50 protein-coding genes and 1 pseudogene (1 of these 51 running past the window's edge) are annotated in these 56655 nt (G+C 62.3%); 19 read left to right on the forward strand and 32 right to left on the reverse strand.

All coding sequences use genetic code 11. The features are described 5' to 3' along the window. A protein-coding gene (locus ACTJKL_RS13205) for an AGE family epimerase/isomerase (RefSeq protein ID WP_440853056.1) crosses the window boundary here: on the forward strand, positions 1–93 show its 3' end. The gene continues 1104 nt to the left of window position 1, outside the view; only the last 93 of its 1197 coding nucleotides appear in the window; the start codon falls outside the window, past its left edge; the stop codon is at positions 91–93. A gap of 90 nt (positions 94–183) precedes the next feature. Then, positions 184–1431, forward strand: a complete 1248-nt coding sequence (locus ACTJKL_RS13210; RefSeq protein ID WP_440853057.1) for an enolase C-terminal domain-like protein — start codon at positions 184–186, stop codon at positions 1429–1431. A gap of 253 nt (positions 1432–1684) precedes the next feature. On the opposite strand, the gene ACTJKL_RS13215 is transcribed toward ACTJKL_RS13210, so the two are convergent. From ACTJKL_RS13215 to ACTJKL_RS13260, 10 genes are all read right to left on the reverse strand, one after another. Beyond that, positions 1685–3238: a sugar ABC transporter ATP-binding protein gene (locus tag ACTJKL_RS13215; RefSeq protein ID WP_440853058.1), complete on the reverse strand. Its 1554-nt coding sequence runs from the start codon at positions 3236–3238 to the stop codon at positions 1685–1687. Further along, the gene (locus ACTJKL_RS13220; protein ID WP_275598641.1) at positions 3225–4199 is read right to left on the reverse strand and encodes a sugar ABC transporter substrate-binding protein; all 975 of its coding nucleotides are present in this window, start codon (positions 4197–4199) and stop codon (positions 3225–3227) included. Before ACTJKL_RS13220 ends, ACTJKL_RS13215 begins: the two co-directional genes overlap by 14 nt. Before the next feature lie 22 nt (positions 4200–4221). Continuing rightward, a complete protein-coding gene (locus tag ACTJKL_RS13225; RefSeq protein WP_440853059.1) occupies positions 4222–5184 on the reverse strand; it encodes an ABC transporter permease in 963 nt (320 codons plus the stop codon). Next, positions 5184–5954 (reverse strand): enoyl-CoA hydratase/isomerase family protein, encoded by a 771-nt coding sequence (locus tag ACTJKL_RS13230; RefSeq protein ID WP_275598639.1) that lies wholly within the window; start codon positions 5952–5954, stop codon positions 5184–5186. Before ACTJKL_RS13230 ends, ACTJKL_RS13225 begins: the two co-directional genes overlap by 1 nt. Before the next feature lie 4 nt (positions 5955–5958). Continuing rightward, positions 5959–7107, reverse strand: coding sequence for a carbohydrate ABC transporter substrate-binding protein (locus ACTJKL_RS13235; RefSeq protein WP_440853060.1), 1149 nt, complete (start codon positions 7105–7107; stop codon positions 5959–5961). 2 nt (positions 7108–7109) lie between these two features. Continuing rightward, positions 7110–8303 (reverse strand): CaiB/BaiF CoA transferase family protein, encoded by a 1194-nt coding sequence (locus ACTJKL_RS13240; protein ID WP_440853061.1) that lies wholly within the window; start codon positions 8301–8303, stop codon positions 7110–7112. A gap of 28 nt (positions 8304–8331) precedes the next feature. Beyond that, entirely contained in the window at positions 8332–9126 is a 795-nt protein-coding gene (locus tag ACTJKL_RS13245; RefSeq protein ID WP_102762011.1) for an SDR family NAD(P)-dependent oxidoreductase, read from the reverse strand. After that, positions 9123–10304: an aldose 1-epimerase family protein gene (locus tag ACTJKL_RS13250; protein ID WP_440853062.1), complete on the reverse strand. Its 1182-nt coding sequence runs from the start codon at positions 10302–10304 to the stop codon at positions 9123–9125. The genes ACTJKL_RS13245 and ACTJKL_RS13250 overlap by 4 nt, the downstream gene beginning before the upstream one ends. An 88-nt stretch (positions 10305–10392) precedes the next feature. After that, the gene (locus ACTJKL_RS13255) at positions 10393–11307 is read right to left on the reverse strand and encodes a sugar phosphate isomerase/epimerase family protein (protein ID WP_440853063.1); all 915 of its coding nucleotides are present in this window, start codon (positions 11305–11307) and stop codon (positions 10393–10395) included. 21 nt (positions 11308–11328) lie between these two features. Then, positions 11329–12420 carry a Gfo/Idh/MocA family protein gene (locus tag ACTJKL_RS13260; protein ID WP_338280049.1) on the reverse strand — a complete coding sequence of 364 codons (1092 nt, stop codon included), beginning with the start codon at positions 12418–12420 and terminating at the stop codon, positions 11329–11331. 343 nt (positions 12421–12763) lie between these two features. Between ACTJKL_RS13260 and ACTJKL_RS13265 the strand changes: the two genes are divergently transcribed. Together ACTJKL_RS13265 and ACTJKL_RS13270 are read left to right on the forward strand one after the other, a co-directional pair. Continuing rightward, positions 12764–13780, forward strand: a complete 1017-nt coding sequence (locus ACTJKL_RS13265; RefSeq protein WP_440853064.1) for a LacI family DNA-binding transcriptional regulator — start codon at positions 12764–12766, stop codon at positions 13778–13780. Between the two features lie 103 nt (positions 13781–13883). Further along, complete coding sequence (locus tag ACTJKL_RS13270; RefSeq protein WP_014528166.1) at positions 13884–14150, forward strand: DUF2277 domain-containing protein; 267 nt, start codon at positions 13884–13886, stop codon at positions 14148–14150. Positions 14151–14198: 48 nt separating this feature from the next. Here ACTJKL_RS13270 and ACTJKL_RS13275 read toward each other — a convergent pair whose 3' ends face one another. Further along, on the reverse strand, positions 14199–15188 hold the full coding sequence (locus ACTJKL_RS13275) for a zinc-dependent alcohol dehydrogenase family protein (RefSeq protein WP_440853065.1): 990 nt from the start codon (positions 15186–15188) through the stop codon (positions 14199–14201). A 101-nt stretch (positions 15189–15289) separates the two neighbouring features. On the opposite strand from ACTJKL_RS13275, the gene ACTJKL_RS13280 reads away from it, so the two are divergent. Further along, positions 15290–16195: a LysR family transcriptional regulator gene (locus ACTJKL_RS13280; RefSeq protein ID WP_440853066.1), complete on the forward strand. Its 906-nt coding sequence runs from the start codon at positions 15290–15292 to the stop codon at positions 16193–16195. A 264-nt stretch (positions 16196–16459) separates the two neighbouring features. On the opposite strand, the gene abc-f is transcribed toward ACTJKL_RS13280, so the two are convergent. Further along, the gene (abc-f, locus tag ACTJKL_RS13285) at positions 16460–18082 is read right to left on the reverse strand and encodes a ribosomal protection-like ABC-F family protein (protein WP_440853067.1); all 1623 of its coding nucleotides are present in this window, start codon (positions 18080–18082) and stop codon (positions 16460–16462) included. A 322-nt stretch (positions 18083–18404) separates the two neighbouring features. Between abc-f and ACTJKL_RS13290 the strand changes: the two genes are divergently transcribed. The 8 genes and pseudogenes from ACTJKL_RS13290 to ACTJKL_RS13325 all read left to right on the forward strand — a co-directional run bounded on the left by ACTJKL_RS13290 (position 18405) and on the right by ACTJKL_RS13325 (position 26914). After that, entirely contained in the window at positions 18405–20060 is a 1656-nt protein-coding gene (locus ACTJKL_RS13290) for a M10 family metallopeptidase C-terminal domain-containing protein (RefSeq protein WP_275598628.1), read from the forward strand. 16 nt (positions 20061–20076) lie between these two features. Then, on the forward strand, positions 20077–20304 hold the full coding sequence (locus tag ACTJKL_RS13295; protein ID WP_018096539.1) for a hypothetical protein: 228 nt from the start codon (positions 20077–20079) through the stop codon (positions 20302–20304). 204 nt (positions 20305–20508) lie between these two features. After that, positions 20509–20613: pseudogene (locus tag ACTJKL_RS13300) on the forward strand (selenide, water dikinase SelD); the annotation flags it as partial. A gap of 1878 nt (positions 20614–22491) precedes the next feature. Then, entirely contained in the window at positions 22492–23667 is a 1176-nt protein-coding gene (gene repA, locus ACTJKL_RS13305; RefSeq protein ID WP_100674083.1) for a plasmid partitioning protein RepA, read from the forward strand. Beyond that, the gene (gene repB, locus ACTJKL_RS13310) at positions 23664–24668 is read left to right on the forward strand and encodes a plasmid partitioning protein RepB (protein ID WP_275598627.1); all 1005 of its coding nucleotides are present in this window, start codon (positions 23664–23666) and stop codon (positions 24666–24668) included. The genes repA and repB overlap by 4 nt, the downstream gene beginning before the upstream one ends. Before the next feature lie 156 nt (positions 24669–24824). After that, positions 24825–26030, forward strand: a complete 1206-nt coding sequence (repC, locus tag ACTJKL_RS13315; protein WP_275598626.1) for a plasmid replication protein RepC — start codon at positions 24825–24827, stop codon at positions 26028–26030. A gap of 314 nt (positions 26031–26344) precedes the next feature. Further along, entirely contained in the window at positions 26345–26761 is a 417-nt protein-coding gene (locus ACTJKL_RS13320) for an organic hydroperoxide resistance protein (RefSeq protein WP_102762002.1), read from the forward strand. A 27-nt stretch (positions 26762–26788) separates the two neighbouring features. Further along, complete coding sequence (locus ACTJKL_RS13325; protein WP_272939047.1) at positions 26789–26914, forward strand: hypothetical protein; 126 nt, start codon at positions 26789–26791, stop codon at positions 26912–26914. Positions 26915–26976: 62 nt separating this feature from the next. On the opposite strand, the gene ACTJKL_RS13330 is transcribed toward ACTJKL_RS13325, so the two are convergent. Continuing rightward, on the reverse strand, positions 26977–27630 hold the full coding sequence (locus ACTJKL_RS13330; protein WP_275598625.1) for a TetR/AcrR family transcriptional regulator: 654 nt from the start codon (positions 27628–27630) through the stop codon (positions 26977–26979). A gap of 109 nt (positions 27631–27739) precedes the next feature. Here ACTJKL_RS13330 and ACTJKL_RS13335 point away from each other — a divergent pair, with 109 nt between their 5' ends. Continuing rightward, positions 27740–29329 (forward strand): ABC-F family ATP-binding cassette domain-containing protein, encoded by a 1590-nt coding sequence (locus ACTJKL_RS13335; RefSeq protein WP_275598624.1) that lies wholly within the window; start codon positions 27740–27742, stop codon positions 29327–29329. Positions 29330–29423: 94 nt separating this feature from the next. Here ACTJKL_RS13335 and ACTJKL_RS13340 read toward each other — a convergent pair whose 3' ends face one another. Genes ACTJKL_RS13340 through ACTJKL_RS13350 form a run of 3 tightly spaced genes read right to left on the reverse strand, consistent with a single transcriptional unit; the run spans position 29424 to position 32487 of the window. Continuing rightward, positions 29424–30392 (reverse strand): quinone oxidoreductase family protein, encoded by a 969-nt coding sequence (locus ACTJKL_RS13340; protein ID WP_275598623.1) that lies wholly within the window; start codon positions 30390–30392, stop codon positions 29424–29426. Positions 30393–30447: 55 nt separating this feature from the next. After that, on the reverse strand, positions 30448–31014 hold the full coding sequence (locus tag ACTJKL_RS13345) for a TetR/AcrR family transcriptional regulator (protein ID WP_275598622.1): 567 nt from the start codon (positions 31012–31014) through the stop codon (positions 30448–30450). Between the two features lie 57 nt (positions 31015–31071). Then, positions 31072–32487, reverse strand: a complete 1416-nt coding sequence (locus ACTJKL_RS13350) for an aldehyde dehydrogenase family protein (protein WP_275598621.1) — start codon at positions 32485–32487, stop codon at positions 31072–31074. 98 nt (positions 32488–32585) lie between these two features. Between ACTJKL_RS13350 and ACTJKL_RS13355 the strand changes: the two genes are divergently transcribed. Both ACTJKL_RS13355 and katG read left to right on the forward strand, forming a co-directional pair. Further along, positions 32586–33476: a LysR family transcriptional regulator gene (locus tag ACTJKL_RS13355; protein ID WP_275598620.1), complete on the forward strand. Its 891-nt coding sequence runs from the start codon at positions 32586–32588 to the stop codon at positions 33474–33476. Between the two features lie 120 nt (positions 33477–33596). Then, positions 33597–35780, forward strand: a complete 2184-nt coding sequence (gene katG, locus ACTJKL_RS13360; RefSeq protein WP_275598619.1) for a catalase/peroxidase HPI — start codon at positions 33597–33599, stop codon at positions 35778–35780. Between the two features lie 64 nt (positions 35781–35844). Here the strand turns inward: katG and ACTJKL_RS13365 are convergent, their stop codons facing one another. The 8 genes from ACTJKL_RS13365 to ACTJKL_RS13400 form a co-directional block, all read right to left on the reverse strand. Then, positions 35845–37047: a multidrug effflux MFS transporter gene (locus ACTJKL_RS13365; protein WP_275598618.1), complete on the reverse strand. Its 1203-nt coding sequence runs from the start codon at positions 37045–37047 to the stop codon at positions 35845–35847. Between the two features lie 96 nt (positions 37048–37143). Beyond that, complete coding sequence (locus ACTJKL_RS13370; protein ID WP_275598617.1) at positions 37144–37821, reverse strand: cupin domain-containing protein; 678 nt, start codon at positions 37819–37821, stop codon at positions 37144–37146. A 95-nt stretch (positions 37822–37916) separates the two neighbouring features. After that, positions 37917–39215 (reverse strand): amidohydrolase family protein, encoded by a 1299-nt coding sequence (locus ACTJKL_RS13375; protein ID WP_440853068.1) that lies wholly within the window; start codon positions 39213–39215, stop codon positions 37917–37919. A 17-nt stretch (positions 39216–39232) separates the two neighbouring features. Continuing rightward, on the reverse strand, positions 39233–40177 hold the full coding sequence (locus ACTJKL_RS13380; protein WP_275600243.1) for an ABC transporter permease: 945 nt from the start codon (positions 40175–40177) through the stop codon (positions 39233–39235). Next, positions 40174–41223 carry an ABC transporter permease gene (locus ACTJKL_RS13385; RefSeq protein ID WP_275598615.1) on the reverse strand — a complete coding sequence of 350 codons (1050 nt, stop codon included), beginning with the start codon at positions 41221–41223 and terminating at the stop codon, positions 40174–40176. Before ACTJKL_RS13385 ends, ACTJKL_RS13380 begins: the two co-directional genes overlap by 4 nt. Next, a complete protein-coding gene (locus ACTJKL_RS13390; protein WP_275598614.1) occupies positions 41213–42739 on the reverse strand; it encodes an ABC transporter ATP-binding protein in 1527 nt (508 codons plus the stop codon). The genes ACTJKL_RS13385 and ACTJKL_RS13390 overlap by 11 nt, the downstream gene beginning before the upstream one ends. Further along, complete coding sequence (locus ACTJKL_RS13395) at positions 42736–44151, reverse strand: amidase (RefSeq protein ID WP_275598613.1); 1416 nt, start codon at positions 44149–44151, stop codon at positions 42736–42738. Before ACTJKL_RS13395 ends, ACTJKL_RS13390 begins: the two co-directional genes overlap by 4 nt. 11 nt (positions 44152–44162) lie before the next feature. Further along, positions 44163–45149 (reverse strand): BMP family protein, encoded by a 987-nt coding sequence (locus tag ACTJKL_RS13400; protein ID WP_275598612.1) that lies wholly within the window; start codon positions 45147–45149, stop codon positions 44163–44165. Positions 45150–45445: 296 nt separating this feature from the next. On the opposite strand from ACTJKL_RS13400, the gene ACTJKL_RS13405 reads away from it, so the two are divergent. Continuing rightward, positions 45446–46222: a sulfite exporter TauE/SafE family protein gene (locus tag ACTJKL_RS13405; protein ID WP_440853069.1), complete on the forward strand. Its 777-nt coding sequence runs from the start codon at positions 45446–45448 to the stop codon at positions 46220–46222. Positions 46223–46235: 13 nt separating this feature from the next. Here the strand turns inward: ACTJKL_RS13405 and ACTJKL_RS13410 are convergent, their stop codons facing one another. From ACTJKL_RS13410 to paoA, 6 genes are all read right to left on the reverse strand, one after another. Then, positions 46236–46967 carry an adenylate/guanylate cyclase domain-containing protein gene (locus tag ACTJKL_RS13410; RefSeq protein WP_275600247.1) on the reverse strand — a complete coding sequence of 244 codons (732 nt, stop codon included), beginning with the start codon at positions 46965–46967 and terminating at the stop codon, positions 46236–46238. An 888-nt stretch (positions 46968–47855) separates the two neighbouring features. Further along, positions 47856–47978, reverse strand: coding sequence for a hypothetical protein (locus ACTJKL_RS13415; protein ID WP_018096561.1), 123 nt, complete (start codon positions 47976–47978; stop codon positions 47856–47858). Between the two features lie 495 nt (positions 47979–48473). Continuing rightward, entirely contained in the window at positions 48474–49607 is a 1134-nt protein-coding gene (gene dinB / locus ACTJKL_RS13420; RefSeq protein ID WP_375341888.1) for a DNA polymerase IV, read from the reverse strand. Positions 49608–49697: 90 nt separating this feature from the next. Continuing rightward, positions 49698–51896, reverse strand: coding sequence for an aldehyde oxidoreductase molybdenum-binding subunit PaoC (gene paoC / locus ACTJKL_RS13425; RefSeq protein ID WP_440853070.1), 2199 nt, complete (start codon positions 51894–51896; stop codon positions 49698–49700). A 4-nt stretch (positions 51897–51900) separates the two neighbouring features. Next, positions 51901–52851 carry an FAD binding domain-containing protein gene (locus ACTJKL_RS13430; protein ID WP_275598608.1) on the reverse strand — a complete coding sequence of 317 codons (951 nt, stop codon included), beginning with the start codon at positions 52849–52851 and terminating at the stop codon, positions 51901–51903. Beyond that, positions 52848–53483, reverse strand: a complete 636-nt coding sequence (gene paoA / locus ACTJKL_RS13435) for an aldehyde dehydrogenase iron-sulfur subunit PaoA (protein ID WP_375341887.1) — start codon at positions 53481–53483, stop codon at positions 52848–52850. The genes ACTJKL_RS13430 and paoA overlap by 4 nt, the downstream gene beginning before the upstream one ends. A 250-nt stretch (positions 53484–53733) precedes the next feature. Here paoA and ACTJKL_RS13440 point away from each other — a divergent pair, with 250 nt between their 5' ends. After that, positions 53734–54435 (forward strand): class I SAM-dependent methyltransferase, encoded by a 702-nt coding sequence (locus ACTJKL_RS13440; protein WP_375341886.1) that lies wholly within the window; start codon positions 53734–53736, stop codon positions 54433–54435. A 20-nt stretch (positions 54436–54455) separates the two neighbouring features. Here ACTJKL_RS13440 and ACTJKL_RS13445 read toward each other — a convergent pair whose 3' ends face one another. After that, a complete protein-coding gene (locus ACTJKL_RS13445; protein WP_033047496.1) occupies positions 54456–54761 on the reverse strand; it encodes an Atu4866 domain-containing protein in 306 nt (101 codons plus the stop codon). Positions 54762–54889: 128 nt separating this feature from the next. Then, positions 54890–55612, reverse strand: coding sequence for an SDR family oxidoreductase (locus tag ACTJKL_RS13450; protein ID WP_440853071.1), 723 nt, complete (start codon positions 55610–55612; stop codon positions 54890–54892). 99 nt (positions 55613–55711) lie between these two features. On the opposite strand from ACTJKL_RS13450, the gene ACTJKL_RS13455 reads away from it, so the two are divergent. Continuing rightward, positions 55712–56599 carry a LysR family transcriptional regulator gene (locus ACTJKL_RS13455; RefSeq protein ID WP_275598605.1) on the forward strand — a complete coding sequence of 296 codons (888 nt, stop codon included), beginning with the start codon at positions 55712–55714 and terminating at the stop codon, positions 56597–56599. Positions 56600–56655: the final 56 nt, after the last annotated feature.

The following is a 56655-nucleotide window of genomic DNA, read 5'->3' on the forward strand; positions in this document are numbered from 1 at the left end:
CAGAGCGACATCAAGAGCCCTCCAGGCAAGACCGACTACCATCCATTCGGTGCCTGCTACGAAATCCTGCGCGTGCTGGGGGAGGCGCAATAGCAGGGCGACCGTTTCCGGCCAGCGCCGACGGACACGGCCGGCGCCCCGCACCTTAACCTCCGCACCCGACAGCCTGCATTGGAGCCTCCCATGAAGCGACCCAGGATCACCGATATCCGCGCGACCACCGTCACCGTTCCGCTGGAGGCGCCGCTGCGTCATTCCAATGGCGCACATTGGGGGCGGTTCGTCCGTACGATCGTCGAGGTGGAAACCGATGTTGGCATCGTCGGTCTCGGCGAAATGGGCGGAGGCGGAGAGAGCGCCGAGGCGGCGTTCCGGGCGTTGAAGCCCTATCTGGTCGGCCACGATCCCTTCGAGCTGGAAAATCTCCGCTTCATGATCTGCAACCCGACCGCCAGCCTCTACAACAACCGCACCCAGATGCATGCCGCCATCGAGTTCGCCTGTCTCGACATCATGGGCAAATTTCTCGGCGTGCCGGTCTGCGATCTCCTCGGCGGGAAGATGCGCGATGCGGTTCCTTTTGCCAGCTACATGTTTTTCCGCCTTCCCAACAAGGACACTGGCGAGGGCGAGACGCGCACGGCCGATCAGCTCATCGAGCAGACGCTGGCGCTGAAAAAGAAGTGCGGATTCACCTCGCACAAGCTGAAGAGCGGCGTCTTCGCGCCGGATTACGAGCTGGAGGTCTTTCGCGCATGGGCGAAGGCCCTCGGTCCCGACAGCGTCCGCTACGACCCGAACGCGGCGTTCAGCGTCGAGGAGGCGATCCGCTTCGCTAAGGGCATCGAGGATCTCAACAACGATTACTACGAGGACCCCACCTGGGGGTTGAACGGCATGCGGCGCGTCCGCGAGAACACGACCATGCCGCTCGCCACCAATACCGTCGTGGTGAATTTCGAGCAGCTCGCCGCCAATATCCTCAATCCCGCCGTGGACGTGATCCTGCTCGACACCACCTTCTGGGGCGGCATCCGCCCCTGCGTGAAGGCGGCGGGCGTCTGCGAGGCCTTCCAGCTTGGCATCGCGGTGCATTCATCGGGCGAACTCGGCATTCAGCTCGCCACGATGCTGCATCTCGGCGCGGTTCTCCCGAACCTCGTCTTCCACGCAGATGCGCATTATCACCAGCTGACCGACGATATCATCGTCGGCGGCCCGATGCGCTACGAGAACGGTGCCATCAAGGTACCGACGGCGCCCGGTCTCGGGGTCGAGCTCGATCGCGACAAGCTCGGGCAGTACGCCGACCTTCATAAGACGCTCGGCGGCTATCCCTACGACCGCGATCCCTCCCGCCCCGGCTGGTTTTCCGTCGTCCCGAACACCCGATGGGCGGATCCCAACGACGATCGCGCCGTCGATTACTGAGGCTGCACCCGGGACCTATTCGCAACCTCACCGAAATGGAACCCATCCTGCCGAGACCTGATCGTCGTCATTCTAGTAACCGGGGCAAACGGAAGAGAATTGCGATGTGTCTCACCTGACGGCCGACCGCTTGGAGCTGGAAACTGTTCCAACTCTGAAAGGTGGCATATCTGCGAGAGCAGCCGGATATTGGCCGAAGGCTCAGGCTTTAAAAACTCGGACCTGGGGCAGCGCAAAAGCCGATACCCACTGTTCAGTGCTCCATGAATGCCATGGTCAAAATTCGGTCTTCCGTCATGTCGGCTCGGTCGACGACGCCGGCGAGCCGTCCCTTGGAGAGAACGGCGACGCGATCACACAGCGCCAGGATCTCCGGCACCTCCGACGAAGCGATGAGGACGGTCAGCCCCTTTTCCGCTTCCCGGGCGACGATGTCGTAGAGCTCGGACTTCGCGCCGACATCCACTCCGTGCGTGGGCTCGTCCAGGAGCAACAATCGCGGTTCGGCCATGAGGGCGCGGGCGAAGATCGCCTTCTGCTGATTGCCGCCCGAAAGCGTCGAGATCGGTTGCGTGTCGCGAACCATGCGAATGCCGAGCGTTTTGCGATAGAACGCCATACGCCCGGCCTCTCCTGCCCGATCGGAGAACAGGCCCTTCGAATAACGGCGCAGGCTGCTGATCGCGGCATTGTCGCGCACCGAATGCTGCGGCAGGATGCCTGCCGTCTTGCGGCCTTCCGGCACGAGCGCAATCCCCGCCTTCACCGCCTCGCTCGGGTCGGCGAAGGCCACCTTTTCTCCGAACAGCGAGATGTCGCCGGCCTTTGGCCGGTGCACCCCGTGTATAAGCTCCAGCAGCTCGGTGCGGCCGGCACCGACGAGACCGAACAGGCCGAAGATTTCGCCTTTGCGAATGTCGAGGCTGATGTCGTCCAGCAGACGATCGTCCGACAATCCCGCGACCGACAGCGCAGGCGTCCCGCTTGCAAGGGAACGCTGCCTGTACTGGTAGATGGCGGGCTTCCCCGTCATGTCCTTGATCAGCTGCTCGCGGCTCGTTTCGCCGGGGCGTCGCTCGCTGACGATCGCCCCGTTCCGCAGCACGACGACACGGTCGCAAAGGGCCATCGCCTCCTCGAGGCGATGCGTGATGAAGATGATGGCCGCTCCTGCCTCCCGCGCCTCGCGGACATAGGAGAAGAACCCGGCGACCTCGTGCGGCGTCAGGGATGACGTCGGCTCGTCGAGGATCAGCAGCCGTGGCTTTCTTGCCGCCGCCTTGGCGATCTCGACCAGCTGCTGTTCACCCGCCCGCAGGGTCCCTGCTTCCCGGTCCGGCTGGATGTGACCGGCACCGACCCTTTGAAGCAGGGCACGGGACGCGTGCTGCATCAAGTCGATATCGACGAGGCCCATACCGGTCCGCGGCATCCGACCGAGATGCAGGTTCTCGGCGACGCTCAGCGCGCCGACGACCGACAGTTCCTGATGAACGAAGCTGACGCCCGCTTCGATGCCTTCCGACACCGAACCGAAACGGACCGACAGGCCGTCCATTTCGATCGTGCCGCCGTCGGCCTGAAGGCCGCCGGAGAGAATATGCATCAGCGTCGATTTGCCGGCGCCGTTTTCACCGAGCAGGCCCACGATCTCACCCGCCCTCAGGTCGAGGCCGACCGAGTGAAGTACGGAATTGCCCGAGAAACTCTTGGCAATCCGGCGCGCGCGAAGGAGCGGCACGGAGACGGCGCGCGCGGCTTCTGCGCCGGGCGTAGCCGCCGCGCGCGGGCTGTTACTTGGCGTCATCGGGCGTCAGCAGCTTTCCGGTCACCGGGATGACCTTTGCGGGCGGCTCCTGGCCGGCGACGATATAGTTGTAGAGCATAACGCTCGAATCGAGCGCCTGCTGGTACGGCGCCTGGTCGAGCAGGCCGACCATCTCACCGGTTTTCAGGTACTGGATATTGTCGGGCGTATGGTCGAAGCCGACGACGCCGACCTTGCCGGTCAGGTTGAGATCCTTGACGGCCTTCGCCGCACCGAACGGCCCGCCGGCGGTCACGTAGACCATCGAGAGATCCGGATTGGCGGTCATCATGTCCTGAACGAGCGAATAGGCCGACTCCGCCTTGTCCTTGTTCTCGAAAGGACCGACGATCTGAATGTCCGGGGAGTTCGCCTTCAGATATTCCAGCGCGCCGTTCATGCGCTGCGTGTGCTGGGTGGCGCCGAAATAGCCGGTGATGACGCCGAGCTTGCCCTTTCCGTTCATCTTCTTGGCGATGAATTCGCCGATCTGCTTGCCGGCCGAGGTCGCATCCTGGCCGATGAAGGCAAGGCGCTGCGATTCCGTCGCACCTTCCGCAATGATGTTGAAGACCGGCACGCCCTCTTCCGTGGCTTCGTTGATAATGCGCGCCGTGCCGTCGAAGATCGGCACCACGACGATGCCGTCATATTTCTTGGCGAGTGCGCCCTCGATGCCGGCGACGACCGCCTCGGCGGAGAGCTCGTCCCCGAGATCGACGAAATCGACCTTGGCGTCGTATTTCGACAGATAGTCGTTCGCCGCCCTCGCCCCTTCCGTGACCGGGGTCCAGAACGGATTGTTCTGAAACGACAGGAACGCGATCCTCACCGGCCCCTTGGTGTTTTCCACCGCGGCGACGGTGCCGCCCTGCGGTGCTTCGCCCGCCAGCGAAGGCAATGTGACCGCCGCAACGGCCGCAGCGGCAAAGGCCATGGTTTTAAGTCTCTTGAGCAACATGCTTGTCTCCTCCGATAAATGATCAGTCGTCGTCGCCGCCGCGCTGCAGCCCGTCCAGCCCGACGGCGAAGATGATGACGAGCCCCTTGGTGACGACCTGCCAGTAGGCAGAGATGCCGAGGAGCACAAAAGCGTTGTTGAGCAGCGCCATGAGCAAGGCGCCGATGACCACGCCGAGGATCGAACCGCGGCCGCCGCTCAATGCGGTGCCGCCGAGGATCACGGCGGCGATGACGTCCAGCTCGTATCCCATGCCGAGATTCGGGTCGGCGCTCGCCAGGTTGCCCGCGAGGATGAGCCCGCCGAGCCCTGCCAGCAGGCCGCACAGCGCGAAGACGAACAGCCGGGTCGAGCGCAGGTTCACGCCGGCAAGACGGGACGCCTTGGGATTGTCGCCGATCGCATAGATTTCCCGGCCTGTGACGGTCCGGCTGGCGAATACATGGACGATCATGGCGAGCACGATCATCAGCAGGAAGGACACGGGTATGTCGAAGATGCGCCCCGCACCGACGAACTCGGCAAAGCCGCCAAACGATACAGGGATGCCGCCGGTCATGAGGAGCGCGATCCCGCGCGCGATCGAGAGCGTGCCGAGCGTGGCGATGAAAGGATTGATTTTCAGCCGCGTGTAAAGAAGTCCGTTGGCAAGACCGCAGGCGAGTCCGGTCAGAAGGCCGCCGAGGAGGCCGACGGTCTCGCTGCCGGTGTCGCGCATCAGCACGGCTGCGACGACAGCGGAAAGACCGATGACTGAACCCACGGAAAGATCGATCCCGCGGGCGATGATGACCAGGGCCTGCCCCAAGGCGACGATCGCCACGACCGAGGCCTGGCGGCCGACGTTCAGCAGGTTGCGCGGTTCCAGGAAATAATCGCTGGCGAATGTCAGATAGAGCGCCACGACGGCGAGCATGGCAAGCACCGATGCTTCGCGATGCCGGCCCAGTCCTCGTGCGAAGGTCAATGCTGACTGCATGGTCATCACCGCCTTTCGAAATTGGGGGCGCGCTTCTCCTTGAAGGCCGCCCGGCCCTCGGCCGCGTCCGCAGTCGCAAAGCAGATCGTCTGCAGATCGCGTTCGTATTCGATAGCCTTGTCGAGCGGCATCGAAACCGCCGCCTTGAGGTTGGCCTTCGCCGTTTCCGCCGCGATCGGTGCCCGCGAGGCGATGATTTCGGCGATCGCGCGGGCACGTTCCAACAGGTCGGTCTGAGGAACGACCTCGCTGACCAGCCCCCAGGCAAGCGCCTTGTCCGCCGATATCGGGTCGCCCGTCATCAGCATGAGCGCGGCATTCGAGGCGCCGATGGAATGCATCAGATGTGCCGCCATGCCGCCGCCGCCGATCCATCCGAGCTTGATCTCCGGCGCCGCGAACTGCGCGTTTTCCGAGGCGATCCGGATGTCGCAGGACATGGCCGTTTCCAGGCCGCCACCGAAGGCATAGCCGTTCACCGCGCAGATCGTCGGCTTGAGAAGCGCGCGGAACGCATCGCAATAGTCCGGCCGATTGCGGAACTGCCAGGGCGTCCGGTAGGTGTCGAGCTCGCGGATATCGGAGCCGGCGCAGAAGGCTCGATCACCGGCGCCGGTAAGGATGACGCAGCGAATGCGGTCGCTGTCGTTGCTTTCCTTCACGGCCTCGACGATCGCATCGGCCATTTCCGGCGTCACGGCATTGAGCTTTTGGGGCCGGTTGAGGGTTATCGTGGCGATTGCACCGTCCACGGCATAGAGAACGTCGTCGGTCATTTACCTACCTTTCGCCACCGGCTTTGCGATGGCTTGCATAGAGGGCCTGCAAGCTTTCGAGCACGCCGTCGGCCGGCGCCTTGTCCTCGAAGGCCTGCCGCAGAAGCGCCGAGGCCTTGCCCTGGAAGGCGATGTAGCCGTCGTGGCGCGGGCGCACATAGGCCTGCTCCAACGTGTCGGCCGTGTTTTCGTAGAATCCGCCCCAGCGGGCGTTGACGCGTGAATCATGCCAGGCCTCGCGCCGAGACGGCTGGCCGTCATGGGCAGGGATGAAATCGACCTGGGCCTCGCGGCTCATCAGCCACAGCAGGTGTCGCTTGAGAGCCGGCGTGATTTCGCAGCGCCGCGAGACGCCGATTCCCGTACCGCCGAGCGTCGAACCCGCCCGCCCGCCGGGGACGCGGCGCGGCGCGTCGTGGAAGACGACCTGATGCCCTGTCTGCGGCGCGGCGTAGTTCACGTAACCGTAGACCAGCGGGCAGAGCACGACGTCGTCGTTCGATGCCATGTGATCGAGGATCCCGATCGGGTTCCGGTCGCGCACAGACCGCGGACTGCGGTTTGCGAGATCGCGCATCAGTTCGTAAACCGGGCGCCCGACGTGCCGGGAGACGAGGACCTCCGGATCCGTCTCCGCCGGAGGGTCGCCGAAGGCCGCGGCTATCGACAGGAACGAGAGCGCCGCGTGCGGACCGGCGAGCGACAGCGCCACCTTGCCGGTGGTCCGGGAGAGCGCCACGACCTCGTCCCAAAGCTCGGGCACCGGTGCCTCGAGTAGATCGGCCCGCACCGCCATCACCTGCGTGGCCGCATCGAGCGGCAGCGCCCAATGAGCGCCGCCGAATCGGTAGCTCCGCAAGGAGGGACCGATGCTCTCCGCCTCGAGCGCCTGGACGGTCGCATCGCCGAACACGTCCTCGAGAGACCGCAGGCAATTTCCGGCCAGAGCTTCCCCGACATGCGGATGATCGAGAACCACGAGATCGTAGCGCGCGCAAAGATCGGCGATCGGATGGGATTCGAAGCCTTCGAGCGGCTGCTTCTCCCAATCTATGGCGAGCCCCCATTCTGCGAGTTCAGGGCGCGCGGCGGCAGCCGCAAGCGCGTTGCAGCCGCGTGGATGATCCCATGTCAGAGCCTTCAGCCGTTGCATCGTCAGACGTCCTCGGCGGCAATGGCACCGGCGGCTTCGAGTGCGGCGATGCGAGCCTCGTCATAGCCCGCGTCCTTCAATATCTCGCGTGTATGCTGACCGACGACCGGCGCCCCGCGGTCGACGGTCGAGGGGGTCTTGGAGAACCTGATCGGAAACCCGGGCGTCTTGACGCGGCCTTCGGTCGGATGGTCATATTCGACGAAGGTACCGTTGTGCCTGATCTGCGCGTCCTCGACGAGGTCCGCATAGCCATAGACCGGGCCGCACCAGATGTCTGCCGCACGAAGCCGTGCGAGCCACTCCTCGGAGCTTTTCGTCTTCAGCTTCTCGCGTGTCTTGGCGAAGATCTCGTCCCGCCTGGTCCAGGTGTCGACTTCGTCGTCCATGGTCAGGAAGCTTTCCTCGCCGATCACCTCACCCAAGGTCTTGAGCTTGGGAAACGCGACGATGATGAAACCATCGCTGGTGGCGAATGCGCCGTAGGGTGCGCGGATGTAGACATGGGCGTGCGGCTCGGCCGAGCGCTTCTGCGGTTTCTGGCCGATCGTGAAGACGGAGAGCTCCTGCATCTGGATCGTGGTGATCGCATCCAGCATATTGACCTGCACGAGCTGTCCCTCGCCGGTCCGCTCCCGGTGAAAGAGAGCTGCCAGGGCGCCTTCGAATGCGTTGTAGGCGGTGATGGCGTCGACCAGATATTGCCCCGCCGCCGTTGGCGCCTCGCCTTCGCGTCCCGCCGAAAGCATTGCGCCGGACATGCCCTGGAGAACGAGATCCTGTCCGGGCCGATCGATATAGGGTCCATCTTCGCCATATCCCGACATCGACACATAGACGAGGCGCGGATTGATGCGGGAGAGCGTGTCGTAATCGACGCCGAGACGTTTCGCGACGCCCGGACGGTAGTTCTGCAGGAAGATGTCGGCCGTCTTCACAAGGTCGAGAAGAACCTCCTTGCCCTCCGGCGACTTCAGGTCGACGGCGAGCGAGCGCTTGTTGCGATTGAGCGACAGGAAGGAGACGTTGACCCTGTTGCCTCCGGCTCCCCCCGCGGCGACATGGCGCTGCCACTCGCCCGTCACGGGCTCGACCTTGATCACGTCGGCGCCGAGGTCGCCGAGACGCTGTGCCGCAAACGGACCCGCCATGGCGATCGAGCAATCGAGGACGCGAAATCCGCTGAGAATTCCCATTCGTTCAGTTCCTTATGTATTCAAGCGGTCAATGCATCACCCAGCCGCCGTCGACGTTCAGGGTCTGGCCGGTGATGAAGCCCGCAGAGTCTGAGATCAGGAAGGTGAGAGCGGCAGCGATGTCGGCCGGGCGGCCACGGCGTTTGACCGCCTGGTGGTCGAGCACGAAACGCGTATAGCCTTCCGGATCCGGATGGATCTTTTCGGCATCCGTCGGGAAAGCGCCGGGCGAGATGGCATTGACGGTGATGCCGTAGCCACCGAATTCGCGCGCCCAGGCGCGCGTCAGCCCGACGAGGGCGCCCTTGGACTGCACATAAGGGGCAAGATTCGCCCACCCGCCGGACAGGGTGACGCTGGCGATATTGACGATCCGGCCCCAACCCCGCTCGCGCATGTGCGGCAAGGCCGCCTGGACGCAGACGATGCCGGCATCGACATTGATCCGCTGCACGCGCTGGAAATCCTCGATCGAATACTCTTCGAACGGCCTCGACGGATAGATCGCGGCATTGTTGATCACCACATCGAAGCCGCCCGCCTTGGCAGCAGCCTGGTCGAGCGCGGCGCGCAGGCCGCTCAGGTCGGCGAGGTCGATCGCCCGCACCGTGAGACCGCCCAGCCCTTCCCTTTCCGAAGCATCCACGAGCGCGCGCGTCTTTGCCTCGTCGTTGTCGATGGCCACGACGCGTGCGCCGGCACGGAGAAAACTCAGTGTCGTCTCCGCTCCCAGGCCGCCGGCCGCACCCGTATAAAGGATGACCTTGCCGGCGATCGACATTCCGGGGACGACCTCCCCGGCGGTCAAAGGTCCGGCAATCATCGCCGTCCTCCGATGGGCAAGTGATTGCCGGTCGGCCGGGGAAACGCGTCGACGGGTTGTTCGGCGAGGCTGCGGATCCGCCTCTCGCTGGCTGCTATCGCATCCGCATCGGGAAGGATACGGAAGGTGGTGTCATATCTCCGTTCGTCACCATGCTCGAGCCATATCAGTTCGCCGCGCTCGCGCGCAGCACCGTGGCCGAGGACGTGATTGGTCGACGGCTCTAAGCCCAGCGCATACTGCCCGGCTTGCAGGTTCTGCCATTCGTACATGCAGGGAAACTGGTCCTTGCGGGTGACGACTTCGAAGCCGATGCCGAGCGCATCGTTGACGAGCGCAACCGGAACCCGGCCTTCGCCGTCCGCGGCCATTTCGTGCTGCCAGACCTGCTCGTGGAAATTTAGCTGCGGAGCCGGCAACGTATGGTAGCCGACACCCTGCTTTTCGTAGTCGGCGCCGGCATGAGCGGCCCAGACGACCTCCTTGATGGGCGCCAGGTAGCGGGAATTTTCCGCCAGGACCGGATGACCGACATTGATGTGGTAGCAATACATGTGCGGAGTGCGGTAGAAGCCGCGATTGACCACCCGGTCGGTGATCCTGATCTCGTTGGTGCCCGCCTTGATTTCGATGCGGCGCACGAGGTCGAGATGCTCTCCGAACACCGTACCCTGGGTGACGACACCCTCGCACCAGAGGACGCAGTCGTCGCCCCTCCATTCCTCGCCATAGCCCGTGAGCCTTGCAGGAATCGTTCCGATCCGGCCGTGCAGCGAATGGCTGATGGTCCTGCGAGGACCGTAGACATAGGTGTCGCCCGGCTCGTCCGCCATGAACAGGATATGGTCGAGACCGCAGGTCACCATGAGTCCCGAGAAGGAGCGCAGCCAGGAAAGACCACCCTCGCCTTCATATTCATGCAGGCCGGGATGCTTGAAGCCGGCCGGGGAGTTCCATCCGATCGCCATGCCGCGAAATTCGCAGTCGGCGATATCGAGGGCGCGGTCGACGAGCACGGTGAAGCGCAATCCCGTTCCGCTGCGGAATTCCAGCATGCGGATGCCGCGCTCGACGCCGTCTTCGAGCGTCATCAGGCGCACGCCGGCAAATTGCGAAAAAGACCCGGCCCTGGCGGCGATGTCGCGGCGCGACATCGCCTTCCCGTAGAGTTCGACCATGTGGATGTTCCTGTCGTATGCCCGGCTCGGGCAGTCCTTTCATGCCTTTGGTAGACGCGGCCGAGCCGGTGCCCGGCCGGTCCGGTGATTAGAGGCCGAGCGCCCGAAGCTTCCCGTCAAGGAACCTCTTGGCGCGCGGCACATCGCTTTCGTCGAGATGCTCGATAATGACGGGTATGTTCGGATGCTTCTTCGAAAGCCGCTGGAGATAGAGATCGTAGTTCAGCGAGCCGAGGCCCGGTGCCGGAAGCTCGATCTCGCCCACGCCGCGGAAGGTATGGCTTTCGAGCGCATCCTCATCACCGATATCGGCATGCTTCTCCGTCTTGTCGTCGCCCGAGCGCTTGACGTCCTTGGCATGGGCGATCTTGATCCGGTCCTGCAGGGTGTCGAAGACCTGGTTCAGGATCTCGTCCATGCGGGCGATGTTGTGCGCTTCGAAGTAGTTCGTCGGATCCATCAGCAGACCGAGACCGGGGTGATCCACCTGGGCGAACATCTTCACGGTCTCCTCGACCGAGCCGACGACGTTGTTCACGTAGGTTTCGAGGAGGAAGACGGCACCATGATCATAGGCGTGCTGGGCAAGATCGGCGATGACCTTGCGGCACTCCTCGAAGCCTTCTTCGGTCTTGTTCCTCGGGTGATGCACCCAGTCCGACTCCGTGTTGTAGGTGCCGGTTTCCGAGATGACATAGGGCGTGCCGAGATACTGGGCGTGGCGGATGATCTCCTTGAGGTAACCGACGCGACGCTCGCGCTCTGCCCTGTCCGGATGGATGATGTTGGTGTAGCCGGAGATGCAGGAGATCGGCAGATGGTGATCGCGGAAGGTCTCGCGGATCCGGACGCACTTCTCCCGCGTGATCTGGCCTGCCGACAGGTCGACATCCTTGAAATGCATGTCGAGCTGAACGGTGTTGAAGTCGAGCGCTCTTATTTTTCTCGCCGTCTCTTCCAGGCTGTAGGGGAAATAGCCCGTAAAAATGCCGGTTTGCATCATGATTGAATTCCTCCCTTGCAATCAGTCGACCGAGATCTCGGAAAGCTTGACCGTGCGTGCCTCGGCGATGGAGCGGTAGCCCGCCTCCACCAAAGCGACGGTTTTGACGTTGTCGGCCACGGAGAGTGCCGGGGCTTCGCCGGATTTCAGCGCATATTGCAGCTGTTCCATCACCCCGATGAAGGCATGGGGGAACCACATGGTCTCCCATTCCGGGCTGACCCACTTCCCATCCGTCGTCTTTTTCGACGCGTATGAGAGCGTCGAGGGCGAGCCGTCCGGCCAGCCGATCGTGCCCTGCGCGACGCCTTCCGTGCCCTCGACCCGCCACTTGATGTAGATGTCGCTGTCGAACCCCTCCTCGCGCGGGCCGGACCAGACGTCTTCCATGGAGACGGCGAGAACGCCGTTGGGGAAGGTGAGCGTCGAGACCGTGATCCCGTCGGTATGGGCAAATTCGGTGCGTGGATCCGGCCGGGTGACCGTCGTGATCGCGTCCGGTTCGCCGAACAGGAAACGCAGCACGTCGAGGTGATGCACGCTCATATTGGCGAGGGTCAGCCGGTCGTATTCCTCAAGGAAACCTTGCCAGTGCGGAATCGCCCGCATCTCGATGGTCGCTATGACGACCGTGCCGAGCTCGCCTCTGTCGAGGATCTGCTTCAGAACCCGCATAGACTGGTCATAGCGCATATTCTGGTTGACCGAGAGTATCTTGCCGGCGCTTGCCGCCTCGTCCCGCAAGGCCTTCGCTTCGTCCAGCGTGAGCGCCAATGGCTTCTGCGCGAGGATTGCCTTGATATGCGGCTGCGCAAGTGCTTCGCGGATCAGCGCCGGCTGCTGGTCCGGCGGAAAGGCAATGTCGAGGATCTCGACGTTCGCATCGGCGATCAAAGCGGAAGGCGTCGCATGAACGGCGGGAATTTCCCAACGGGCGGCGACGGCCTCTGCCCGTTGCTGCGTGCGTGAGGCGATCGCAGCGACGGGAAAGCCCGCCTGCCGATAAGCGGCCAGATGACATTCGGCCATGATCATGCCGGCTCCGATGCAGCCGATCTTGTATTCTTTCACCCGCACCGGCGGGTCAGGCACGAAGCCATTGGCAGCGCTCACGAAACTCCTCCCATTCACCTCGCCGGCGGCGCCGCACTCCCGTAGCGGCAAAATTGCGGCCGGCGACTTGTCCGGTTCCATTCTTCCCCGGCACCAATTCGAGCGGGATACTCATTCCGATACGCATCAAAGTCAACATCATTATCAATCTTTTTACATCATTTTTCGAGGCTTTATGACCTATCCCCCCGACCGTCCAGCTTGCCGGCCCGCGGAATGGCCGATATTTCAGTGGAAAACCGGGCATTTCTCCTGCCCCATTGTCGCGACGACCCGACTCCCTCTTGTTTCTCTGCCAGGAAGGATTACATCAAAATACATCATTTCAGGCGAAGAGGCGGCTTTGCGATCCACACTGACTGATATCGCCCGGGAGGCTGGCGTTTCGAGCGCGACCGTCGATCGCGTCCTTAACAATCGCAGCGGCGTCAAGCACAGGACGCGCGAAATCGTCATGGATGCCGCCCGACGTCTGGGCTACCTCGGCCCCGCCGCGCACAACGCCTCCGCGGAAGGGCGCGTGCGCCTCGACTTCGTGCTGCCGGCAGGCACCAATACCTTCATCGCCAATCTTCTCCGGCAATTGCAAAGCCAGGGCACGGCCAGACCTGATCTCGACGTGCGCGTCCACTCCATCGAAGGGTTCAATCCCGATACGCTCGCCGGCACCCTTCAGGAATTGAGGGGCGAGACCATGGGCGTGGGCGTAATCGCCTTGGACCATCCGACGGTCAGAGAGGCAATGCGTTCACTCGCCTCGTCGGGAGTCCCTATCGTAACGCTCGTATCCGACATCCTGCACGTCCCGCGCACCGGCTATATCGGCATCGACAATCGCGCGGCCGGAAGGCTCGCAGGCTACCTGCTCGGACGTTTTCTCGGCCGAGAGACGAAGGGTAAGATCGCGCTGTTCGCCGGCTCTCTCTCCTACCGAGGCCACGAAGAACGGGAAATGGGCTTTCGTCACATCATCGCTGACGAGTTCCCCGCCCTCGAAATCGTCGAGTTGCGCGAGATCCGGGATGACCGCGAGCGCGCCTTCGAGGAAGCCGCTGCACTGTTGAAGCGTCACCCGGACCTGGCGGGCATCTACAATATAGGTGCCGGTAACTCCGGTATTGGCCAGGCCTTGGCCGAGGCCGGAAAGGCCGAAAGCATCATATTTGTCGGTCACGAGCTGACCGAGCACAGCAAGAGGCTGTTGCTAAACGGCGTCATGGACGCAGTGATAGACCAGAATCCGCGGGTGGAGGCCCGCGAGGCGCTTTCGATGCTGGACTGCGCCGTGCGGGGCAAGCCAATCGACTATCATCCGCCGCGTCTGCAAGTGATCTTCCGGGAAAATATACCCGAGACCTGACGGCGGCGCGGCCGCTCGACCGGTTGCAAATCGCGCTCACGTGACTACCTTCAACTGGGCAGCCTCCCTTGGTGACAGGGAGAGAGATGACCGGGAGCAAATCATGTGCCGAAACATAAAACCCCTGTTCAATTTCGACCCGCCGGCGACGGATGAAGAAATCCGTGACGCGGCGCTGCAGTTCGTGCGCAAGCTGAGCGGAACGACCAAGCCGTCGAAACGCAATGAGGCCGCCTTCGAGCGCGCGGTCGATTCGATCGCGGCATGCGCCCGCGAACTTCTGGACGCGCTGGAGACGTCGCAGCCTCCGCGCAATCGTGAGGAAGTCGCGGCAAAGGCGCGCGAGAGATCGGCGATGCGGTTCGCTTGAGCCTATGATCGACCGCGCGCTTGCCCGGCACGGAAGTCGCGTTCCCCTTCAGACGGTCACGACGATTTTGCCGAACTGTTCGTTGGACTCCAGAAATCGATGCGCCTCGACGATCTGATCGAAAGGGAACATCCCGGCAATGACGGGTCTCAGGGAACCCGCCTCCAGACCTTCCAGGATGAATTCCTTGGCGAGCTCCAGGCGTTCCAGATCGGCGAGCAGCTCGTGGACCAGGTAACCACGCAGCGTCAGTGATTTGCTCAGCACGTCAAACAGCGGGAACGGGGTCTTCTCCGGGCTTAGCCCGCCATACTCGACAAGTATGCCGCCCGGTGCCATCGCGGCCGCCAACGGTTCGAAGATCGGGCCGCCGACGGGATCGAACACGACACGTATTCCCCGCTGTCCGGAAACGCTTTTCAGCTGCGCTTCCAAGTCCTCCTCGATGGAGGCGACGACATGCGCCGCGCCGGCCTCCAACAGGCGTTGCCGCTTCGCAGAGGTCCGGGTGACGGCTACCGGTATGGCGCCAACCATGTTGGCGATCTGGATTGCGGCAAGCCCGACACTGCTCGATGCGGCGGTAATGGCGACGAAATCTCCCCTGCGAAGCCTTCCGATGTCGACCAGGCCGCCGTAAGCGGTGAGATACTGCATCCACACAGCGGCCGCCTCTTCAAAGCTCAGCGACGGCGGATGCCTGACGAGGAGTGCGGCAGGAAATACCGCAAGTTCCCCATAGGCGGGCCACCGGGTCATCGATTTCGGCGGCAACAGGCTGACCGGATCGCCGGGAGCGAACCCTTGAACGCCCGGGCCGACCGTTTCCACAAAGCCTGCTGCCTCAAGGCCGAGGCCGGACGGAAATACTGCGGTTTCGATGTAGGCGCCCGCGCGGAGCAAGGCCTCGGCCCGGTTGAGGCCCAACGCCTTGACGCGAATGCGAACCTCATGGGGCCCGGGCTCCGGCACATGCACCTCTTCGATCCTCAGCACTTCCGGACCACCCAACTCGTGAAAGCGAACGACGCGCGCCATAGCAAGACTCCAAAACAAATGTATTGAATGAGCTATGACAGCAGTGGTTCAGCCGATAAATGGAGAGAAAGGCAGAACAGTAGAAACGGAGAGTTTTCAATATGGATCGCCTGACCAGCATGGCTGTATTCGTCAAAGCGGTCGATCTCGGCTCGTTCGCCGCCGCAGCGGATGCTCTTGGACTATCCGGGCCGATGGTCGGAAAGCATGTTCGATCGTTGGAGGATCGGCTTGGCGTGCAGCTTATCAGCCGCACCACGCGGCGACAGAGCCTGACGGAGTTCGGTCTTGTCTATTACGAACGCTGCCGGGTGGTGCTCGCCGAGGCGCAAGCAGCGGATGCGCTTGCGGCCGATCAGCTTTCCGAACCCCGCGGCAAACTGCGTGTGACGATGCCGGTCCATTTCGGCCGGCACTGCGTCACTCCCGTGTTGCTGGAACTCGCCCGAAAATACCCGGCGCTGGAACTTGACCTCTCGTTCAACGACCGCATCATCGACCTTGCCGAAGACGGTTATGATCTCTCTATCCGCACGGGCGTCTTGCAGGACAGGGCGGGATTGATTGCGCGTCGTGTGGCACGCCAGCCGATGATCGTGTGCGCCTCGCCCTCTTATCTGGAGTTGCATGGCTATCCGCAGACGCCGGAGGATCTGGCGCAGCACTCGGCAGTCGTATATCGCCGGTCCGGGCCGGTCCCGCCCTGGCTTTTCCCGGGGCCGGGGCAATCTTCATCCGAGGTGACCCCGCTCCACCGGTTCCGTTTCGACGATCTCGATGCGATCGCTGACGCCGCCGCACGAGGGCTGGGGCTTGCATGGCTTCCCTTCTGGCTGGTAGGGAGGCGGATCGAGTCGGGCACGCTCGTCCGCCTTCTGCCGGAGCAGCAGCCGTTTCAGTATGATTGCCATGCAGTATGGCTGCAGACGCCGCACCTCCCGCTCAAAGTTCGCGTTGCCGTCGATGCCTTGGCGGCGCAACTGCCGAGTTTCATGAACCTGAAATGAGAGTTGCTCACCACACGTCGTTGCAGGGCGCCTCCTGACAGGAACTCGTGGGAGAGAGCGTTGAAAACCCCGATATCGCCGCTCTTGGAGCGCACGGAAGGCAGTCTCACGCCGAACAAGGCTCATGCCGGAATGACTGCTATGCGGGCCGGCTCGTTTCCTCCGGATCGAGAGCCCGCAATCGAGCTTGATCGGCCCGCTGTTGCGTCGCGCGGAATACCGTCACCTGTCAACCGGAGACGCAGGCCGCGGAGGCGCGGCCCGTCACCCGCGCAGGCCCGGCGCCTCTTGCCCGGTCCGCTCCACGTATTCGCGGTAACCACCGCCGTATTGATTGATCCCCTCAGGCGTAAGCTCCAAAACGCGATTGGACAGTGCCGACAGGAAACGGCGATCGTGCGAAACGAACAGCATCGTGCCCTGATAGGCCGAGAGCGCCTTGATCAGCATTTCCTTCGTATCGAGGTCGAGATGGTTGGTCGGCTCGTCGAGGACGAGGAAGTTCGGCGGGTCGAACAGCATTGCGGCCATTACAAGCCGCGCCTTCTCACCGCCGGAGAGCACCCGGCATCGCTTCTCGACGTCATCGCCGGAAAAGCCGAAACAGCCGGCCAGCGCTCTAAGCGGCGCCTGTCCGGCCTTGGGGAAGCGGTCCTCCAGCCATTGCAGAATGGTACTCTCGCCGTCGAGCAGATCCATGGAATGCTGGGCGAAATAGCCGACCTTCACGCTGGCGCCGAGTGAGACGCTGCCCTTGTCCGGGTCGGTCGTACCGGTGACCAGCTTGAGCAATGTCGATTTGCCGGCGCCGTTGATGCCCATGATGCACCATCGTTCACGCCGGCGCACCATGAAATCGAGGCCGTCATATATCGTCCGGCTGCCATAGGTCTTGTGGACGCTCTTGAGGTTGACGACGTCTTCGCCGGAGCGCGGAGCCGGCAAGAACTCGAAGGCGACGGTCTGGCGACGACGCGGCGGCTCGACGCGGTCGATCTTTTCAAGCTTCTTCACCCGGCTCTGAACCTGCGAGGCGTGCGAGGCACGGGCCTTGAAACGTTCGATGAACTTGATCTCCTTGGCGAGCATCGCCTGCTGGCGCTCGAACTGAGCTTGCTGTTGTCTCGCGTTCAACGCACGCTGCTCTTCATAGAAGCCATAATCGCCGGCATAAGTCGTCAGCGCGCCTCCGTCGATCTCGATGATCTTGGTGACGATTCGGTTCATGAACTCGCGGTCGTGCGACGTCATCAAGAGAGCGCCGTCATAGCCTTTCAGGAAGTCCTCCAGCCAGATCAGACTTTCGAGATCGAGATGGTTGCTCGGTTCGTCGAGCAGCATGACGTCCGGCCGCATCAGAAGGATGCGGGCGAGCGCCACGCGCATCTTCCAGCCGCCCGACAGTTTGGCGACGTCGCCGTCCATCATCTCCTGGCTGAAACTGAGGCCGGCGAGAACCTCGCGAGCACGTCCCTCGAGCGCATAGCCATCGAGCTCTTCGTATCGCGCCTGCACCTCGCCGTAGCGCTCGACGATCGCATCCATTTCATCCATGCGATCCGGATCCGACATGGCCGTCTCGAGCTCACGCAGCTCCGCCGCCACGGCGCTGACCGGGCCTGCCCCTTCCATCACCTCGGCGACGGCCGACCTGCCGGCCATCTCGCCGACATCCTGATCGAAATAGCCGATGGTCATGCCCTTCTCCACCGAGACCTGCCCCTCGTCGGGCAGTTCCTGACCGGTGATCATCCGGAAGAGGGTTGTTTTTCCCGCTCCGTTCGGCCCGACGAGCCCGATCTTTTCGCCGCGGTTCAACGCTGCCGAAGCTTCGATGTAGAGTATGCGGTGACTGTTGGACTTGCTGATATTTTCGATGCGGATCATGCGGAGAACGGCCTATCTGGTTGCGGGCACCCCTATGCCACGGGTTGGTGTAGCTGTCACGCCGGCCGGACGCATCTTCTTCTCGGCGAGGCTATGCCCCGCACGGCGGCTCCCAACCTGCGAACGCATGGTAGACGCCGCTCCCCTCGCCTCGCTGGCGTGAGCAACCTACAGGTCTAGACCACCTGGTCTGACCCACCCCGACCATCAGGCCGAATTAAGGTGTTAACCCGGACGAGCTATAAGCGCACCTGCGGATCAGATCTCGGCGCATCGCACGCGGGTACTGACCTGACTTCAACTCCGATGGCCTGGGAAAACGATGCCTGCAACCACGACTTATGCAACGACTGGTAACGCCTATGTCAACGGTCTCCTCGGCGACTGGAAATGGGGGATCAAGGACTTCACGTTCAGTTTCCCGACCAGCGCTTCATTCTACGGCTCCGGTTACGGCAATGGCGAGCCGCTGAAGGGCTTTGCCGTCTTGAACGCCGCACAGCAGGCCGCCACGCGAGCAGCCCTCGATCAGTTTTCCTCCGTCGCCAACGTGACATTCACCGAGGTCACGGAGAGTGCGACCAAGCATGCCGATCTCCGCCTCGCCTCGTCCGACGCTCCGAGCACCGCCTGGGCCTATTTCCCCTCGACCGCGGCAGAAGGCGGCGACGCGTGGTTCAACAAGTCGTCCGGCCACTACAGCCGACCGGTCAAGGGAAACTATGCCTATGTGACATTCCTTCACGAGATCGGCCACGCGCTTGGACTGGAACACGCCCATGAGGGCAACGTCATGCCCGTGAATCGCGACTCGATGGAATACACGGTCATGAGTTACCGTTCCTATGTCGGTGCCTCGACCACGACCGGTTACACCAACGAGACCTGGGGATACGCGCAATCGCTGATGATGTACGATATCGCCGCCTTGCAGCATATGTACGGCGCGGATTTCACCACCGAAAGCGGAAACACGACCTATCGCTGGAGCCCGACGTCGGGCGAGATGTTCATCAATGGTATCGGTGAGGGTGCCCCTGGCGGCAACAAGATCCTGCTTACCGTATGGGACGGCGGCGGAACGGACACCTACGATTTCTCCAATTATACGACTGCACTGAAGGTCGATCTGCGCCCGGGCGAATGGACGACCACCTCGGCCGCGCAATTGGCGAAGCTGCATTATAACGGTTCAAAGGTGGCGATCGGCAATATTGCCAACGCTCTACAGTTTCAAGGCGACGCCCGCTCCCTCATCGAGAACGCGAAGGGTGGCACAGGCAGCGACACGATCACCGGCAATGCCGCTGCAAATGCTCTTTGGGGTAACGGCGGCAACGACAGGCTGATCGGCGGCGATGGCAACGACAATCTTTTCGGCGGTGCGGGCGCCGACCGGCTCGACGGCGGCAATGGCACCGATCTGGCGAATTACTCGAATGCCACAGCCGGCGTCGTCGCAGATCTTTCCTCGCCCGGTTCCAACACGGGGGAAGCGGCGGGCGATACATATGTATCGATCGAGCGGCTCTACGGTTCAGCCTTCAACGATACCTTGCGCGGAGACAACCGCGCTAACCTCCTGAACGGCCTTGCAGGCAACGACGTGCTGAATGGGCGTGACGGCAACGACACCCTGATCGGCGGTAACGGCGCCGATCGGCTGATTGGCGGCGGCGGTGCGGACACCTTCGTCTTTCAGACGACCGCACAATCGGCGCCGGCTGCCAGAGACGTGATCGATGATTTCGCGTCCGGCATTGATCGGATGGATTTGCGTTCAATCGACGCGAACAGCAATGCCATCGGAGACCAGGCATTTCTATTTATCGGCAGCAGTGCGTTCCACGGCAAAGCGGGTGAACTTAACTTCAGGAGTGGGATAGTCTCCGGTGACGTCAATGGCGACGGCCTTGCAGATTTTCAAATCAAGGTGATGAATCTTTCGGCTCTTTCCGGAAGCGATTTCCTGCTGTGAGGGGGTTGGAAAAGCCATGAGCGAATGGATCGATTTTGAGCGCTGGCCAGATTGCAAGCGCATGGAGCGGCCCGGGATCGTCTTCGAGGTCACCAACGGAGATCAGACCCTGCTGACCGACTGCGTCGTCCCGCTGCCGTTGCCGTCTGACTGGGCTGTTCAGCCCCTGCGCTTTCGCGCCGTGCCGCAGCCTCGGCCTCGGCACTCTTCGCCGTTACCGAAGCCGGCAGGTCCGCAGCAGTAAACACCACGCCGACCAGGCGGCCGGTCGGCGGCCTGATCGATCAGGCGCATCATCGATGCCTCACCCCTTGCGGCATCGAAGCGCCATGGAAGTGCTGCGCCGCAGCTATTAGACTCGTCGGATAATACGCGGTAGCGATGGTCGCCGCTGGCGGCCCACTCTCGCGCCGATCAGGTGAGTCCAACCACGCTGCTGGGAGGATTGATGAACACTCTCCCCCGGCACCTCGCTCACGGTGGCGGTTGCGGCTGCAAACTCGCGCCCTCCGTTCTACAGCAGCTTCTTGCCACGCAACCGGCTGCCCGGCCTTTGCCCAGCTCCAGATGATGCCGCCGTATGACAGGTAGAGCACAGCACCTGCGTGATTGCCTCCGATTACCGTTTTCACCGGTTTCGGAGTCCTCGGACACGGACTTGAGATGGCCCGTGCGTGTCAGCTTTCCCGGTCGGCGGCGATTGTTCCCCGCGGGGAACGTTTGAAAAGCCCTGCGGCCTAATCTGGTCCGGTTAAGCGAGGCCTCGCAGCGTCAGGAGTGGCGGAAGTTATGTGCTATATAGCTTCCGTAAGGCTTTTTAGCCATTGTATTTCAATGGCTTACCCAAACCGTCAAAACACCCAGAAGGACCCGTCAGCCAGCACTTAGAGCGTACCCTAAGTCCGCCGGCTCACGCAAACTGTATTTTCCGGCTGCCAATGCAAGGTCTTTCATACGTTTTAGCGACTTTGTCATGAAGCAGAGCGGGAGTCCTTCAGAGGAGACCCATCACGAGAGGTCTCTACAGCACAAGCCTGCTTTGTCGAACTCAGCCTTGCCTCGATCCCGCTCTCCACCCACCCGACGACACCCGGAATGCTGATGGCATATTTGTCTCTCGCTCACTCGACCATCTGCTGGAAGATAAGCTTCGATGCAGCTAGATCCGATCGCCATGCGGTTCTGCGCTAAGGATGCGCATCCAGCCGTGCACCCCCGCCATCCGTGACGCCCTCCCCTCCCCCAGGCAGGGCACGAGCCGACCAACGTCCCTTCGCAAATGCTTGAAGCTTCACGGGGTCGATCAGCGGAGATCCTTCACGGAAGGTCAAAAGCAAAAGCCCGGTTGCGGGCCGACCGGCGCCAAGTGCAGCCGTCACCCACAGGCGTAGCCGAAATGGCTCCGAAAGTTCCCCGCGGGGAACCGAATGAATAGCGGCATCCGGCCGCATCTGAAGCGCTGCACGGCAGACCCGCGGCAAGGCCAGCCGAACATCCATTGGATCTCCGCCTCGCCGTAGGCCGCACAAGGTTTGTGCGGCCGCGAATGAATCCTCACCCAGGCCTGCGGGAACATGCCGTGGAAGTCGAGTTCCTCGGTGGTCGTCGAGCAAAGCGTGGCTGGCGGCAGCTCACACCCGCCGCAGATGGCCGCGTCAAGGGAGCACCGGTTAGCCCTCCGTCAAGTTCCCCGCGGGGAACGCCTGGCGTTTCGACCGCCAATTGTCTGAGGCAAGGGTCCAGACGGAAAGCATATTGCCGGAACAGTTCCTGACGACAGCCACAAGGCTCCTGCCCTATGCGGCGCACCATATATACGCCACCGGCAGCATGCAGCGCGCAACCGTCTCCACAATCCTAGTCTCGACGCGATCCTTGTCTCGTGTGGCGGGCGATGCATTGCGTGTCTCTCCAATAGTCCGTTCGCGCCAGGCCGCCGTCGCGTTCCCCGCGGGGAACCGTTCGGTGCAGTCGTCGCCCGCATGCATCCTACGAAGCTGGGGCAGGGGGTACGGGCGAACATCGAAAAGCCGGGCTTTTCCCATACATGCACATATGTGCCGCCTTTGCGGTCAGCCGGTACCGCCTCGCAGCTCTCGCCGTCCAGCCCGTTCCCCGCGGGGAACTCTGGCTAGAGTTCACCAGGTCACCGTTCGAAGCAACGCTGGAGGCTCCGAACCGACCGCTCGCCGTGAACCACTGTCGCGGCTCAACATGCCCGCGTGGAGGCTCGAGAACCGCAGCGCGGGCGCTTCCCACCGGCACCAAGCGTCATCCACAGCGCGCATTGATGGCCATAGCCGAATCGGAGTACGTCTTAGTTGCGGAGATTTTTCGAATTTGCGTGTTTTCGAGTAGTTACGTGGCGGTTAGCAAACGGTTAACCACTTCACTGCTTATGTGACGGAAACGATCACCAGGGATTCTTTCGATGACGCGACACCTAAGCAGCCTCGCTTTCATGGAAAACTTTTCCAGCAAGCTCGAAATGGCGCTGAACAACTTGAGCATGGCGCAATTTCCCCCGGATGCGCGCCGAACGATGCGCAAGTTCACCTCCACCGAAGTTGCCGCCCTGCTGGGCGTAACGGAGGCCTATATCCGCCAGGTTGCGGCCAAGGAACAGGGCCCCGAACCCGAAATCGCCAACGGACGGCGTTTCTACACGCTCGATCAGGTTCTTGAATTGCGCTTGGCTCTTTCGCAAAACGGCCGGAAGAAGTGGATGAACCCCCGCCGGACAGGCGACGAGCAATGCCAGATCGTTGCCGTCACCAACTTCAAAGGCGGCTCCAGCAAGACCTCCACGACAATCCATCTCGGCCACTATCTGGCACTCAGGGGCTATCGCGTGCTGGCCGTGGATCTCGACCCGCAGGCATCGCTCACCGCCCTTCATGGCAGCCTACCGGAATTCGACTACCGTGCGGGCGACACACTTTTCTCAGCCATTCGTTTCGACGATCCCGTCCCGACGAAGTCCATCATCCATAAGACCCACATCGTCGGTTTCGACGTCATCTGCGCCGGCCTCGAACTGACCGAATTCGAGACGGCCGTCGCGCTCGAGATGCGGCGATCCGCAGGAACGGGCTTCCTGCTTCGCGTTTCCCAAGCGCTTGAGCAGGTCGCCGAGGATTACGACTTCATCCTCATGGACTCGGCTCCGTCGCTGAACTTCCTGACGCTTTCGTCACTGACGGCTGCCACCGGCGTCATCATCCCGGTTCCTGCGCATATGCTGGATGTGGACTCCACGGCGAAGTTTCTGGAGCTTGCCGGGTCCTACATGCAGATCCTGAATGAGGTGGGCACGGCGGCTCAATGGGATTTCGCCAAGTTCCTGATCACCAAATTCGAGCCGAACGATCATCCTCAAGCCAACATGTCCGCGCTGATGAGACAGGTGTTCGGCGAGGACCTGCTCCTCAACTCGGTCATCAAATCGACGGCCGTGGCCGATGCACTGACTTGGAAGCAGAGCCTGTACGAGGTTCAGAGGTCCCGCTTCTCGGCTCCGAAAACCTACGACCGCGCCATCGAGTCGATCAACGCGGCCAATGCTGAACTCGAAGGCCTGTTCTGGAAGGCATGGGGGAGAGAATGAGCCGCAAGGATTCCAAAGGCCTTTTTGCCAATGTCCTCGGGCAGCTGGAGAATTCTGCGGAGACGGGCGGAATGCAGCGGTCCACGTCACCCCACCTTCTCAAAGTCGCCGCCGGCGTCCGCCAGATGCAGGAACGCAGCGAGCTTGCCGAACGACTTCTCAAGGATGGTGGCCAGATCGTCGAGATCGATCCGGACGAGATCATGGAATCCGCCATCCGGGATCGCTTCGATTCCGGCTACAGCGAAGCCAGCATCGCGGATCTGCTCGAGTCGATGCGTGAGCACGGGCAGAGTACTCCTGGCTTGGTCCGCCCGGTTCGAGGGGCCGCAAGGCCGTTCCAGATCGTATTCGGCCGCCGGCGGCTTGCCGCTGCCAAACTCCTCGGCATTAAGTTCAAGACGATTGCCCGGGAGCTGAGCGACGAAGAGGCGATCGTTCTCCAAGGGGAGGAGAACAGCAACCGCAAGGACCTGTCCTTCATCGAGCGGTGCCTATTTGCGCAGTCGCAGGAGGCTGCGGGTTATCGCCGCGACGTGATCTGCAAGTCGCTGAGCACCGGCAGGTCGCATATCTCAGAAATGATCCGGATAGCGGCAGCATTGCCGCGCGACATCCTGATGCAGATTGGTCCGGCCCCTGAAATCGGACGGCGCAGATGGGTGGAATTTGAGCTGCGCTGGGCGGCCCACAGAGAGCCCTCGAAGGTAGCGCAGTCGGTTCTGGAGAGAGACCAGATGCAGGCCTCATCCAGTGACGCTCGTTTCGCTGCAGTTTTTGAGGCGCTTGCCAAGGCGGATGCCAAGGCTGCAGCCTCTTCCGCCACGGCCGATCTGATCTCTCATGGCCTCGTGCTTGGCCAGATCCAACGCGGCAAGTCGGCTTCGAAGCTCACGTTCAACAAGTCTGTGCCGTCAGGCTTTGTCGATTTCATTGCAGGTCAGATCGAAAGCCTGCACGACCAGTTCATGCAAAAGCAGCATTCGAAACAAGGAGACTAACCCGCAAAAGAAAAAGGCCCCCAACGAACAAGCCGTGGAAGCCTTCCTCAGATTTGTAGCAAGATCGAGAATCGCATTTCCACGAATCACAGTCAAGAGTTCTTGGCACCGTTTTTGGTGAGCTGCTTTCTTTTGCCTTATCGAAGGTGAAGGAAAATGGAGAGTGGAAGTGTGACGACCCCCTTTGGGCGGCGGACGATGACTCTTGCCATGTTGGCAGGCCAGTTCATCTCCCGCGACATCGAACCTGGGAAGTCGGTCGACAAGTGGAAGCTGTTTCGCTCGCTTTGTGCGGCCAAACGCCGTCTGGGCATCAGCGACCGGGCGCTGGCCGTTCTGAACGCGCTGTTGAGCTTCTATCCCGAGAACACGCTGAGCGGAGAGACCGGTCTGGTCGTCTTTCCCTCGAACGTTCAGCTGTCGCTGAGAGCCCACGGCATGGCGGAGGCGACGCTAAGGAGGCACCTGGCCGCATTGGTCGAGGCAGGTCTTGTCGCTCGCAAGGACAGTCCGAACGGCAAGCGCTATGCCCGCAAGTCTCGTGATGGAGCGATCGGCACGGCGTACGGCTTTTCGCTCGCACCGCTCCTGGCTCGCTCCGGCGAAATAGAGCGGCTCGCTGCGGAGGCTGAGGCCGACCGGGTCGAGCTGCAACGGCTGCGCGAGCGGTTGACGCTCTGCCGCAGAGACATCGCCAAGCTGATAGACGTGGTGCTCGAAGAACTGCCCGGCGACTGGACGTCCATGCAGGAGAATTTTCGAAGCCTTGTCCAGGCTATACCGAGGGCGCCCGACATCGCTGACCTCACCCCTCTGGTAGAGGCGTTCGAAACGCTGCGCGAACATGTGGCTAACCAGTTGCAAAAGCGCGTAAAACCACAAGAGATGAGCGGCAATCCCGATCAAACTGAGCGGCACAAACAGGAATCAAAACCCGAATCTATTATTGAACTTGAACGTGGCTCTTCGAATGAGCGGTCAGACGGCCAAGCCATTGAACGGGCTCACGAGGCAAAAAGGGCCTTTCCGCTGGGAATGGTACTGAAGGCCTGCCCGGAAATCATGAACTACGGTCCTGACGGCACGGTGAAAAGTTGGCGCGACCTTATGATCGCTGCGGTTACGGTACGATCTATGCTTGGCGTTTACCCCTCGGCCTATCAGGACGCCTGCAAGGTCATGGGACCGGAAAACGCCGGCATTGCCGTGGCCTGCATTCTGGAGAGGGCAGGGCATATCAACTCCGCCGGCGGCTATCTGCGCGATCTGACCGCCAAGGCGCGGCAAGGGAAATTCTCGCTCGGCCCGATGCTGATGGCGTTGCTGAGGGCGAATGGCTCCGATCAGCCGAGGGTGTCGTGATCCTGACGGGCGGCCGCCGCGGGGAACACGATCGGCACGCGCATATTGCCGACCCGCATGGGCCGAGCGATCCCACTCGTGCGAAATAACCAACGGCATCCACTGTTGCCGCCTTCAACCGTGAGCGTCGGGCGTCCCCAATTTCGTCGGTGGCTTACTAGGAAAGTACGCCGGCCTCCTTGGCTACCTTCCAGTGAGATGCCTACATCCGGGTACAATTCCGGCGGTTTCGCAAACATGCCCGATACGTCGCGCAGGCACAACACACGTCGTCAAATGTCGCGATCGTGCGACGCAACCGAACGGAGTGTCTGATGACAACGCAGGAAAAGGTTCTCTACACCGGTAAGACCCATACGACCGGCGGCCGTGAAGGGTTCGCCCGCAGCGACGATGCCCAACTGGACGTCAGGCTTTCGCCCCCCGGCAGCGGCAAGGCCGGAACCAATCCTGAGCAGCTCTTCGCCGCCGGCTGGTCGGCCTGTTTTATCGGTGCACTGGGTCTTGCCGCGGCGAAGCGTACGTTGTCGCTCCCGGCCGAAACGGCAGTCGATGCCGAAGTCGATCTCGCCAAATCGGATGGCGGCTTTTTCCTTCGAGCCCGGCTTGCCGTCAGCCTGCCCGGCATCGACGCGGACCTTGCGCGATCGCTCATCGCCGAAGCGCATCAGACCTGCCCCTATTCAAAGGCAACGCGGGGGAACATCGAGGTCGATCTGACGCTCGCCTGACCGAGCTCGTGATTCAAGGAGGTTTAGATGAAGCGCTTCATAGTCGGCATACTGACATTCGCCGTTGTGGCAACGCCTTGCGCCTACGATATATTTTCGGCGGAGCCGTCGGCGCTGGCCGGACTCCTCGCGGCGTCTGTAATGCCGCTCTAACGGAGCGGATGCCGCCATTTCGCGGAGGGATCGGCTGCGAGACCAGCCGATCCTTCACACGTTCAGGCTTTCTGCGGTCGATCGGGTTCGCGTCTCATGGCAGTCTGGAAAATGGCCCAGCGGCTTTCGAACAGGCGAAGATTTTCGGCGTCCGGACACTCGGACCCGCAGAGACGGACACGATTATTCGCGCCTTCAAGCAAATCGACAAGGACGTGGCAAATCTCAATGGCAGACCCCGGCACGATGAGGCCCGCGGCCTGAGCCGATTTGATCGCCTGCACGACGGGCTCCAGTGCAGCACTCGACCACGCCGCCAACCTTTCCCGCAATGGCAAGGAAAACACGGCCTCGGCGGTAACCGACATATAGAAAGCGGAATAATCCCGGTCCGTGCCGAAGCGGAAATAGCTGAAAGCCATATCGCGCAACACTGCGAGAGGTGCATCACCCTGTCCCGCTGCGTCGGCAAGCGTCTTGCGAAAGCGGACGAGGTCACGTTCGACCACGGCTTCCAGAAGCGCCTGCCTGTTCGGATATCTCCGATAAAGCGTGTGTTTCGAGATTCCGAGCTTGGCGGCAATCTCTTCCATGGACGTGTTCGCAACCCCCTTGCGGGCAAAGGTCGAGCGGGCGCTATCCAGAAGACGGCGGGTCAGAGCCTCGGCCTCTTCCCGGGTGGGACGTCCGCCGCCACGTCTGCGAACGATATTCATCTATGTCCGACCCCGTCGATGGGCGGGATGGACAACGCCATTGTTCGCACCGCCCGTTGCTGATAAAAGCACGGTACTGTGCTGTTATTAGCAATGCAACAGGTTCGCGATGCCCTCCATCACTCTCTCCGCACTTTCCTGGTCGAAACCCGACGGGGAGCATGTCTTGACCGATCTCGACCTGGCGTTTGGTCCGGAGCGGACGGGGCTCGTCGGAAGAAATGGCGTCGGAAAAACCATCCTGCTCAACATCCTTGCCGGTACATTGAGACCTTCCTCCGGCACGGTTGCCATCCAGGGACGCGTCGCGCTGGCGAGGCAGATGCTTCGGCCCGGCGCCGGTGAAACCATCGCCGATGTGTTCGGTGCGACGCAGGCGCTTGCGGTGTTACGGCGCGCCGAAACAGGCGAGGCGACCCTTGAAGAACTGGAGAATGCGGACTGGACGGTGGAAGAGCGCATAATGTCCGCCCTTGTCCGGCTTGGACTGGAGGCGCGGGCGGATACGCTCCTGACTGAGCTCTCCGGGGGACAGCGCACGCGGGCGGTGCTCGCGGCGGCAATTTTCTCCGAGCCGGACTTTCTCCTTCTCGACGAGCCGACCAACAATCTGGATCGTGACGGCAGACGGGCGGTTATCGACCTTCTTTCCGGCTGGCGCAGCGGGGCGATTGTCGTCAGCCACGATCGCGAACTGCTCGAAGAAATGGACGCGATTATCGAAGTGACCTCGCTCGGGACAAAGCGCTACGGCGGGGGGTGGAGCGCCTATCAGGCGGCGAGGGCGGTTGAGCTGGAGGCGGCGCAACAAAGCCTTGCGCATGCACAGAAGACCGCCGACGAAATCGATCGCAAGGCACGTGCCCTGGCAGAGCGGCAGGACAGGCGTGACGCGTCTGGTACCCGAAAAGCGGCAAAGGGCGACATGCCGAGGATTCTCCTGGGCCGGCGCAAGAACAATGCGGAAGAAAGCCGGGGCAGGGGTGTGGAACTCGCCGAGCGACAGTGCGCAGGCGCGCTCGAGGCCATCACAGCCGCCAAAGCGCGGATCGAGGTGCTGCAGCCCTTTTCCATCCGTCTTCCGCGAACCGAGCTTCCAGCCGGCCGGCAAGTCCTCGCGTTTGAAGGCGTCACGGCGGGCTACGATCCCGCCCGTCCGGTCATTCGGGATCTATCCTTCTCGCTGGTCGGCCCGCTGCGCCTTTCGATCACCGGCCCCAACGGGTCGGGCAAGACGAGCCTTCTGAAGGTGGTCACCGGAGAATTGCCACCCTTCGAAGGAACCGTTTCCGTAAACGTTCCTTTCTCTCTGTTGGACCAAAGCGTCAGCATCCTGGAGCGCGGCGAGACGATCCTCGATAACTTCAAGCGGCTCAACCCCGGTGCCGGCGACAACGCCTGCCGGGCGGCGTTGGCCAGCTTTCGCTTCCGTGCGGATGCGGCATTGCAAAGGGTGGAGACGTTGAGCGGCGGGCAGGTGCTGCGCGCCGGCCTTGCCTGTGCACTCGGCGGTTCCGATCCCCCATCGCTGCTCATTCTCGACGAGCCGACCAACCATCTGGATATCGACTCCATCGAGGCGGTTGAAGCTGGGCTGCTCGCCTATGACGGCGCACTCGTCGTCGTCAGCCATGACGAGACATTCCTTGCCAACGTCGGGATAGACACGCGTCTGGAGCTTTCGGTCTGCAGCGGCTGACGCCGATGCCTTGGGGTTACCGACGCTCTTCAGAGGTATTGCGATCGTGCCCGTGTCGGGTTGCCGCGCCGGGATGTCCTTCGTGATTTGCTCCTTACGGGATCAAAAGCAGTTTGCCGGTGGTTGCACGGCTTGCCATCGCGGCATGGGCGCGGGCGGCGTCGGCAAGGCGATAGGTTTCGCCGATCGTCACCTTGATCGTTCCGTCCCCGATCCAGTCGAAAAGCTGTTTGGTGCGATCGAGAAGGAGTTTGCGAGTGTGGATGTGATCCATGAATGTCGCGTAGCCGATCTTGATGCTCTTCGGCAGGCTCATGATATCGAGCGGTCCGGGCCCGCCGAGCACCGGTCCATACCAGCAGAAGGTGCCGGACCGGCGGAGCGCTTCGATCGAGCCCTTGAAGGTTTTGGGACCGGAGCCATCGTAAACGACGTTCACGCCCTCACCACTAGTCAGGCGCAGGACTTCGTCGGCAAACTGTCCCTCTGTATCGACGATGACGTGCTCGGCTCCGGCCTTTTTGGCGATCGCGACCTTGTCTTCGGAGGAGACGCGTCCGATTACTCGGCCACCCCTTAGCCTGATAATCTGTGTCAGCAGGAGGCCGACCCCGCCGGCCGCCGCATGAACAAGGGCGATGTCGCCCGGCTGCACGGGATAAAAATCCGTCGCGAAGTGACTGGCCGTGAGCCCCTGCATCATCGCGGAAGCAGCCGTTCGATCGTCCACGGTATCGGGAATTTTCACGAGGGAGGCTGTCGGTACCGACTGGCGCTGAGCATAACTTCCGGGAGCATAGACCCAGGCGACGCGATCGCCGACTTCAAACTCGCCCGCTCCATCGCCGACGGCGAGCACGCGGCCAGCGCCCTCGACACCCAGAACTTTCGCGTTAGGGACGTCGGTCCAGGCCATACCTTGGCGCACGCCGATGTCCATGAAGTTCACGCCGGCCGCGGCGACCTCCACCACGACATGTCCCGGCCTTGCGACAGGCTCAGGCCAATCGACGAATTCCATCACGTCGGTACCACCGACCTCTTTCATCACAACGGCTTTCATGCATAGATCCTTTTATTGACTGATCATTCCAAAAAAGAGCAAAGTTTTCTGCCTGCTAGGCGACTGCGCGAAGCGCCAACCGGCTGAGGGACTGCAGATGTTCCCGACCGGCTCCCCCACGTGCGGCTATCCTGATACCGGCGATATTGGCAACGAGGAAATCGGCCACCGCCTCAGCGGGCAATGAACCGGTTAAGTCACCTGCAGCCTGGGCTTCTCTGATGCGTTCAACCGCGGCGTTCTTGAGCCGAAGATCGGCGGCGTGATGCAGTGCCGCCAGGTCGGGCCGCCTCTGACCGAACTCGCAGATCGAGTTCACGCCGAGACAAGCTTCGTTTGCATTGTCCACAACGCGTTCCATCACCAACCGGATACCGTCCAGTGCACGCGGTTTGCCGCGCAACAAGGCGATATGAGCACTCGTCTCACTCGCCGAATAGCGTTCCACCGCGAGGCAGTAGAGCTTCCACTTGTCACCGAAGGTGTCGTAGAGGCTCTGGCGGCCGATTCTCATCGCCCGTATCAGCATCTCCGTCGAGGTGCCTTCAAAGCCATGCTCGCGAAACACGGCAATCGCCGCGTCCAATGCCTCGTCCCTGTCGAATTCCTTGATCCGTGCCATAAAGCCCATATAGGAATACTGGAACGATCTGTCAAGAATATGCTTGCCGGTTGTTCCTCAGGAGATGACCGCACGGGGCTCGAGGAAGGCTTCCAGGCCGAAGACGCCGAATTCGCGGCCGAAGCCGGATTGCTTGAAGCCGCCAAAGGGTGCAAACGGCTCGTGCGGTGCGCCATTGATGATCACGCGACCTGCCTCGATGCGATCAGCAACGCGCTTTGCTCGTTCGAGGTCGGAAGAGAAGACATTGGCCTGCAGGCCGTAGTCGGTATCGTTGGCGATCGCGATCGCCTCTTGCTCGTCGCGATAGGAAAGGACGCAGAGCACCGGGCCGAAGATCTCCTCGCGGGCAATGCGCATGTCGTTGCGGACGCCGGAGAAGATGGTTGGACGAACGAACCAACCTCGCTCGAGGCCTTCGGGACGCCCTTCGCCCCCGATCAGGAGAGTTGCACCTTCTTCCTGGCCGAGACGCAGGTAGCCTTGCACGCGGTCCCATTGCTTCCGGCTCACCAACGGCCCGATCCGCACCTCGCGATCACCGGGATCACCGACCGTGAACACCTTTGCCGCCTCTTTCAGGCGTGCCTCGATCTCCTCGCGACGAGATTCGGGAACAAGGATCCGGGTACCGGCAATGCAGGCCTGTCCGCTGTTGAGGAAGCCGGCAGCCAGAACCTGAGGGATCGCTACTTCGAGATCGGCATCGTCCAGGATGATGCTGGGGCTCTTGCCGCCAAGCTCCATGGTGACCCGCTTCATCGTCGCCGCGGCCGTCTGGGCGATGGCGCGGCCGGTGACGGTAGAGCCCGTGAACGTGATCTTTGAAACATCCCGGTTTGCGGTGAGCGCCACACCGACGACAGCGCCGTAGCCGGTGACGATGTTGAACACCCCCTTCGAGAGAGCCGCTTCATGCAGGCATTCCGTGATGACCTGCGTTTGGATGGCGCTCATCTCGGAAGGTTTGATGACCATCGTGCTGCCCGACGCAATCGCTGCCGACAGCTTTCCGCAGATGAAGCTATAATTGCTATTCCATGGTGTGATCGCCACCGCCACCCCCGAAGGCCGCATCTCCACGTCGGCGCGGCCGATGCGCCGCCGGAAATCGTAGCTCTCCAGTGTTTTCGCCATATCGAGGAACACATTTCCTGCTCGCCGCGCCGCAAAGTCGATGAAACTCGACGGCGCTCCATATTCCACCCGCATGGCCTCCACGAGATCGCCCGCGCGCTCGGAGACTGCCGCATGCAAGCGCTTCAGCATGGTGATCCGCTCTTCCTTCGACGTATTGGAGAATGCGGGAAATGCGCGCCTGGCCGCCGCAACGGCCCGGTTCGCGTCTTCCTCATCCGCCAGGCGCACCTTTCCGATCTGTTCCTCGGTCGCCGGATTAAAGAGCTGGGCCCATTGCTCGCCGTGCGGTTCGACGAAGCTGCCGTCGATGTAGACTCCGTCGATGATACGCATTGCCTCTCTCCTGTTGTGGCTTCACCAGGAAGATGGAATGCATTATCTGTTGCGGCTAGTCGGACAAAATTGGACACGCTGGTGAGCTACATCGCACATTGAGGGCAAGCTTGAGCGAATTGGAGGCGGTTGCCGCGGTTGCCCGCCATGGCGGATTTCGCGCTGCCGCGCGCGAACTCGGCATGTCGTCATCGGCATTGAGCCATGCGATAGCAGCGCTGGAAGAGCGCCTGGCAGTCAGGCTGTTCAACCGCACGACGCGCAGCGTCGCGCTCTCTGCTGCAGGAGAACAATTCCTCTCTGAAATCGCACCGGCCCTGCAAACGATCGAGAATGCGATCGAGCATATCGGCGAGCATTCGAGTAGACCCTCGGGCAGGCTTCGGCTCAATATGGCGCCGGGAGCGGCACGCATGCTGCTGGAGCCGCTGCTGCTCGAATACGGCCGCCGCTATCCCGAGGTCGAACTTGAGGTCGTGACGGAGAATGCGCTTGTCGATGTAATTGGTAAGGGTTTCGACGCCGGGGTACGACTTGCCGAGGCAATTTCGCCCGATATGGTGGCCATTCCGATCACCCGGACCCTCCGTTTCCTGGTTGTCGGATCGCCTGAATATTTCAAGGGGCGTTCCAAGCCAGTCGTCCCGCTCGATCTGGTGCGGCATCGCTGCATCCAGATGCGCATGGCGAACGGCAGACTGTATCGCTGGGAGTTCGAGCGGCGGGGTGAAGCGCACGTGATCGACGTTCCCGGCAATCTGACGCTCGATGCGACGGATCTTATCCTGGAGGCCGCCCTTTCGGGCGCTGGACTCGCTTATATCGGCGAATACTCGCTCGCTGCGCATATCGCTACCGGGCGCCTTGTTCCGGTGCTGGAAGAGTGGTGCCCCGCCTATCCCGGGCTCAGCCTCTATTTTTCGCAACGTCGTCACATGCCCGCCAAACTGCGCGCCTTCATTGACCTGATCAGGGAACAAGCCGTTTGACCAATGGGGTAAAATTGCGCCAAATCATGGGGAGCATGCGCCGGCCCAATTGATGCCGCTCAATCGACTTTGCGGACAGGCTGCTTTTGGACGCGCACAATCGAGGAAGAGGAGATTACCATGGATCAGAAGAGCGATAGTGCGGGCAAGTGTCCCGTCGCACACACGGCACCGAGAGGCAGATCGAACCGCGACTGGTGGCCGGATCAGTTGGACGTCCAGGTTCTGCACCGGCATTCCGGTCTTTCCGATCCGTTGGGCAATACGTTCAACTACGCCGAGGAGTTCAAGAAGCTCGACCTCGATGCGCTGAAGCGGGACCTGCATGCACTGATGACGGATTCGCAGGACTGGTGGCCGGCCGACTTCGGCCATTATGGCGGGCTCTTCATCCGCATGGCCTGGCACAGCGCCGGCACCTACCGCATCACCGACGGCCGTGGCGGCGCCGGTCAGGGCCAGCAGCGTTTCGCGCCGCTCAACAGCTGGCCGGACAACGCCAATCTCGACAAGGCCCGACGTTTGCTGTGGCCGATCAAGCAGAAGTACGGCAACAGGATTTCTTGGGCGGATCTGTTGATCCTGACCGGCAATGTCGCGCTCGAATCCATGGGCTTCAAGACCTTCGGCTTTGCCGGCGGCCGGGTCGACGTATGGGAACCCGAGGAACTGTTCTGGGGACCGGAAGGCACCTGGCTGGGCGACGAGCGCTACAGCGGCGAACGGCAACTGAGCGAGCCGCTTGCCGCCGTGCAGATGGGCCTCATCTACGTCAACCCGGAAGGCCCGAACGGCAATCCCGATCCGGTTGCTGCCGCGCACGATATCCGCGAAACCTTTGCCCGCATGGCTATGAACGACGAAGAGACGGTGGCGCTGATCGCCGGCGGCCACACCTTCGGCAAGACGCATGGCGCGGGCGATCCCTCGTTCATCGGTGCAGACCCGGAAGGCGGCGCGATCGAGGATCAGGGTCTCGGCTGGAAGAGCACCTTCGGCACGGGCGTCGGCAAGGACGCGATCACGGGCGGGCCGGAAGTGACCTGGTCGCAGACGCCCACCCGCTGGAGCAACCACTTCTTCGAAAACCTGTTCAACCACGAGTGGGAACTGACCAAGAGCCCCGCCGGCGCATATCAATGGAAGGCAAAGAACGCCGAGGCTTCCATCCCCGATGCCTATGACGCCTCCAGGAAGCATGTTCCGACCATGCTGACCACGGATCTGTCGCTGCGTTTTGATCCCGCTTACGAGAAAATCTCGCGCCGCTTCCTCGAAAATCCGGACCAGTTCGCCGACGCTTTCGCCCGCGCCTGGTTCAAGCTGACCCACCGCGACATGGGGCCGAAGGTTCGCTATCTCGGCCCTGAGGTCCCGGCCGAGGACCTGATCTGGCAGGACGTGATCCCGGCCGTCCACCACAGGCTGGTCGACGAGACGGACATAGCCGGCCTCAAGGCGAAGGTCCTCGCTTCCGGCGTGTCGGTGCAGGAACTTGTCTCGACCGCATGGGCTTCCGCTTCGACCTTCCGCGGCTCCGACAAGCGCGGCGGCGCCAATGGTGCGCGAATCCGCCTGGCGCCGCAGAAAGACTGGGAGGTCAACCAGCCGACTCAGCTCGCCAGGGTTCTCTCTGTGCTTGAGGGCATACAGAGGGACTTCAACGCCGCCCAGACCGGCGGCAAGAGGATCTCGCTTGCGGATCTGATCGTGCTTGCAGGTGGCGCCGCCGTCGAAAAGGCGGCGAAGGCCGGTGGCCACGACATCGCCGTTCCGTTCACGCCGGGTCGCATGGATGCCTCGGAGGCACAGACCGACGCCGCATCCTTCGCCGCGCTGGAGCCTCGTGCGGATGGTTTCCGCAACTATGTGAGCACCAGCCGCCGGCAATTCATGAAGCCGGAAGAGGCGCTTGTGGATCGCGCTCAGCTGCTGACGCTGACCGCCCCGGAAATGACCGTTCTCGTCGGCGGCCTGCGCGTGCTGAAGGCGGGCGAGCCCAGGCATGGCGTCTTCACGTCGCGGCCCGAAGCGCTGACGAACGACTTCTTCGTCAACCTGCTCGATATGGGTACGCAGTGGTCACCCATCGCAGGCGAAGAAGGCGTATACGAAGGCCGAGACCGCAAGACCGGCGCTGCGCGGTGGACCGGCACCCGCGTCGACCTGATCTTCGGCTCGCATTCACAGCTGCGCGCCTTTGCGGAGGTGTACGCCCAGTCTGATGCCGGAGAGAAGTTCGTGAAGGACTTCGTCGCGGCCTGGACCAAGGTCATGAACGCCGACCGCTTCGATCTGGTATGATTGGCGAGGCCAGGACGTGGCTTGAACCATGTCCTGGCCTTCCCCCGGATCGTCGTGAAATGCGCTAACCGTCTTCAGCTTCTTTCGCCGTGCTGCCGATCAGCGTCAGACATAGAAAACCCAGCAGCGCAGCGAGGCTACTCGCCAAGGCTAGCGGCCACCAGCCTATGTCAATGAAAGGAGCGGCGGCGGCGGTACCTCCGGCAGTGATCCCAAGTATAGCGGCAACGACCAATGCGGCGCCGCGTGAATGATCCCCTCTTGAGGCAAGGATTGCCTGGTGGAAACCGATTGGTCCCCGGATGCCGAACGCGCCGTTTGCGGTCATCCACAGGGGCACGAGCACAGTCAGGCTGCGTCCACCGAGGGATGTGTAGAGAAGGACCAGGAAGAAGCCAAGAACCACACCTCCTGTACCGATCATGATCATGCGTTCGGTACCGAATCTTCGGGCAAGCGCATTGGACGCGTTCGACGCCAGAATAAAAAGGGCAATGCCGAAAACTTGAAGGAGAATGAAGTCTCCGATCGTCATGCCCAATGCCCCTGTCATTACTGCGGGGGCGCCGAATACAAAGATGAGAATGCTGCCGAGGGAAAGCGCCTGGCTTAAGCCGTGCCGAAGAAAATCGCGATTGCGGATGATCGACATATAGCTTCGATGGAGCTCAAGAGCCTCGAGCCGGTCCGGAAGCGATTGACGGTAAGCCCAGCTGCCAATGGCGCAGAGAATGGCAAGTCCGGCCAACATAAGGAAAGAAGTCTGCCATCCCCCCACCGTCATAAGATAGGCTCCGACGATGGGCGCAAGAGCCGGCGTCAAGGACTCGATGGAGCCGAGCCTGCCGAACATGGAGGGCGCCTTGTCCGCAGGGTAAAGCCCGTGAATAAAGCCCGGCGCGAAAACCGCCGGGCCCGAGCCGAACGCGCCTTGCGCGAAACGCAAGACGACCAGCCATTCCAAGGTCGGCGCGTAGGCAGACAGAAGAGACGTGACGGCAAACAGGCCCAGCGACCAGACCAACAGCTTGCGGCGAGAGTACCTCGCCCCGAGTTCCCCGAAGGTAAGCAGTCCCACGAGCGTGCCCCCGGCATAGGCTGCGAGGACCATCTGCGCCAATGCCGCAGTCCCGCCGAATGCCGTCGGCATGGCCGGAATTGCAGGCAGCACCAAGTCAGTCCCCGCGATTCCGAGGACGGTGCCGAATGAGATCAGCAGGAACATGACGGTTGGCGCAGCATTCACGGACATACCTGCCCATAACATGCAGACTTCGCTTGACCAATCGCACTTTGCTTATCGGTTTCACCACAAATCTTGATGGCACAGGGCAGATGCTCCGTCCGGAGCCCGCGTAGCGCTTCAGGGCAGCTGCAGCACGTCGGGGTGCTGCAGCGGTGCGTCCTTGATCCAGATCTCAGCGCCTTTACGCCCGGTGATCGCTTCGAGCGCCTCTCCTGCGGGCAACCGGCCCCAACTCTGCGGCTCCAGTTGCTCACCCCTGGATGCGAGGCCGCCGGAAAGGACGAGGAACTCGAGCCCACGGCGATTCTCGACGCCGACGGCTGAACCCGGCAGCCAGGTTTCTATCGACACCCGCTCTTTTCCGTCGTCGAACAGGACGCGCGCTGCCTCGACCGCCTCGCGCAGCGGCGCCGATTCACCCTCTCCAGGGTAGCGAACTATTTGCGTGCCGTCGCCCTCACGATATTGCCAGAGCCGCACGAAGATCGTGCAGCCATCCTTCGAGGCAGGTATATGCGAGGTGCCGGGCGGATTGCGGAAATAGCTGCCCGCAGAATAGTCGCCGTGCTCGTCCTCAAACGTCCCCTCGAGCACGAGGATTTCCTCGCCGCCGCTATGGACGTGGCGTGGAAAGGCGCTGCCCGGCGCATAGCGCACGATCGAGGTTGCGCGCGCAACTTCGCCTCCGATACGGTAGAGCATGCGGCGATCCACCCCTGCGGCGGGGCTTGGAACCCAGTCGAGTTTAGCCGAATGGACGATTACGGGTTTCGTCAGGTCTTCATTGATGCGCATCTGACCGGTCTCCCATTGCCACGACTATACGGAACTTCCCGTCAGCGGACCTCATTTTTCTCAACAGTTCCGTGGTCCGCTCCAGCGGCATGGGATCAGCGCTGCAGCACCGGGGGAACGTAGTCGCGTCCCATGTCGATCGAGGCGGGACGCCCGGCGAGGAAAAGCTCGCCGACGCGCGGCGCGGTTTTCGCGATGACCTTGCCTGCCTTGATGACGAACAACCGGTTCGGTTTCAGCCTCAACGCCTCGGTCACGTCGGCGGCCTGCAGCACGACCAGGTCGGCCTTGCAGCCGGTCTCGAGGCCGTAGCCTTCGAGCCCCATGGTCTTTGCCGAATTGACGGTGAGCGCGTCGAAGATCTTGCGCTTGTCGTCAATGCCGGCCATCTGCGCGACATGGATCGCCATATGGCCGACCTCCAGCATGTCGCCGGAGCCCATCGAGTACCAGGGGTCCATGACGCAGTCGTGTCCGAAGGAGACGTTGAGGCCGGCCGCCATCAGCTCGCGCACTCGCGTCATGCCCCGCCGCTTCGGATAGGTGTCGTGGCGGCCCTGAAGCATGATGTTGATCAGCGGATTGGGGATCACGTTGATCTCCGCCTCGGCCATCAGCGGGATGAGCTTCGAGACATAGTAGTTGTCCATCGAATGCATCGAGGTGAGATGCGAACCTGCCACGCGCCCCTTGAGCCCGAACCGCACCGTCTGGGCGGCGAGCGTCTCGATGTGGCGCGACAACGGATCGTCGGTTTCGTCACAATGCATGTCGACCGGCAGGCCGCGGTCGGCGGCGATCCGGCACAGCGCCTCGACGGAGCGGGCGCCGTCTTCCATCGTCCGCTCGAAGTGAGGAATGCCGCCAACGATGCCGATCCCCATATCGAGCGCGCGCTCGAGCGAGGAGACGCCATCGGGCGCGCGGTAATATCCGTCCTGCGGGAAGGCGACGAGCTGCAGATCGATATAGGGTGCGACCTTTTCCTTGACCTCGAGCAGCGCTTCGGCCGTCACGAGGCGCGGATCGGACGTGTCCACGTGGCTGCGAATATAGAGAAGGCCCTGGGTCACGGCGAGGTCGCAATAGCGAAGCGCTCGTTCGACGAGGGCTTCCTTCGTCAGCAGCGGCCGCAGCTCGCCCCAGAGCGCGATGCCCTCGAGCAGCGTGCCGGAGACGTTCATGCGCGGCAAACCGAGTGACAGCGTCGCATCCATGTGGAAATGGGGATCGCAGAAGGGCGGGCTGACCAGGCGGCCGGACACGTCGATCTCCTCGCCGGCGGTCGCGGCTATCGACTTCTCGATGGCGGCGATCTTGCCGCCGGCAAGGCCGATATCAAAGGCCTGCCGGCCGTCCGGCAGGTTCGCATTGCGGATGATCAGGTCGAACATGGGTCAGTCCTTCGGATTTAGCGCTCGCCGCGCCGGTAGGGTTGCATCAGCGCCTGCGGAACGCGGGCGCGCCGGGCCATGAGCGCCAGCGCTGCGATCGACATCAGATAGGGGATCATCAGGAAGATCTGATAGGGGACGACGCCGCTCAGCCGCGCCTGCAGGCGCAGCTGGAAGCCGTCGAACAATGCAAACAGCAGCGCTCCGACGAGGGCGCGGCCCGGCCGCCAGGAGGCGAAGACGACGAGCGCTATGCAGATCCAGCCCCGCCCCTGCACCATGGTCGGGAAGAAGCTGTTGAAGGCCGAGAGCGTCAGGAAGGCGCCGCCGATGCCCATCAGCGCGCTACCGACGACGACGGAACCAAAGCGGATCGCCATCGGGTTGATGCCTTGCGCCTCGGCGGCGTGCGGATTCTCCCCCGTCATGCGGATCGCCAGGCCTAGCGGCGTACGGAAAAGCATGTAGCCGAGCGCCAGCGCCAGCAGGATCGCCGCATAGGTCGGCGGCGTCTGCGTGAAGAGCGCCGGACCCAGGAAGGGGAGGGACGAAAGCACCGGCACGTCGATCGGCTGGAACGGCTCGATCGTCGGCGGCGTACCCGCGACCGGTACCAGCAGACGGAAGACGTAGTAGCTGAAGCTCGAGGCGAAAAGCGTCACCCCGAGGCCGGACACATGCTGCGACAATCCGAGCGTGACCGTCAGGCCCGCATGCAAGAGGCCGAAGATCCCGCCGGAGAGACCCGCGACGAGAATGCCCGTCCACAGGTCGGCGCCGTTATAGACCGTAAGCCAGCCGATCATCGCGCCGAAAGTCATGATGCCCTCGATGCCGAGATTCAGGACGCCGGAGCGCTCGCACAGGAGCGCGCCGAGTGTGCCGAGGATCAGCGGCGTGGCGATGCGCAGGACGGCCGCCCAGAGGCCGGCGGAAGCGAAAATGTCGATGACGGCGTTCATCGGCGAATCCTGTACTGGGTGAAGAAGACACCGGTCAGCATGCTGATCAGCGCCAAGGCCACCGTGACATCGGCTATGTAGGAGGGGATACCCATGCTGCGGCTCATCCCGTCGGCCCCGACGAACATGACCGCCGTGAACAGGGCGGCAAGCACCACGCCCAGGGGGTGGAGATTGGCGAGCATGGCGACGACGATGCCGGAATAGCCGTAACCCGGCGACAGGTCCGTCGTCACATAGCCCTGCACGCCCATGACTTCGATAGCCCCCGCAAGGCCCGCGAGCCCGCCTGAAATGCAGGCCACCGTCACCAGGGTACGGCCGAGCGGCACGCCGGCGAAGACCGCCCCGGCCGGATTGAGGCCGGCTGCTCGCGACTGCATGCCGAACACCGTGCGCGACTGAACGAGATGGACGGCGACGGCGAGGACGAGTGCGATCATCAGCCCGATATGGAGGCGGGATCGGGCGAAAAGCTTCGGCAGGACCGCCGCGTCGGCGACGGGTTGCGACTGCGGCCATCCGAAGCCCATCGGGTCCTTGAGCGGGCCGTCGATCAGCATGGAGACGAAGAGCACGGCGACGAAATTGAGGAGAAGCGTGGTCACGACCTCGTCGACGGAAAAGCGTAGCCTCAGCCAAAGCGGCACGAGCAGCAGGACGATGCCGGCTGCCGCGCCGACGACGAGAAGCAGCGGAATCTGCAGGGGCGAGGGGAGACCGCCGAAAACGTGCGAACTGGCCGCGGCGACGGCAATCGCTCCGAGATAGAACTGACCCTCGGCGCCGATGTTCCAGAGCCTCGCGCGGAACGCGACCGCCGCGGCAAGGCCCGTTAGAATGAGCGGGCTTGCGCGGGTCAAGGTTTCGGTCGCCGAAAGCCGCGAGCCGAAAGCCCCGACGAGAATGCGCCAATAGGCCTCCATGACCGGGGCACCGGCGATAGCGATGAGCAGGCCGGCCAACGCCAGCGCGCAGAGGATCGCAAGCACGGGCGTCGCGATCACCAGGGCGAGCGAACGATGTTCGCGTCGTTCAAAACGCATGCGGAACCTCGTGCTCTTCATTCCATTCGCCGGCCATCATCAGGCCGAGTTTCGTGGCACTGGCGCTGTCGGCGGCGATTGGAGGCGAAAGCCGACCGTTGACGATGGCCTGAATGCGGTCGGCAAGCGCCATGACTTCTTCCAGGTCCTCGGAGATGAGGAGCACCGCGGTTCCCGCGCGCCGCGCTTCGAGCAGCCGCTCGTGTACCGCGGCGACAGCCCCCTCGTCGAGCCCGCGCGCCGGCTGCGCCGCAAGCAGGATGCGCGGTCGGTCGATCAGATTGCGCCCGAGGATGAGTTTCTGCATGTTGCCGCCCGAGAGCAGCCGCGTGCGTGTCGTCGGCCGGCCGCCGCGCACGTCGAAAGCATCGATGATCTGGCCGGCGAATGCCTGGGCGGACGGACGATCGACAAGGCCGTAGCGCGAAAATCGCGGCAGGCGCTCGAGAACGGCGTTCTCCCAAATGGCCATTTCGCCGATCGCGCCTTCCCTATTGCGATCTTCCGGAATGCGGCCGATCCCCGCCCGGACGGCGCCGTCAACCGTAAGGTCGCCGATCGGCTCGCCGAACAGCAGGAGTTCGCCCTTGTCGCGCCTGACCGTACCCGACAGGAGATGCGCCAGCGTCGTCTGGCCGTTGCCGGAAACTCCGATAATGCCGAGAATCTCGCCCGCGCGGAGGCTGAAATTGATGGACTTCAGCCGTTCCACCCCGTCGATGCTGACGCTCACATCCGCGACATCAAGCACCACCTCGCCGGGCGTCGAAGGCTCGCGCACCGGCCGGGCCACCTTGCGGCCGACCATCAGTTCGGCAAGCTCCGCCTTGTTCGTCTCTTTCGCAAGACGCTCGGCCACCTTGCGGCCGCCGCGCAGCACGACGATCCTGTCGGCCGCGGCCATGACCTCGTCCAGCTTGTGCGAAATGAAGATCAGCGAAAGCCCTTCGCGCGCCATGTCCTTCAGTGTCGAGAACAGCCGCTCGGCCTCCAGATTCGTCAGCACCGCCGTCGGCTCGTCGAGCACCAGGATATGCGCATCGTTGTAGAGCGCCTTCAGGATCTCGACGCGCTGCTGCTCGCCGACCGAGAGGTCGCCGACGCGCGCGTCCTGCTCCACCGTCAGACCGAACCGCTGGCAAATGCCGCGCAGTTTCCGCCGCGCCGCGCCGGTGCCGGATCGCAGCTGCCAGAGGCGTTCCGTGCCCGCCATGACGTTTTCCAGCACCGTCAGGTTGGGGGCGAGCGAGAAATGCTGATGCACCATGCCGATGCCTGCGCGGATCGCCGCGCGTGGCTTGCCCGGAGGCAGTTCGCGCCCCTCGACCAGCACCTTGCCGCTATCAGGCACATAATGGCCGAACAGGATGCTCATCAGCGTGGTCTTGCCGGCGCCGTTTTCGCCGAGGAGGGCGACGATCTCGCCCTTTCCGAGACTCAGCGAGATGTCGTCATTGGCGAGATTGTCGCCGAAGCGCTTGCTGACGCTGCAAATGTCGAGAATGGCTTGGATCATTCCGGAATTCCCGCGACGGCGAAACGGTGCTGCCAGCGGCCCTCTCTTTCCAGGCGCGCCGCAAGCTCGATGAGGAGGCGGTCGCCGCCCATGGGCGCCAGGATCTGCACCGGCAGCGGCAATCCGGCTTCATCCACGCCGAATGGGAGCGTGAGGGCCGGAAAACCGGTGGCATTGGCGAGTGCGGCAAGTGGCGCAAACGCCGTCATGCGGCGAATCTGAAGGTCGATATCGTCGTGGTCGAAAGGAAAGGATCCGATAGGAAGGGGTGCCGACGCGAGCATGGGCGTCAGGATACAGTCTACCCGGTCGAAAAGCGACCAGACCGCATGGCTCGCATGGACGGCGTCGTCAAGCGTCGCCCAGAGCGCGGTCGCCTCGAGTCGCGTCCCATGTCTGATAAAAGCCTGCGTCAGCCGTTCGGCGCGCCCGGCATCGAGACCGGCGGAAACGACGAAATTGGCCAGGTTGACGGCGACGATGTCGCGCAGGACCCGGCCGCTCGCGGCAATGCCCGCAGCGAACGCGTCCCAACGCATCGCAACGATGCTGTGGCCGTCTCGCTCCAGTGCCCGCGCGGCCTCTTCGACGGCCTCGCTGCGCGCCGGTTCGGTCGGGTATTGGCCGCCGGTCTCGAGGAGAAGGCCGACACGTAAGGGGCCGGACGGGGAGGGGGCGAACCATGGATCGGCAAACGGCCCTCTGGCGCGTCCGGCTGCCGCGTCGAAGATCGCCGCCAGGTCACGGACGGAGCGGCACAGCGCAAGTTCACCGGCAATGCCGCCGAGATGATTGCCGAAGGATGGTCCAGCCGCGATCGCACCCCGGCTCGCCTTGAGGCCGAAGAGACCGCAACATGCCGCGGGGACGCGGATCGACCCGCCCGCATCGGTCGCATGGGCGATCGCCACGATGCCGGCGGCAACGGCAGCCGCCGCTCCGCCGGAAGAGCCGCCGGGCGTCCGGCCCGTATCGAGGGGGTTGCGGCAGATAGGCCCGGCCGCAGGTTCGCTTGCGAGCGACAGGCCCATTTCGGGCACCGTGGTCAGTCCGAAGAAGCAAAGGCCTGCTCCGCGGAGCCGCGCTGCCAGTTCGCTGTCTTCCGCGACGGCGGCACGGCGCTCGAGCAAGTTCGATCCGGCCGCAACCGGAAGGCCGGCAAAGGGGCCGCCCAGATCCTTGGCAAGACTCGGGACGCCGAGAAACGGTGCGGTCTGCCCGCCGTCAGGCAAGTGGCGCAGGCGGGCGTCCGCATTTTCTGCGGCCGTTCGTCCGAGCGTTGGGTCGAGATGGACGATCGCGCCTATTTCTGCCGACCGGCCGGCCGCCGCAAGGGATGCTTCCATCGCTTCGGAAGCGGTGAGGCGGCCCATTCGGATCGCCTCACCGAGAGAGATTGCATCGCCTGCCATGGACAAGCCGGCTACTTCGGCTCGTCCATGATGCGCGGAACCTCGAAGGCGCCGGATTTGATCTCGGCGCGCTTGGCTTCCATCGCCGCTTCGGCATCTGCCGGGGCGACGCCCTTGACATAGGCAATGTCGCTGCCGCCTTCCTTGAGCAGGCCGAAGGCTGTGTAGTCCTTGCCGACCGGCTTGCCGGCGGAGACGTCGGCAATTGCGGCGTTGAGGATAGGGCGGAAGCCCCAGAGCGCGTTGGCGAAGACCGTGTCGGGATAGCGCGGCGTATAGTCGATCAGCGAACCCACGGATTTGAGCCCGCGTTCCTTCGCGGCATCGGCGGTGCCGATGCGCTCGCCGAAGAGGATGTCGGCACCGGCGTCGATCTGGGCGAGGCCCGCTTCGCGCGCCTTCGGCGGGTCGAAGAAGGTACCGATGAAGGTGACGAGGTGCTTGGCATCGGGATTGACGGCCTTCACGCCCGCAGCGAAGGCGTTGATCAGCATGTTGACTTCCGGGATCGGCATGGCGCCGACGGAGCCGACGACGTTCGACTTCGTTATCTTGCCGGCGAGCATGCCGGCCAGATAGGCGCCGTCGTGGTTCCAGGTGCCGAAAACGCCGAAGTTGTCGCCCGATTCCTTGCCGCTCGAGCCGAGGACGAAGGCGGTTTCCGGATAGTCTGCGGCCACTTCGCGGGCCTGCTTTTCAACGGCATAGGCTTCGCCGATGATGAGCTTTGCACCCTGCTCGGCATATTCGCGCATCGCGCGGGGATAGTCCGTGCCGGAAACGCCTTCGGAGAAGACATACTCGATCACGCCTTCCGCGGCCGCATCCTGCAGCGCCTTGTGCAGGACCGAGTTCCAGGCGTTTTCGACAGGGGAGGCGTGAATACCGGCAACCTTAACCGGCGTGCTGGCGCGGACGCCCGGCGCAAAAGCGCTCACGCCAAGCGCCAAGCCCGACGCAAGCACATTGCGCCGGCTCATCATCAGATCTCTTGCCATGGATGGTGTTCCCCATTTTTACCAATTGGTAGAATCTTTATTTTGTACAAAGCTTTGTCAAGCAGTGCGGGTGAATAGAAAAGCGGCAATGAGCGACTTTTCCGGCGATCGCGGATGACGGTCATCGATGCCTGAGCCGCTCGAGGCTACGGGCCTCGCGGAACAAGCGCCATGTGCGTTCGTTTTCCACCTTGCCAAGAAGCAGAGACTGAAGTGAAACAGGAAGCCTCCGTGTGCCGCTGCACATGTGAGGCTTCCTTGTGCGGGGCGGTCGAGCCCCCAACCCGGAGCTGTCCATGGAAGAATTCATCCTGTTCGCATTGGTCGGCTTTCTCGCGCAGGTGATCGATGGCGCTCTCGGGATGGCCTACGGCGTCATCTGCTCAACGGTGCTTCTTGCCTTTGGCGTGCCGCCTGCCCAGGCGTCGGCATCAGCCCATGCGGCGGAATTGTTCACCACTGCCGCTTCCGGATCGGCCCATCTCTATCACCGCAACATCGATTGGAAGCTGTTCTGGCGGCTCATTCCTTTCGGCATCGCCGGTGGAATGCTGGGTGCCTTCGTCGTGACCTCGTTTGACGGAGATCAGGTCAAGCCTTTCGTCACGGCCTATCTTGCAGTGATCGGAGCCTGGCTGCTTTACCGCTCCTTTCATCGCATTCCCACAAACCCGGTCAAGCTGAGGATCGTGGCACCGCTCGGCGCAACCGCGGGGTTTCTGGATGCCGCGGGCGGCGGCGGATGGGGGCCCGTCGCCACCACCGGTCTGCTCGGCGCAGGCGGACAGCCGCGCTACGTCATCGGGACCGTCAATGCGAGCGAGTTTCTGATCGCACTTTCAGTGTCTCTGAGCTTCCTGGCCACGGTTCTAACCGGTCACTGGGAACAGGCTGGCGATTTCCGCGACCATCTTACATCCATCGGCGGGCTGATCACGGGCGGCGTGCTTGCCGCGCCCTTTGCAGGATGGGTGGTCAAGGCACTGCGAGAGAAAACGCTCCTGCGGCTCGTCGGATCTTTGATCACGCTGTTGGCCGGCTATCAGACGCTCGAACTTACCGGGTATTTCTGAACCCCGGCTTTCTTCAGATTGCGAAAAGTTCGATCGGCTTCTCAAAGCCCTTGAGAGAGTATTTTCGGCCCTCGCTTGCCGCCGTTTGGCTCTGCGCGCGCTCGCAAACGGCTTTGGTCACCAGAATTCGCCCCGCCTCGGCGGCGGACTGGGCCCGAGCGGCAGTATTCACAACCGTTCCGATTGCAGTCAGGTCGCGGTGGGATCGGCCGAACTCTCCGAAGCTGGCCTCACCGGTGTCGATGCCGATGCCGACACCGAGCTCACTTCCGTCCAGGCCGGCACCCTCCGCCAGGCGAACCTCACGGCGCAATTGGCATCGGCGCTGGATCTCGCGTGCGGCAAGTACGGCGCGCTCGGCGTGATCCGCGTGGGGGATCGGAAAGTTGAAGATTGCCATGATCGCGTCCCCGACCGTCTTGTTGAGAAGGCCGTCGAACTCCCAAATCGCCGCGGCACATTCATCGTAGAAATCATCCAGCAGCGACGAGACAGTATCGGCCGTAAGCGACTGCGAAAGCGCCGTATAGCCTCGCAGATCTGCAAAAAGGACGGAGACGTCAACGGTGATCTTGCGGGCTTTCATCACGCGCGTGAACATGAGTTCGCAGATCGTGCAGGTATTCGGGTTCATCCGGCTCGGGCGGATGCCAAAGGCGCGGAAGGGAATGGAAGCCGGCCCGCGCAGGGGCACCGGAATACGCATCTGCTCCCAGCATCCCTTGCAAATCCTGGATTGAGACATGTTGCCGCCGCCCTGTTTGCGTGACGCGCTGCGACTCTCGCATATATGGGCCACAAAATCTCTCGAAAACCCTTGCGGTCCGTAACTGAGACCGCGATGGTCCGTTAACCTTCGGACAGTTCTTCGGCCGTGGCCGCTATGGGTGCATTCCACAAGGAATTGTTGACGTATTTGAAAGCAAGGATGCTGACAATTGAGGCGACTATAACTATAATGACGATACGCATGAAGATTTACCAGGTTCGTTGCCACGCCGAGGAACTCTCCCGGAGACCTCGTTGTTCCAGCACATCCGGTTCGGCGGGAATTCCAACCGACTAACCGAGAAGTAATTCACGGATAAGCCCGATTGACGAAAACCGGTGCTGCCTCTTCGGCGACAGCCGACGGCTCTCACCTGTCCGGCCGACCGGGATCTCCAACAGCCTTTCCTCAACGAACCTGTGTTTGCGCGACAGGCAGATAGACTTTGGAGCCGGCGCGCTCTCCACCACTCAAGGAACCCCCGACCAGCAGATAGGCTGATATTCCGAGGACCGACAACAGCAGAATGCTTACGGGCAGTCCCGTTGAGGCGTGATGTTCCGGTTCCTGATAATTCCATCCAGTCATTCGAACGTACTCCACTCCACACAAAGTGAGAACGAGCCACCGATGCAGCAGTTCCTGCAACGATGGTTGAACCTGGGTAACGATGTTCGAGGCGTTGTAACGAGCCGGCATTATACCATGCCGTCGCTGCCGCGGAGGGGTTATTGGCGGGGTATCATTCCGCCATGTTCACCGGCCGTTCCTAGCTATTTCAGGCGTGGCTCAGGCTGGAGCGGGATGAGGAAAGTGTGTCCGGTTTGCGGCCGCTTGGGATGCGGACGCATTTGCCGAAGCCATTTACCAGATCACGTCGTAAAGAGTAATAAAGACGATCATTCCAATGCAGAGTGCTGGCGTCGACCTGATCGCGAAATCGACGGGATTGAATTGGTATCCGAAGCTTTCAACATAGGATTTCATTGGTTTCCTCCCGGTGAGCTGACTGGAATCGAGACGGTTTGGCGAACGGACCACCCGCTTCCTTCGGAAGCGTGATCTGCAAGGCTCGCTCAGAGCCCGCGGAGCAGGTTCGACTCCATGGCAGCACGAACAAGTGCCGCCATATTCTCCATCAGCAGAGAAAGCTTTGCGCCTTTATGGAGTCGATCGATGATCGGAAAGATGGGGTAGGATCTTGGAGCCAAGCCCGTCAATGAGTAGCCATTAACTGTTGGGCCATAAATATGGCGAAACCAAGATTTGCTCAGCTATTCCTGAATAGATTCCGGGAGACTGAGGGAATTTTTGTAACGCCTTGGGCTTTTTCTTTCTCACTGAATTCCTCCTCTTCAATATTTTCTTTTTCCGATACGCATCAGTGTTTTTCTCTGCAGCTCTAGGGATTTGATTTTTACTTGGCTGGACTGTCGCGCTTCCTCACGCGGCAGGCTTTTTCGTTTCTGTCAGGCCGCGGCTTCAAAGCGCCAGGGCGAGCTGCGGCCCGCTCCGATCGTCCACGGGATCGAGAGACGAGAGCGTGACCCCGAGCAATCGAATGCCTTTGGCGGCGGGAAAGATCGGTAAAAGCAGCAGTTCCACGATCTCGCCCATTTCGGCGGCGCTCGCAATCGGCGCAACGATGGTCTTGCTTCTGGTGATCTGCGTGAAATCTGCCCACTTCACCTTCAGTGTCACGGTCTTGCCGCGAATGCCGCTGGCTTCACAATAGTGCCAGACCTTGTCGATCAAAGGCTTGAGGCCCGCGCGGGCCGCCGCAAGATCATGAACATCCTCCCGAAACGTATCCTCGGCGCCGATCGATTTCCGGATGCGGTCGGGCTTGACCTCCCGCTCGTCGATGCCGCGGGCGATCCAGTAGAAATACGGCCCCGACTTGCCGAAGTGCTGTTGCAGGAAGGCGAGATCACGGGATTTGAGGTCGGCGCCGGTTTCGATGCCGAGCCGTTTCATCTTCTCCGCCGTTGCCGGTCCGACGCCGTGAAACTTCTTGACGGGAAGCGCCTGCACGAAATCTGGGCCGTGCTTCGGCGTGATGACGAACAGCCCATCGGGCTTGCGCTGGTCCGAAGCGATCTTCGCAAGGAACTTGTTGTAGGATACGCCAGCGGATGCGGTGAGCTGCGTCTCGGCCCGGATTCTGGCGCGTATCTGTTCCGCGATCTCGGTTGCGAGCTGCATGCCTTTCAGGTTCTCGGTAACGTCGAGATAGGCTTCATCCAGCGACAAAGGTTCGATCAGCGGCGTGTATTCGGCAAAGATCGCGTGAATCTGCCGCGAGACGGCCCGGTAGACGTCGAAGCGGTGCGGAACGAAGATCAGCTCCGGACATTTGCGCTTGGCCGTCACCGACGGCATAGCCGAGTGAACGCCGAATTTGCGGGCCTCGTAGCTCGCGGCGGCGACCACGCCGCGCGCCTCCGGATACCCGACTGCGACCGGTTTGCCTCGAAGCTCCGGATTGTCGCGCTGCTCCACCGAAGCGTAAAATGCGTCCATGTCGATATGGATAATTTTCCGCACGCGGGCAAAAGTGGAGGAGGCAGGTGCCCCTCCACTCCTTTCATCTTCCTCCGGCTCCGCTGGCATCATTTCCTCTCGCTATAGCGCTGTCTATCCTATCCGAACCTCCCATGCTTGCTTAGCCGTAAAGTTGCGCGGGGTAGATGCCCTTGGCATGTTCTAGCTGACTTCCGGAAGCTTCTCGATCAGCTTGTCGAGCGTGATCGGATACTCCCGTACCCTTACGCCGGTCGCATTGTAGATGGCGTTCGCGACAGCTGCCGCGACACCGCAGATCCCGAGCTCGGCAATACCCTTGGCCTTCATCGGCGAGGACATCGGATCCGTCTCTTCCAGGAAGACGACCTCCTGGTGCGGGATGTCGGCGTGCACCGGCACCTCGTAGGCGGCGAGATCGTGATTGACGAAGAAGCCACGCTCCTTGTCGACGACGAGTTCCTCAGTCAGCGCGCCGCCGACCCCCATCGTCATCGCGCCGATCACCTGGCTGCGTGCCGTGATCGGATTGAGGATCCGGCCGGCGGCGCAGACCGCCAGCATTCGCCGGATCCGTGTCTCTCCTGTCGCGACGTCAACCGCGACCTCGACGAAATGAGCTCCGAAGGTGGATTGCTGATGGGTCTTGGTGAGGTCGCCGAATTCGATGAGATCCTCAGCGATGAGCCCCTCATCGCCGGCAGCTTGCGCGAGCGGCATTCGGCGGTCACCCGAGCGGACTTCGCCGTCTGCGAAGACAAGGTCGTCGGTGCTGTTGAAGCCGAGCTTCTGCGCCACGGCTTCCCGCAGCTTGGCGCAGGCGGCGTATACGCCGGCCGTGGAGCAGTTTCCTCCGAACTGCCCGCCGGAACCCGAGGAAACAGGGAAGCGGGAGTCTCCCAGGCTGACGGCGACCTTCTCGATCGGCACACCGAGCATTTCAGCCGCCGTCTGGGCGATGATCGTGTAACTGCCCGTACCGATATCGGTCATATCGGTCTCGACCGTGACGATGCCCTCGCGGTCGAGCCGGACGCGGGCCCCCGAATTCAGCACGAGATTGTTGCGAAACGCCGCCGCCACTCCCATGCCGATCAGCCAGTTTCCTTCGCGCCGAGCACCGGGTTGCTTGCTCCGGCCTTGCCAGCCGAAGCGCTCCGCGCCCGTGCGCAGGCAGCCGACGAGATTGCGGTGCGAGAAGGACCGTTCGGGATTCTCCGGATCGACCTGGGTGTCGTTGATGATGCGGAATTCGACGGGGTCGAGACCCAGCCTCTCGGCCATCTCGTCGATGGCGATCTCCAGAGCCATCATGCCCGGCGCCTCGCCGGGAGCGCGCATCGCGTTTCCTTCGGGAAGATCGAGGGTGGCAAGCCGCATGGCGGTCATCCGGTTCGCTCCGGCATAAAGCAGACGAGTCTGCTGGACGGCCACTTCGGGACCACCGCCCGCAAGGTCCCCGGACCAGCTTTCATGCGCGATCGCCGTGATCTTGCCGTCGCGTCCTGCGCCGATCCGGATCCTCTGAATCGTCGCTGGGCGATGCGTGGTGTTGTTCATCAGGAAAGGGCGGGGGAGGGCGACCTTTACGGGGCGCTTGGCTTCACGTGCGGCAAGCGCTGCCAACACCGCATCCGCGCGTAGGAACAGCTTCACCCCGAAGCCTCCGCCGATGAACGGCGACATGAGATGCACCCTGTCCTTGTCGATCCCAAGCGTCGTCGCGAGATCGGTCCGCCACCAGTCGATCATCTGGCTCGATGTCCAGACCGTCAGGTCGTCGCCGTTCCACGCGGCGATGGAAGCGTGCGGCTCCATCATGGCATGCGACTGGTCCGGGGTGGTATAGACCTGGTCGAGCTTGACGGGAGCTGCCTCGAAGGCGGCATCGAAGTCCCCCGCTCCGGAGTCTTCCTCGCCTTCCGGCTTGACGGCGCTGTCCTTGGCCGCGGCCAGATCGAAAGCGCCTTTTTCCTCGGCATAATCGACCTTGACGAGCGCCGCGGCGGCGCGGGCCTCCTCGAATGTCTCGGCCACCACGACGGCGATGGCCTGGTGGTAGTGCTGGATCTCGGTGCCACCGAAGAGCTTGGCGGTGTTGTATTTACCCTTCTTCAGTTCGCCGACGCCATCGGTGGTGACGACCGCGATCACACCGGGAGCATTTCTCGCGGCGGCGACATCCATCGACCTGATCCGGCCCTTGGCGATTGCCGAACCGACGACATAGCCATAGGCATAGCGGTTATTCGGATCATGCCACTCATAGGCATAGATTGCTTTGCCGGTAGTCTTGAGCGGACCGTCGATGCGGGGGATGGGCTTGCCGATTACCTTGCCCCGGTCGATCGGGTTCGTCGTTGCTGGTGTGTCGAATCTCATTGTCTCATCCCTTCGCTTCGACGAGGACCGCGCTCAGCGCGCGTTCGACAAGCATGACCTTGAAGGCGTTCTGTTCAGTCGGGCGGGCGCCGGCAAGAAGCTTGGCGGCGACCGCCTTTGCTCCGTTCGCCAGCTCCTTTTCGGCCGCCTCGTCACGCCATGGTTTCGGCGCGATGCCGCCGAGCGCGACGTGGCCGGTTCCGTCCGGCTGCACGACGGCGCCGACGGAGACGAGCGCAAATGCGTAGGAGGCCCGGTCGCGAACCTTGCGATAGATCTGCTTGCCGCCGGCCGGCTTCGGCAGGACGACCGCGGTGATCAATTCGCCCCGCTCGAGGACATGTTCGATATGCGGCGTGTCACCCGGCAGGCGATGGAGATCTGCGATCGGGATGCTGCGCGTCGTGCCGTCGGCTCGCACGGTCTCCACGACGGCGTCGAGGGCGCGCATGGCGACCGCCATGTCGCTCGGATGGCTGGCGATGCAGGCATCGCTGACGCCAACCACCGCAAGCTGGCGGCTGAAGCCGGCCAGCGCCGAACAGCCGCTGCCCGGCTGCCTTTTGTTGCAGGGCTGGTTGGTATCGTAGAAATACGGACAGCGGGTGCGTTGAAGCAGGTTGCCGGCGGTCGTCGCCCTGTTGCGCAATTGTCCCGATGCCCCTGCGAGCAGGGCGCGCGACAGCAGGGCATAATCGCGGCGGACCCGTTCGTCGGCGGCAAGATCCGTATTGCGGACGAGGGCACCGATACGCAGCCCCCCTTCCGGTGTGGGTTCGATCCTGTCCAGTGCCAGCCCGTTGACATCGACCAGATGGGTCGGTGTCTCGATCTCCAGCTTCATCAGATCCAGGAGATTGGTGCCGCCGGCGATGAATTTCGCGCCATCCGTGGTGGCAGCGGCCCGGGCCGCGGCCTCGATCGACGAGACGCGTTCGTAGCTGAAAGCTCTCATGCCTTCCTCCCCGCGACTTCGGTGATGGCTTCGACGATGTTCGAATAGGCGCCGCAACGACAGATGTTGCCGCTCATGCGCTCGCGGATCTCGGCGGGCGTGATTTCGGCCGGCGCCGTAAGATCCACCGTCACATGGCTTGGGATATTGGCCTTGATTTCATCGAGCATTGCAACGGAGGAACAGATCTGGCCTGGCGTGCAGTAGCCGCACTGGAATCCGTCGTGCTGGACAAAGGCGGCCTGCATCGGATGGAGGTTTTCGGGCTGCCCCAATCCCTCGAGCGTGGTGATGCTGTCGCCCTCGTGCATGACGGCGAGCGTCAGGCAAGCGTTGACGCGGCGGCCGTCGATGAGAACCGTGCACGCTCCGCACTGACCGTGATCGCATCCCTTCTTGGTGCCCGTCAAATGCAGATGCTCGCGCAGTGCGTCGAGGAGGGACGTGCGGTTATCGAGCTGAAGCTCCCGGCGTTCTCCGTTCACCGTGAAAGTGACCTTCGTGCTCTGGGGTGCGGTGGAGACATTGGTCTGCGCGTGACCGAGCGAGTGTGCGCTCACCACTGTCACGGTAGCGGCCGAGGCGGCGAGCAGGTCGCGCCGCGAGATTTCAAGTGCGCCAGGACTTTGCATATCCAGCTCCATGTCTTGATGATGAAAGGTCTAGGACGAAGCGGCCTACGCCGCGAACGCGCAACAACCGAGCGCGGGAAATGATCCCACAGGCGCATTCACAAGTGAGTTAGGGCGGAGAGCGCGTGTGACTACCATCGCGATGCCGATAAGGCTGTGAACCGCATTCATGAATGGCGGTACTGAACCAGGCGCCTTCACAGGCAGAGGTGACTTGACGAAAGACAAATCATGTAACAGAGATTGTTACATGATTTGGGAGAACCGCACGATGAAGTCTCCGAGCGTCGATAGTCCAGCTTTTACCGCCGCGCACGCTAGTTCCTACGTCGAAGGGACGTTGAGAAAAGTACCGGGGCTGGCCGCTCTACATCGCATGACATCGATGTTGGTCGCGGAACGTGCACCGGTGCAAGCGCGGGTTCTGGTGCTCGGCGCCGGCGGCGGCATGGAGCTCAAAGCCCTCGCCGACGACAATTCAGGTTGGCGTTTTTGCGGCATCGACCCTTCGGCGGACATGCTTCGCGTCGCAGAACAGACGGTGGGGCCCCATTTGCCGCGTGTCCATCTGCAGCAGGGCTACATAGACGACGCACCGGAGGGGCCGTTCGACGCGGCCGTCTGCCTGCTCACGCTCCACTTTGTTGATCGCCCGCAACGCCTCGACACACTCGAACAGATTCGCCGCCGTCTGGTGCCAGGCGCTCCGTTCGTCGTCGCGCATATCAGTTTCCCGCAATCTGAACCTGAGCGCTCGACCTGGATCGCCCGTCACGTCGCGTTCGGCGGAACAGCCTCCGGCGATGCTGAAAGTGCAAGGCAGGCGATCGCAACGAAGTTATCGGTTCTCTCGCCGGAGGAGGACGAGGCGGTGCTTCGCAAGGCGGGCTTCTCGGATGTTCGCCTGTTCTATGCGGCGATGACCTTCAGGGGCTGGGTAGGATACGCCTGAACCCTCAACATCCTGAGTGCTCATGGTTTCCCCGTTCTGCTCCCGCGATAGAAGATCATGCCGCCGTGATGCAGAACGCCGTCGATAAAATCTCCATCCGCTGTAAAGCCGGTATCGTCCCAATAATCGATATGCGTGCCCGTCACTTGGTAGCGTCCCTCATAGGCCCGTTCACGCGTACCGCGGGCCTCGACATAGCGACCGTTCGGCAGGAGCTCGTGGCGGATGTAACTGTCTTCTGTGACCCACAGGCCGACATAGGGGTGATTGGTCTGCATTTCGGCTTCCTCGGCTTTTACGGATTGGCTCAGGAGTGCGGCGGTCATCAAGGTCGGAGCGATCAGCAGCTTGCGGCCGCCGCCGGTGAGACGATCTGTCAATAAGGAAAAGATCATGGAATATTCCTTTCGTCAGGGGGACGCGGGAAAGCGTCCCGGGAACGGTTCGCGCCGGGTCAATTGCTCGATGCGGTCGGCCTGATCGTGATCTCGGTGGTGTCCACGCTCTGCGGAGCCTCGATCACCTGCCGAACCGCACGGGCTATGTCGGCGGGCTGAAGCGCGATCGCGCGATAGGCGTCCATTGCCGCCACGGTCTCCTTGTGGGTGATGGTTGCAGCAAGTTCGCTCTCGACGACGCCGGGATTGACGCAGGTGACGCGGACATTGGTACTCTCCTGGCGCAGCCCGTCCGATATCGCGCGGACTGCGAACTTCGTTGCGCAATAGACCGCGGCTGTGGGTACGACCGACAGCGCTCCGATAGAGCCGATATTGATGATCTGCCCGCTGCGCTGTGCCTCCATGATCGGCAATACGGCCGCGATGCCCCAAAGCACGCCCTTTATGTTCACGTTGATCATGCACTCCCAGTCGTCCAGCTTGACGGCGGCAAGCGGCGAGAGCGGCATGACGCCGGCATTGTTCACCAGAACGTCGATGCGTCCCCATCTGTAGACCGCGGCCTGCGCAAAGGCTGCCACGGAGTGACGGTCGGTCACGTCCAGTACCTGCGCCTGGGCGGTTCCTCCTGCGTCTCGAATCTCCGCGGCGACGGCCTCGATACGGGCCTGGCGGCGTGCACCGAGCAATATTTTCGCACCCGCGGCGCCAAGCTCCCGAGCAATGCCCTCGCCGATGCCGCTGGAGGCGCCAGTGATAAGAATGACCTTGTCCATGTTGTGCTCCGTCCTTTGATTTGCACGGAGAAGATGGACTTCAATGACTGTCGCCGGTATCCATCCATCACTGAACTCAATGGTTAGCACTGCTCTACAATGAAAATAGACATGAACCTTCTGCCGCTCTTCCTGGCCGTCGCGGAGGAGGACAACTTCCGCGCTGCCGCGGATCGCCTCGGTGTGACCCGCTCGGCTGTCAGCCAGGGAATTCGGCGGCTCGAAGATGCCTTTGGTACGACGCTCGTCACCCGCACGACGCGTTCAGTTCGCCTGACCGGAGCGGGGGAGCGTCTGCGCGAGGCTCTGTCGCAGCCCTTGTCGGATATTGGGGCGGCGCTCGATCGGGTGGCGGGTGAGGATGAGCCCCGCGGTCTTTTGCGGCTCGCCGTCACCTCGATCGCCGAGCAATTCCTTTCCGGTCCGCTCATTGCTTCCTTTGCTCAGACCCATCCGAAGGTGACGATAGACATCACCGTCACGGACGAGGAGTCCGACATCGTGGCCGCCGGGTTCGACGCGGGCGTCAGGCTTGGCGAGGTGATCGAGCAGGACATGATCGCGGTGCCGCTGACGGGCGATCAGCGCGAGCTAGCCGTTGCTGCCCCCGCCTATCTCGCAGTCCACGGCACGCCGGCGCACCCGCGTGAGCTCGTCCATCATCGCTGCATAGGCTGGCGGCGAGCGCCGAATGTCGCGCCCTACAGGTGGGAATTCGAGGAGAATGGTGTTCCCTTCGATGTGGCGGTCGAGCCCCAGATCACCACCAATGACCTGCGCTTCATGCTCCGCTCGGCACTGTGCGGGGCCGGGATCACCTTCGCAACGGAAGAAACCTTCCGCCCGTTCGTGGAAACCGGTGAACTTGTTCCGCTGCTGCAGGATTTCCTGCCGCCGTTTCCCGGTTTCTTTCTTTATTTCCCTCAGCGCCGCAACATGGCACCAAAGATGCGAGCTTTGATCGAGCATATAAGGCGGTCGCGATAGCCGACGCTTCCGGCGCAGCGTCGAAGGTCATGATCACGCTCGGCCCGAACTCCTTA

Source organism: Sinorhizobium sp. 22678 (assembly GCF_052044265.1).
GTDB classification, from domain to species: domain Bacteria; phylum Pseudomonadota; class Alphaproteobacteria; order Rhizobiales; family Rhizobiaceae; genus Sinorhizobium; species Sinorhizobium meliloti_A.

Excerpts from the sequence above, each read along its gene's own strand:
- ACTJKL_RS13240 (WP_440853061.1), bottom strand. The coding sequence starts at position 8,303 with ATGGGAATTCTCAGCGGATTTCGCGTCCTCGATTGCTCGATCGCCATG.
- ACTJKL_RS13255 (WP_440853063.1), bottom strand. The coding sequence starts at position 11,307 with ATGATGCAAACCGGCATTTTTACGGGCTATTTCCCCTACAGCCTGGAA.
- ACTJKL_RS13220 (WP_275598641.1), bottom strand. The coding sequence starts at position 4,199 with ATGTTGCTCAAGAGACTTAAAACCATGGCCTTTGCCGCTGCGGCCGTT.
- ACTJKL_RS13295 (WP_018096539.1), top strand. The coding sequence starts at position 20,077 with ATGAGCGAATGGATCGATTTTGAGCGCTGGCCAGATTGCAAGCGCATG.
- ACTJKL_RS13210 (WP_440853057.1), top strand. The coding sequence starts at position 184 with ATGAAGCGACCCAGGATCACCGATATCCGCGCGACCACCGTCACCGTT.
- ACTJKL_RS13320 (WP_102762002.1), top strand. The coding sequence starts at position 26,345 with ATGACAACGCAGGAAAAGGTTCTCTACACCGGTAAGACCCATACGACC.
- ACTJKL_RS13380 (WP_275600243.1), bottom strand. The coding sequence starts at position 40,177 with ATGAACGCCGTCATCGACATTTTCGCTTCCGCCGGCCTCTGGGCGGCC.
- repB (WP_275598627.1), top strand. The coding sequence starts at position 23,664 with ATGAGCCGCAAGGATTCCAAAGGCCTTTTTGCCAATGTCCTCGGGCAG.
- abc-f (WP_440853067.1), bottom strand. The coding sequence starts at position 18,082 with ATGATCCGCATCGAAAATATCAGCAAGTCCAACAGTCACCGCATACTC.
- ACTJKL_RS13375 (WP_440853068.1), bottom strand. The coding sequence starts at position 39,215 with ATGTTCGACCTGATCATCCGCAATGCGAACCTGCCGGACGGCCGGCAG.
- ACTJKL_RS13440 (WP_375341886.1), top strand. The coding sequence starts at position 53,734 with ATGATTTGGGAGAACCGCACGATGAAGTCTCCGAGCGTCGATAGTCCA.
- ACTJKL_RS13370 (WP_275598617.1), bottom strand. The coding sequence starts at position 37,821 with ATGCGCATCAATGAAGACCTGACGAAACCCGTAATCGTCCATTCGGCT.
- ACTJKL_RS13385 (WP_275598615.1), bottom strand. The coding sequence starts at position 41,223 with ATGCGTTTTGAACGACGCGAACATCGTTCGCTCGCCCTGGTGATCGCG.
- ACTJKL_RS13330 (WP_275598625.1), bottom strand. The coding sequence starts at position 27,630 with ATGAATATCGTTCGCAGACGTGGCGGCGGACGTCCCACCCGGGAAGAG.
- ACTJKL_RS13325 (WP_272939047.1), top strand. The coding sequence starts at position 26,789 with ATGAAGCGCTTCATAGTCGGCATACTGACATTCGCCGTTGTGGCAACG.
- ACTJKL_RS13270 (WP_014528166.1), top strand. The coding sequence starts at position 13,884 with ATGTGCCGAAACATAAAACCCCTGTTCAATTTCGACCCGCCGGCGACG.
- ACTJKL_RS13395 (WP_275598613.1), bottom strand. The coding sequence starts at position 44,151 with ATGGCAGGCGATGCAATCTCTCTCGGTGAGGCGATCCGAATGGGCCGC.
- ACTJKL_RS13215 (WP_440853058.1), bottom strand. The coding sequence starts at position 3,238 with ATGACGCCAAGTAACAGCCCGCGCGCGGCGGCTACGCCCGGCGCAGAA.
- ACTJKL_RS13335 (WP_275598624.1), top strand. The coding sequence starts at position 27,740 with ATGCCCTCCATCACTCTCTCCGCACTTTCCTGGTCGAAACCCGACGGG.
- repC (WP_275598626.1), top strand. The coding sequence starts at position 24,825 with ATGGAGAGTGGAAGTGTGACGACCCCCTTTGGGCGGCGGACGATGACT.
- paoA (WP_375341887.1), bottom strand. The coding sequence starts at position 53,483 with ATGCAAAGTCCTGGCGCACTTGAAATCTCGCGGCGCGACCTGCTCGCC.
- ACTJKL_RS13390 (WP_275598614.1), bottom strand. The coding sequence starts at position 42,739 with ATGATCCAAGCCATTCTCGACATTTGCAGCGTCAGCAAGCGCTTCGGC.
- ACTJKL_RS13445 (WP_033047496.1), bottom strand. The coding sequence starts at position 54,761 with ATGACCGCCGCACTCCTGAGCCAATCCGTAAAAGCCGAGGAAGCCGAA.
- ACTJKL_RS13290 (WP_275598628.1), top strand. The coding sequence starts at position 18,405 with ATGCCTGCAACCACGACTTATGCAACGACTGGTAACGCCTATGTCAAC.
- ACTJKL_RS13350 (WP_275598621.1), bottom strand. The coding sequence starts at position 32,487 with ATGCGTATCATCGACGGAGTCTACATCGACGGCAGCTTCGTCGAACCG.
- ACTJKL_RS13245 (WP_102762011.1), bottom strand. The coding sequence starts at position 9,126 with ATGATTGCCGGACCTTTGACCGCCGGGGAGGTCGTCCCCGGAATGTCG.
- ACTJKL_RS13225 (WP_440853059.1), bottom strand. The coding sequence starts at position 5,184 with ATGACCATGCAGTCAGCATTGACCTTCGCACGAGGACTGGGCCGGCAT.
- ACTJKL_RS13410 (WP_275600247.1), bottom strand. The coding sequence starts at position 46,967 with ATGTCTCAATCCAGGATTTGCAAGGGATGCTGGGAGCAGATGCGTATT.
- ACTJKL_RS13400 (WP_275598612.1), bottom strand. The coding sequence starts at position 45,149 with ATGGCAAGAGATCTGATGATGAGCCGGCGCAATGTGCTTGCGTCGGGC.
- ACTJKL_RS13230 (WP_275598639.1), bottom strand. The coding sequence starts at position 5,954 with ATGACCGACGACGTTCTCTATGCCGTGGACGGTGCAATCGCCACGATA.
- ACTJKL_RS13275 (WP_440853065.1), bottom strand. The coding sequence starts at position 15,188 with ATGGCGCGCGTCGTTCGCTTTCACGAGTTGGGTGGTCCGGAAGTGCTG.
- ACTJKL_RS13250 (WP_440853062.1), bottom strand. The coding sequence starts at position 10,304 with ATGGTCGAACTCTACGGGAAGGCGATGTCGCGCCGCGACATCGCCGCC.
- repA (WP_100674083.1), top strand. The coding sequence starts at position 22,492 with ATGACGCGACACCTAAGCAGCCTCGCTTTCATGGAAAACTTTTCCAGC.
- ACTJKL_RS13345 (WP_275598622.1), bottom strand. The coding sequence starts at position 31,014 with ATGGCACGGATCAAGGAATTCGACAGGGACGAGGCATTGGACGCGGCG.
- ACTJKL_RS13280 (WP_440853066.1), top strand. The coding sequence starts at position 15,290 with ATGGATCGCCTGACCAGCATGGCTGTATTCGTCAAAGCGGTCGATCTC.
- paoC (WP_440853070.1), bottom strand. The coding sequence starts at position 51,896 with ATGAGATTCGACACACCAGCAACGACGAACCCGATCGACCGGGGCAAG.
- ACTJKL_RS13415 (WP_018096561.1), bottom strand. The coding sequence starts at position 47,978 with ATGAAATCCTATGTTGAAAGCTTCGGATACCAATTCAATCCCGTCGAT.
- ACTJKL_RS13450 (WP_440853071.1), bottom strand. The coding sequence starts at position 55,612 with ATGGACAAGGTCATTCTTATCACTGGCGCCTCCAGCGGCATCGGCGAG.
- ACTJKL_RS13455 (WP_275598605.1), top strand. The coding sequence starts at position 55,712 with ATGAAAATAGACATGAACCTTCTGCCGCTCTTCCTGGCCGTCGCGGAG.
- ACTJKL_RS13340 (WP_275598623.1), bottom strand. The coding sequence starts at position 30,392 with ATGAAAGCCGTTGTGATGAAAGAGGTCGGTGGTACCGACGTGATGGAA.
- ACTJKL_RS13365 (WP_275598618.1), bottom strand. The coding sequence starts at position 37,047 with ATGTTATGGGCAGGTATGTCCGTGAATGCTGCGCCAACCGTCATGTTC.
- dinB (WP_375341888.1), bottom strand. The coding sequence starts at position 49,607 with ATGATGCCAGCGGAGCCGGAGGAAGATGAAAGGAGTGGAGGGGCACCT.
- ACTJKL_RS13430 (WP_275598608.1), bottom strand. The coding sequence starts at position 52,851 with ATGAGAGCTTTCAGCTACGAACGCGTCTCGTCGATCGAGGCCGCGGCC.
- ACTJKL_RS13235 (WP_440853060.1), bottom strand. The coding sequence starts at position 7,107 with ATGCAACGGCTGAAGGCTCTGACATGGGATCATCCACGCGGCTGCAAC.
- katG (WP_275598619.1), top strand. The coding sequence starts at position 33,597 with ATGGATCAGAAGAGCGATAGTGCGGGCAAGTGTCCCGTCGCACACACG.
- ACTJKL_RS13405 (WP_440853069.1), top strand. The coding sequence starts at position 45,446 with ATGGAAGAATTCATCCTGTTCGCATTGGTCGGCTTTCTCGCGCAGGTG.